This is a genomic window from Pseudomonas sp. RL_5y_Pfl2_73, from assembly GCF_963970515.1.
Lineage (GTDB): Bacteria > Pseudomonadota > Gammaproteobacteria > Pseudomonadales > Pseudomonadaceae > Aquipseudomonas.
The window spans coordinates 282,861-326,490 of record NZ_CAXAPD010000002.1; the positions used below are offsets into that span (position 1 = coordinate 282,861).

Sequence of the window (43,630 nt, forward strand, 5' to 3'; positions counted from 1 at the left end):
CTCGCAGAACGACAAATCCAAACACTGACGCCTGTAGGAGCTGACGAGCGAAGCGAGGCTGCGATCTTTCCCCTGACGCTTGAGTCTCAAGCGAAAGCAAAAGATCGCAGCCTTCGGCAGCTCCTACGCGCGCGCCCGCCAAAAAACGCACGTATCCCTACACCGGGAGTACTGCTGCGCGCCTTGAAAGTTCAGCTTCTCTACCACTGACCAATCAGTCAGTAATTCTTTTGGCGAATGGCCATCTTCGCTGAACTTTTGAAAAACGCCTCGGGTCACACCGAGTAACCATACTGGAACGGTTGTTTAAATAAACGCGCCTTGGCGCCAGCGTCAAACCGGACGTCACGGCTTCGGTCCCAGCATGGATTTGTAGTTTTTTCAGGAGTTTTCCAATGGAGTTGAAGCCTATGAATACCTGCACTGCCAAACCCTCATCCACTGGCCTGCGTGGCTTGAAGTTGGCTGCCCTGGCGATCGGTAGCAGCTTCATTCTCGCCGGTTGCGCCGGTAATCCACCCTCGGAGCAGTACGCGGTGACCCAATCGGCGGTCAACAGCGCCGTCAGCGCCGGCGGTACCGAATTCGCTGCTGTGGAAATGAAATCGGCCCAGGACAAACTCAAGCAGGCCGAAATCGCCATGCATGACAAGAACTACGGCGAAGCCAAGCGTCTGGCCGAACAGGCCGAGTGGGATGCCCGCGTCGCCGAGCGCAAGGCTCAGGCCGCCAAGGCCGAACAAGCACTCAAGGATTCTCAGAAAGGGGTTCAGGAACTGCGTCAGGAAGGCATGAACAAGGTTCAGTAAACCGTTCACGCCACGACGTACTTCTCATTGATAAAAGGACGACAGACTATGATGCACAAACACTTGATGATGCCCGCCCTGCTCGCTGCCTGCGTAGCCCTGGCCGCTTGCTCCCACGACCCGAACGCGAACCTGGAACAGGCACGGACCAACTACAACGGCCTACAGGCTGACCCGGCGGCGACCAAAGTGGCAGCATTGGAAACCAAGGACGCCGCCGACTTCCTGGCCAAGGCTGACAAGGCCTATCTGGACAAGGAAGACGAAGCTAAGGTCGACCAGTTGGCCTACCTGACCAACCAACGCGTTGAAGTAGCCAAGCAGACCATCGCCCTGCGCAAGGCCGAAGCCGAGCTGAAAAATGCCGGTGACGAACGTGCGCGTGCCTTGCTCGATGCGCGCAATGCGCAGATCAAGCAGTTGCAGGAAAGCCTCAACGCCAAGCAGACCGAACGCGGTACGCTGGTGACCTTCGGCGACGTGCTGTTCGCCACCAACAAGTCCGAACTGCGCGCCAGCGGCATGACGAATGTGAGCAAACTGGCGCAGTTCCTCCAGGAAAACCCGGACCGCAAGGTGATCATCGAGGGCTATACCGACAGCACCGGTTCGGATTCCTACAACCAATCGCTCTCCGAGCGCCGCGCCAGCTCGGTGCGCACTGCCTTGGTGAAAATGGGCGTGGACCCGGCTCGCATCGTGACCCAGGGCTACGGTAAGGAATTCCCGGTGGCCGACAACAGCAGCGTCTCGGGCCGTGCGATGAACCGTCGTGTGGAAGTGACCATCTCCAACGACAACCAGCCAGTGGCCCCGCGTTCGACCATGAGCGCCAACTGATCGGCTGAGTGCAACGCAAAAGCCCCGCCTGACTTCAATCAGGCGGGGCTTTTTCATGGCGCACACATTGTGTCGAGCCGGCCATATCCCCTGTGGGAGCGAGCCTGCTCGCGATAGCGGTGGTTCAGTCACCACCTATGTCAGCTGATCTGCCGCCATCGCGAGCAGGCTCGCTCCCACAGGGGGTTACTTATGGCTGCAATTTTTGCGGCGTTTCCTGGCCCATGCAGCGCACCGCGCGTTTCTTCTCGTTGATCAGCACGCCGGTCAGGCCTTTCTGCTCGGTGTCGAACAGCACCAGCACGCCGTCGATGCATTGGGCGACCTGAGGGGCCGGGTCCAGGGACACCTTGTAGTCCTCCCCCGGCACGGTCTTGAGCATGGTGAATTGGTTGAGCAGCAACGCGTCCTCGGGCTTGGCGAAGTGCAGGTAACCGTAGTACCACAGCGTCGCAACAGTGCCGAGGATGCTGCAGATACCGGTAATGATCAGGGGGATGGCGTTACGTTCTTCGCTCATTGCGGACTCTCTGGTAATTCAACGGGTGATTTCGGGTAATTCGGGACCTCGCCCAGGCGGCGCAGGCCGTCGAAGTGCTGGGGGTCGTCAAGGTAGCGCAGCATCACGGTGCGCCAGACCGGGTCGGCGAACGTCTGCACATGGCCGCCGCGTGTCAACTGCAAGACCCGTGGCGGCGGCGCAGCTTGATACAGGCGGATGCCGTTGGAAAGGGGCACGATGGGGTCGTCCAGGCTGTGGTAGATCAATTTCGGCACACCATTCAAGTGCGCCACGGAACTGATCGCGCTGTCACCGTCCGGCACCAGCCAGGACAATGGCACCTGGAACGGCCAAGTCAGCCAGGACGTACTCAAGGCAAAACGGCCGACCTCGCGGTAACTGGCGGGCACGCCATCGAGCACCAGGGCCTTGAGCTGCCGTTGGCGCTGCGGGTGCTCGACCAGGTAATGCACCGCCAGCGCGCCGCCCAGGCTCTGGCCGAGCAGCACCTGCGGCTTGCCCTGCACCTCGGGCGCCTGGTCGAGCCATTGGAACGCGGCGTCGACGTCCTGGTAAATTGCCGGCAGGCTCGGCTCGCCTTCGGACAGGCCATAACCCCGGTAGTCGAGCATCAACACCTGGTAGCCCTGCTCCGGCAACCACCAGCTACCGCCCAGGTGCCAGGCCAGGTTGCCGCCGTTGCCGTGCAAATGCAGGACCGTGCCCTTGACCTCCACACCCGGTTTGACGGGCAGCCACCAGCCATGGAGCTTGAGACCATCGGCGGTGGTCAGGGTGACGTTGCGGTACTCGAGCCTGGCCCGCTCCGGGGTGAACGCCAGGCCGTGCTCGGGGTAGAACAGCAGGGAACTGCAACCGCTCAGGGCCAGCAACAGGCAAATGATGCCGAGGGTTCGCATCCGGTGAAGCCTCGCAAAAAATCAGAAGTTATACACAGCCCGCTCCCACCGTTGGACGGTGTTGTGCTCAAAGGATATTGGAATAATCCGCTTCGATCCGGTCCAGGCTCAGGTGGTTCAAGAAGTTGGAGAAACACATCCAGGCCGACAGGGCGTTCATGTCGCGGAACTGCTCGGGCAGGTACTTGGGCGCTACGACTAGGCCTTCGTCCACCAATTGTCGCAACGTGCGCATGTCCTCGAGGGTGGTCTTGCCGCAGAACATCAACGGCACCTGTTCCAGCTTGCCCTTGCGCACGGCCAACTGAATGTAGTTGTAAACCATGATAAAGCCCTTGAGGTAGGACAAGTCTTTGGTGAATGGCAGACCCGTCGGCACCGACCCACGGAAAACCCGACTGGCGTTGCCGTAGCTTTCGGCCATTTCAAAACCCTGCTCGCGGAAAAATTCGAAGACCTGCAGGAAATCGGCCCCCTCCTCCACCATGTGAATGGCCCGGGTACGGTTGGTCAGTTTGCGCAGGCGACTCGGGTAGGAGGCGAAGGTGATGATTTCCATCAGGATCGCCAGGCCTTCCTGGGTCACCGTGGACGAGGGCGGGCCCTTGGACAGGAAGGTGCAGATCGGTTGGTTGAGGCCGTTGAGCGTAGTGCCGACGTGCACCAGCCCCTCGTGGACTTCCAGCGCCCGCACGTCGCGCTCGTTGAACATCGCATCGGCGCGGATCTTGATGTAGTCCGCGCCCGCCGCCGCGTCGGCCACGATGCCATCGGACTCGAACACCCGGATGGTTTCCTCGGCTTCGCCAAACACCCGATTGAGGCGGTGTTGCAGCAGCTTGACCGCGTCCTTGGCGACCAGCGTCTTCGGCTCGTCCTTGAGGTCGCCACGGCCATCGATGTTGTTCAGGTAATCGGAGAGCATCAGGCCCAGGTCGGCCAGGGTCGGGTCGCCGGCGTGGAAAGCATCGGAGGCGGCGCCATAGAGCTCCTGGGAGATCAGCCCGAAATCCTCGGTGCCACGCGCCTCGAGCATGCGCACCACCATGCGGTATTCCTTGCACATACGGCGCATGATCTGGCCAACCGGGTTGAACTGCCCAAGCTGACGGGTGATGTCGCGCTCGATGTTCTGGAACTCCAGCTTCACCTTGCTCGAATCGAAAGACAGTGGCCGGTTGAGGTAATAGTCGCGATCCACCGCAGGCATTTCCTTGCCCTTGGCCTTGAGAAACCCCTTGCGGATGCTCTCGTCCCACTTCACCGCGTCGAGGATGCGAATCGGCGTTTGCGCCAGCACAATGCGATCGGACAAGGTGCGTATCGTCTGCTGGTAATCGTCCACCCGGAACTCCTGTGAAAAAACGTCCGCTTATTGCTGTTATTGGGATTTGACCAGCCGCTGGTAGCGCACGGCCTCCGAGAACACATCGGAATTGGCCGGATCGTCGAGGTAACCGAAAACCTTGTTCATGTCGCTGTCCACCAGCACACCGTCGCCTTGCTCGCTCGGATTCGGTTGGCCGCTGAGGATTTTTTGGCTGATGGCCTGGTTGATCTGCTCCAGGTCCAGGTTGTAGACCACCAGCTCGTGCTTGTCGGTCAACTCGAAACCGGCGATCAAATAATGACCGCCAAACCGGACCGGTACCTTGGCCGACACGTACCAGCGGCTGCCATGACGGGAAACAGTCAGAGGAATGGCTTCGCGCTCATGGGGCTTGGCCCTGAAGTAGCTGATGGCCTGGTAGCGGTGCTTGCCGACCTTCCTCAGCTCCAGGTTCAACGGTTCGCCCCAGGCATTGGCGCTGGTCCAGTGACCGAGCAAGCCCTCAGGCGCGGCTTCGCTGTCAGGCAATGGCGCCTTGAACGACACCAGGCAGCCACTGAGCAGTAGCAACGACACGGTCAGTACAACGGCACGCCAAGCTTTCATTTGAACTCCCTATGGCACAGTGCCTCGTCCTTACATAGGGGAGCAGGTGTGTGTGGGAGCAACGCTTGCTCCCACATAGCCTACTCCCACAAGGGGGTTACACCGACGCCAGTACCAGGTGCATGTAGCGGGTCAGGATACCGAGCATATCTTCATCGGCTTCCAGCTCGGCGCTATTGAGCAAACCCTGATATTCCATCCGTCCGATAATCGCCGTCAACACTTTGGCATCCTGTTGCGGCTCACGAGAGCCCAATACCTGGAAAAACTGACACGTGCCGTGCAGCAAAATCTGCTGATGGGAACGCACCAACACCGCCAGACGCGGGTTGAGCAGCGCTTCCTGGCGAAAGGCCTGTTCGGCCATCAGGTAGTCGCGACGACTGTCCAATTGGTGTTGTACGTAGTCGGCGGTCATCCGGGCAATGTCGTCCGCCAGTTGCGAGCGTGATTGGGCGCTGCCGTCACCGTAGGCGACCATCTCGCGCAGCAGGCCTTCGTTGTTGGCCCACAGCTTGGCCATGAACGCCGCGCTGCGTTCCACATACTGGGCGAAGGCATCGGTGAGCAAGTCATCGATGTCCTTGAAATAATACGTGGTGGCCGACAGTGGCACGCCGGCTTCGGCGGCCACAGCGCGATGGCGTACGGCTCGCACGCCATCGCGCACCACAATGCGCATCGCCGCGTCGAGAATCTCCTGGCGACGCTGCTCACTGCCCTGTCGGCTGGCCTTGCGGCCCTGGTACTGAACACTTTCAGCGACAGCCGTGGCGACGCCCGCTGCACCTTCTGAAGCCATTGCACGATTCACGACAGGTCTTCCTCTTTTTTTCAAAAGTAACCAATTGATACGTTTGTACCAGACAGGCAATAAAAAGCCGCCCTTCCAGGCGGCTTTTTATTTGAAACATTTACGCTTGAGGCCGCATGTGCGGGAAGAGAATCACATCCCGGATCGACGGCGAGTTGGTCAACAACATCACCAGGCGATCAATGCCGATGCCTTCGCCAGCGGTCGGCGGCATGCCGTACTCCAGGGCACGCACGAAGTCGGCATCGTAATGCATGGCTTCGTCGTCGCCGGCGTCCTTGTCAGCCACCTGGGCCATGAAACGCTCGGCCTGGTCTTCTGCATCGTTGAGCTCGGAATAGGCGTTGGCGATTTCGCGGCCACCGATGAACAGCTCGAAACGGTCGGTCACGCTTGGGTTCTCGTCGTTACGACGGGCCAGCGGCGACACTTCGAACGGGTACTGGGTGATGAAGTGCGGCTGTTCCAGCTTGTGCTCGACCAGTTCTTCGAAAATCATCACTTGCAGCTTGCCCAGTCCTTCGAAGCCGAGCACCTTGGCCCCGGCTTTCTTGGCAATGGCGCGAGCCGTCTCGATGTCCTGCAGATCAGCGGCGGTGATCTCTGGGTTGTACTTGAGGATCGAGTCGAACACCGACAGGCGCACGAACGGCTCGCCGAAGTGGAACACCTTGTCGCCGTACGGCACGTCGGTAGTCCCGAGAACAAGCTGAGCCAGCTCGCGGAACAGTTCCTCGGTCAGGTCCATGTTGTCTTCGTAGTCGGCGTAGGCCTGGTAGAACTCGAGCATGGTGAACTCGGGGTTGTGCCGGGTCGAAACGCCTTCGTTACGGAAGTTGCGGTTGATCTCGAACACTTTCTCGAAGCCGCCCACCACCAGGCGCTTGAGGTACAGCTCCGGCGCAATGCGCAGGAACATTTCCATGTCCAGGGCATTGTGGTGGGTTTCGAACGGCTTGGCCGCCGCACCGCCGGGGATGGTCTGCAGCATCGGTGTCTCGACTTCCAGGAAGTCACGCTTCATCAGGAAGCTGCGAATGTGGGCGATGACTTGCGAGCGCACGCGGAACGTCTGGCGCACGTCTTCGTTGACGATCAAGTCGACGTAGCGCTGGCGATAGCGCTGCTCGGTGTCGGTCAGGCCGTGGTGCTTGTCCGGCAGTGGGCGCAGGGACTTGGTCAGCAGGCGCACGCTGGTCATCTCGACGTACAGGTCGCCCTTGCCGGAACGGGCCAGGGTGCCTTCGGTGGCAATGATGTCACCCAGGTCCCAGGTCTTGACGGCTGCCAGGGTTTCTTCCGGCAGGGTCTTGCGGTTGACGTAGACCTGAAGGCGCCCGGTCATGTCCTGGATCACCATGAACGAACCACGATTGAGCACGATACGACCGGCCACCTTGACTGGAATCGCCGCCTCGGCCAGCTCTTCCTTGGTCTTGTCCGCATACTGCTTCTGCAAGACGTCGCAATAAGCGTCGCGGCGGAAGTCGTTGGGGAAGGCCTGGCCCTTGGCGCGCTCGGCAGCAAGCTTTTCCTTGCGCAGGGCGATCAGGGAGTTTTCTTCCTGTTGCAGGGCTTGCGGGTCGAGTTCTAGGTCGCTCATGTCTTTAAGGATTCCATCACAGGTTCGTTGCCTCCGGCCCCGGGCCGGAGTTTGCGGGCGAGTCGCGCTCCTTGGTGCAAGCGTGGCCTGCCCGCCGCATGGGTGTCGCGTTACAGCCCTTGTTTGAGGCTGGCGATCAGGTATTCATCGATATCGCCATCGAGCACCTTGTCGCAATCGCTGCGTTCGATGCTGGTCCGCAGATCCTTGATCCGCGAGGCATCGAGCACGTACGAACGGATCTGGTGGCCCCAGCCGATGTCCGACTTGGTGTCTTCCAGTGCCTGGGACGCCGCGTTGCGTTTCTGCACTTCCTGCTCGTACAGGCGAGCCCGGAGCATCTTCATCGCGGTGTCTTTGTTGGCGTGCTGGGAGCGCTCGTTCTGGCAACTGACCACGGTGTTGGTCGGTACGTGGGTAATCCGTACGGCCGAGTCGGTGGTGTTTACGTGCTGACCGCCGGCCCCGGAGGAACGGTAGGTGTCGATGCGCAAGTCCGCCGGGTTGATCTCGATCTCGATGTTGTCATCGATTTCCGGCGAAACGAACACGGCCGAGAACGAGGTGTGGCGGCGGTTGCCGGAGTCGAACGGGCTCTTGCGCACCAAGCGGTGCACGCCGATCTCGGTCCGCAGCCAGCCAAAGGCGTATTCGCCCTTGATGTGCACGGTGGCGCCCTTGATCCCGGCGACTTCACCAGCCGACAGTTCCATGATGGTGGCGTCGAAACCGCGTTTGTCAGCCCAGCGCAGGTACATGCGTAGCAGGATGTTGGCCCAGTCCTGGGCTTCGGTGCCGCCGGAACCGGCCTGGATGTCCAGGTAGGCGTTGTTCATGTCCATCTCGCCGCTGAACATGCGACGGAATTCCAGCTTGGCGAGGTTCTCATCAAGGCGTGTCAGCTCGGCGACGACATCGCCGACCGCGCCTTCATCGTTCTCTTCGACGGCCATGTCCAGCAGGTCGCGGCAGTCGGCCAGGCCGCTGGACAGCTCGTCCAGGGTCTCGACAATCTGCGCCAGCGCAGAACGCTCGCGGCCCAGCTCCTGGGCGTACGAAGGGTTGTTCCAGACATTCGGATCTTCAAGCTCGCGATTGACTTCGGTCAGACGCTCATGCTTTTGATCGTAGTCAAAGATACCCCCGAATAGTTTCGGAGCGCTCGGACAGGTCCTTGATGGTGTTAAGGATCGGGTTGATTTCCATGGCGGGCAGCACTCGTTGGCGAACTTTTGAAAGCCGGCGAGTATAACGTAATCAAGCGCCAGCGGCAGCCCGCCTGGCGGCTTTAGGGGCAATGAGATTCAGCGTTCGCGCTCCGTGGTAAGGGAGCAAGCTCGTGCTGACCCTGTAGGTGCTGGCGAAGGCTCGGGCCGCGTTCGGACGATCTTTTGATCTTGACTTTGATCTTGATCTTGATCTTTCGTTTGGGACTCAATTGGCTGGGGAAAGATCGCAGCCTCGTTGCACTCGACAGCTCCTACACAGCTACACAGCCATAGCGCCTACAGGTGCAATCCGGTGGGAGCAAACGCCCTGCCTCTCAAGGGCTTATTCGACGCCCACCCGATTGCGCCCATTGTGCTTGGCCGTATACAACCCCTTGTCCGCCGCCGAGATCAGTTGCCGGCAATCGCTACCCTGCTGGGGGATGAAGGTCGAGACGCCAATGCTGACGGTCAGGTTTTCGCCACCGTCGGGCGTGGTGTGGGGGATTTTCAGGGCGACGACGCCCTGGCGCAGTTTCTCGGCCATCAGCCGGGCACCGCCCGGCGAGGTGCCGGGCAGGACCAGGGCGAACTCCTCGCCGCCGTAGCGGGCCGGCAAGTCGGATGGACGGCTACACGCCTCGCGGATCGCCGTGGCGACCTTACGCAGCGCTTCGTCACCGTCCAAGTGGCCGAAGTTGTCGTTATAGGCCTTGAAGTAGTCCACATCGATCATCAGCAGCGACAGTTGGCTCTGGTCGCGCATTGCCCTGCGCCATTCCAGCTCCAGGTATTCGTCGAAGTGCCGACGATTGGACAACCCGGTCAGGCCGTCGGAGTTCATCAAGCGTTGCAGCACCAGGTTGGTGTCGAGCAGTTGCTGCTGGCTGACCCGCAGTGCCCGATAGGCCGCGTCGCGCTGCAACAGCATCATGTAGGAACGCGAGTGATAGCGGATGCGCGCCACCAGTTCGATGTTGTCCGGCAACTTGACCAGGTAGTCGTTGGCCCCGGCGGCGAACGCCGCGCTCTTGATCAGCGGGTCCTCCTTGGTAGACAGGACAATGATCGGGATATCGCGGGTGTCGGGATGGTTACGGTACTCGCGCACCAGGCTCAGGCCATCCAGGCCGGGCATCACCAGGTCCTGGAGAATCACCGTCGGTTTGATGCGAACGGCCTGGGCGATGGCCTGGTGAGGGTCGGAGCAGAAGTGGAAGTCGATGTTTTCTTCATTTGACAGCCCGCGCCGCACCGCCTCGCCGATCATCGCCTGGTCGTCGATGAGCAAGACCATGGCGGCGTTTTCATCGCGTTTGAATTCGTCGAGCTGCAGATCATTCATGGTGGCTTACCTGAATACGGCCTGGGGCAACGCTGACGGGGTTCTTCATGGGGTAAAAATCTCCAACAACCGAGGCGCGATAGCGTCCAGGGCGAGAATATGGACGGCGGCGTCGATGGCGGCAGCCGCTTTGGGCATCCCGTACACCGCACTGCTGCGCTGGTCCTGGGCGATGGTCACATAGCCCTGCTGGCGCATGAGTTTAAGCCCTTGTGCACCGTCGCGACCCATGCCGGTGAGCAATACGCCCACCGCGTCACCGCTCCAGTACCGGGCGACACTGTCGAAAAACACGTCGATGGACGGCCGGTAGATCTCGTTCACCGGCTCGGCGGTATAGGCCAGGGTGCCGTCCTTCAACAAGCGCAAATGATGGTTGGTCCCCGCCAGTAACACCGTGCCGCTCTGCGGCGTCTCGCCGTGCCGGGCCAGGCGCACCGTGTGGCCCGACACACTGCCCAGCCACTCGGCCATGCCTGCGGCGAACACCTCGTCCACATGCTGGACCAGCACGATGGCCGGGGCAAAGTCACGCGGCAGCGCCTTGAGCAGCACCTCCAGCGCCGCCGGCCCGCCCGCCGACGACCCGATGGCGACCAGGCTCTTGCGCGACACCGCCGCACGCTGCGCCGCCGGCGCGGGTCGCTCACGCTTGTTGCGCTCACCGATCAGCCAGCCGATGTTGGTGATCTTGCGCAGTAGCGGCGCCGCCGCGTCCGCCGGGTTGCCGACGCCCAGGGCCGGGGTATCGACCACATCCAGCGCACCGTGACCCATGGCCTCGAACACCCGGTGGACGTTCTGCTGGCTGTCACCGGTGACGATAACGATAGCGCATGGGCTGGCGGCCATGATCCGCCGGGTGGCCTCCACGCCATCCATGATCGGCATGAGCAGGTCCATGAGGATCAGGTCCGGGGTGTATTCGGCACAACGCTGCACCGCCTCGCCCCCGTTGGTGGCCACCCAGACCAGTTGATGCGCCGGCTCGAACGCCAGGGCACGGCGCAAGGCCTCGACCGCCAGGGGCATGTCATTGACGATGGCGATCTTCAAGCGCGAGCCCCTCCGATCAATTCAACCACGGCGTCGAGCAAGGCGTCGTCGTGGAAGCTCGCCTTGGCCAGATAATAGTCGGCGCCGGCATCCAGGCCACGACGGCGATCCTCTTCGCGGTCCTTGTAGGACACCACCATCACCGGCAGCGATTGCAAGCGGTTGTCATGCCGCAACAGCGACACCAGCTCGATGCCGTCCATGCGCGGCATGTCGATGTCAGTGATCAGCAGGTCGAAATCCTCCGAGCGCAAGGCGTTCCAGCCGTCCATGCCATCCACCGCCACCGCCACGTCGTAGCCGCGATTGAGCAACAACTTGCGTTGCAGCTCGCGCACGGTCAGGGAATCATCCACCACCAGGATCCGCTTGCGCGGGGCCTGGGCCTGGTTCTGCCGGGCGATGCGTTCCAGGCGCCCGGTATCGAGCAGCTTGTCCACCGAACGCAGCAGGTCTTCGACATCGACAATCAACACCACCGAGCCATCGTCGAGCAAGGCCCCAGCGGAAATGTCCTGGACCTTGCCCAAGCGTTCGTCCAGGGGCAGAACCACCAGGGTCCGCTCGCCGATGAACCGCTCCACCGCCACGCCATAGATCCTCTCGCGCTCGCGTATCACCACGACCTTGAGGGTCTGGCTACTGCCTTGCGGCGCCGGCCGATTGAGCAATTGGCTGGCGGCGACCAGCCCGATATGCCGGCCTTCGTGCCAGAAATGCTGGCGGCCTTCAACCTGGACGATGTCCTCCGGCGCCAGGTCGCACATGCGTTCGATGTGGGCCAGGGGAAAGGCATACGCTTCATCGCCGACTTCCACCACCAGGCTGCGCACCACCGACAGCGTCAGCGGCACCTCGAGATGGAAACGACTGCCCTCGCCCGCCGTCTGCTCCAGCACCACCGCACCGCGCAACTGCCGGACCATGTGCTGGACGGCGTCCAGGCCGACGCCGCGCCCGGACACTTCGGTGACTGTGTCGCGCAGGCTGAAACCGGGCAGGAACAGGAAGGTCAGCAGTTCCTCTTCACTCAGGCTGGCGGCGGTTTGCTCAGGGGAAAGCCCGCGCTCGACGATGCTGCGGCGCACCCGCTCCAGGTCCACCCCGGCGCCGTCATCCGCCAGTTCCAACACCAACAAGCCAGCCTGATGGGAAGCCCGCAGGCGGATCAGGCCTTCGGCCGGCTTGCCGGCCAGTATTCGTTGCTCCGGGGATTCGATGCCATGGTCTACGGCGTTACGCAACAGGTGGGTCAGCGGCGCTTCTAGTTTTTCCAGCACATCACGGTCGACCTGGGTCTTCTCGCCTTCAATCTCCAGGCGCACCTGCTTGCCCAGGCTGCGGCCCAAGTCCCGGACCATGCGTGCCTGGCCCGAAAGCACATCGGCGAACGGTCGCATACGACAGGCCAGCGCCGTGTCGTACAGCACCTGCGCCCGCTGACTGGCCTGCCAGGCGAACTCATCCAGCTCGGCGGTTTTCTGCGCCAGCAATTGCTGGGTTTCGGCAAGCAAACGGCGAGCATCGCCAAGGGCTTCCTGGGCTTGCAGGCTCAGGGCGTGGTCCTTGAGGTGTAGGTTCAGCTCTTCAAGGGCGCGCAGGCCTGTGCTTTGCTGGCGCTTGAGCCGTTGCAACGTCGCCAGCCAGGGCTTGAGGCGCTGGGTCTCTACCAGGGACTTGCTCGACAAATCGAGCAAGCTGTTGAGGCGTTCGGCAGTGACCCGCAAAACCCGTTCGCCGCCTTCGGTGACCCGTTTGCGCTTGGCGGGCGGCTCCGTTGCTGTGGGCAGTTCCACTTCCGGTAGCTCGACGTGTAGCGGCTCGGCCGGTGTTTCGACGCTCGGTAACGCCACTGCCGGCGCCTGTGGCGCGTTGGGATCAAGCAGGCGCCCCATCAACGCTACATAGGCGTCGATGTCCGGGGCGCCGACACTATTGCCCGGGGTGGCGATGCGCGTCAGCAGGTCCGTGCCTTGCAGCAAGGCATCAATGTGTTCAGCGCCCAGGACCAGACGCCGCTCCTGGGCACTGACCAGGCAATCTTCCATCACATGGGCCACGCTAACCCCGGCGTCCACCCCGACAATGCGCGCCGCGCCCTTGAGGGAATGCGCCGCGCGCATGCACGACTCCAGGTAATCGGCCTGGGTCGGATCGCGCTCCAGGGCCAGCAGGCCGGCGCTCAGCACCTGGACCTGGGCTTCGGCTTCCAGGCTGAACAGTTCCAGCAACGAGGCGTCGCGCATCTGATCAGGGGTCATGACAGGCTCCGAGCCACGGCGCACAGCAGTTGTTCTTCATCCAGCCAGCGCAGACTGCGGCCCTTATAGGGCAGCACGCCACGGGTGTACTTGCCCGTCGATTGCGAAGCGCTCGCCAGGATGCGTTCATCGATGGCGTGGATGCCGTCCACCTCATCCACCGGCACCACCACCGGCCCGCCCTTGGCCGCGACAATCAACATGCGCGGCATGACCCGTGCGCCGGAAACCACCGCCGCGCCGGGCTCCAGGTCCAACAGCTCCACCAGCGACAGGCAGGCCACCAGCGCCCCGCGTACATTCGCCACGCCCAACAAGGCCCGCGAGCGCTGGTGGGGCAAGGAATGGATCGGCTGCAACGGCGCCACTTCCACCAGGCTGCGCGTCGTCAGGCCCAGCCATTCCTCGCCGAGGCGGAACATCAGCAGCGAGCGCGTGACCACATCGGTGTCCACGGGGGCAAGGGACAGATCCCGCTGATCCTGCGGCAAGGCATAACGATCGAGCAGCCGGGTAGCGGCCGCTGAATACACCGAACAGTTGCGGCAGTGGATATGCTCGACCAACAACGGACAGGATTTGTCGCCATGCACCCCGATGCGATTCCAGCAGTCGTCGATAGCTTGGGCATCGTCATGGGTGACGGTGTAAGAAGCCGAACCGCTCATTGTTTATGCTCACTGTCTGCCGTGCGTCCGCTGCGAGCGGCGCGTTCCTGCAATCGACGGGCTCCGGCCGCGTCTCCCTGGGAAGCCAGCAGCGCCGCCAGATGCACCAGTGCCTCGGCGTGTTGCGGTTCAAGATAAAGCGCCTTGCGATAAAAACCCTGGGCTTCAAGGGCGCTGCCGGCCATGTCGCTGAGCAGGCCCAACCAATAGAAAACCTGGGCGTTTGGTGCGTGGCTGCGCACGTAGGCTTCGCAAGCCTCGCGGGCCTCGGCGCTTTTGCCGCCGTTGGCCAGGGCGGCGATATTGGCCAGCAAGGTCGCGGTGTCGCTGCTTTTGGGTTCGGCAATCGGCGTCACGCTCGCCGTAAACGGCCGCGGTCGAATCACCGGCGGGACGACGCGGGGCGGTGGCTGACGAACCGGCAACGGGGTCGGCATCAAGGCCGGCAACGATTGTGGCTCAGGGGCCCCTTGGCGGCTGAAGGCGAACGATTGGGCGATCCCGATCGAGCGCATGCCCAGGCGTCCCAGCAAGCTGCCCTCGGCGGGGCCGATAAACAGCACACCGTCCTGATGGGTCAGGCGCTTGAGTACCTCGAACACCTGCTGCTGGGTCGGCTGGTCGAAATAGATCAGCAAGTTGCGACAGAACACAAAGTCATAAGGAGCCTCGTTCACCAGCAAAGCCGGATCCAGCAGGTTGCCCACTTGCAAACGCACCTGTTCGCGCACCCGCTCGCTGAGGCGGTAACCCTCGTCTTCGGCGTCGAAGTACCGCTCGCGAAAACCCAGCTCCGCGCCACGGAAGGAATTCCTGCCGTAACGCGCTTCCTTGGCCCGCGCCACCGACAGCGGGCTGACGTCCAGGCCGTCTACCTTGAACTGATGCGGTCCCAGGCCTGCGTCGAGCAAGGCCATGGCGATCGAATAAGGTTCTTCGCCGGTGGAACACGGCAGGCTGAGAATGCGCAGCGCGCGCAGGTGCTTGATCTCGGACAGACGCTTGACGGCCAGCCTGGCGAGGGTCGCGAAGGATTCCGGGTAGCGGAAGAACCAGGTCTCCGGGACGATCACCGCTTCGATCAGCGCCTGCTGCTCCTGGGCCGAATGCTGTAGGCCGCGCCAATATTCATCGACGGTTCGCCCGGGCACGGCAGCGATGCGCTGGCGCACAGCTCGCTCAATGATCGCGGTGCCGACGGAGGTCACATCCAGGCCGATGCGCTCCTTGAGAAAATCAAAAAAACGTTGGTCGTTGTTCATGGCGTTGCCTCGAGGTCGTCGAGGCTCAGCGGCGGCGCAGGGAACAGCAGCGCTCGAACGGATTCATCGAGCAGGTCATTGACCCTTACCCATTGCAGCAACCCCTGGGCATCTTCGCGTACTGGGCCAAGGTACGGTGCCTGGTGGTTGTCCAGGCCATAGGGTTTGAAATCGGCTGGGTCACAGCGCACCATGTCGGTCGCCTGTTCCAGAATCAAGCCCAGCACCTGTCCCGTTTGTTGCGTGTCGCCCTGATAGCGCACCAGCACCAGTCGCGTACTGGTCCGGGCCTCGGCGCTCTGGCCAAAGGTCAGGGCGCACAGGTCGATCACCGGCACCACCGTGCCACGCCAGGCAAACACCCCCGCTACCCAGGACGGCGCCCGGGCGATCGGTTTGAGGGGTAGGCGCGGCAGCACTTCCACCACATCGATGGCCTGCAGGGCGTAACGTTCGTTGTCGATGCTGAACACCAGGAACAACGTCTGGCGGGCCGTCGGAGCGACGCCACGCCGGGTCTCGAGTTCGCCCATCAGACTTTGAAACGCGAGACGCCGCTGCGCAGCCCCACGGCTACCTGGCTCAGCTCGTCGATGGCGGAACTGGCCTGGCGCAGGGACTCCACGGTCTGGCTGCTGGCATCGCCCAGTTGCACCAGGGCGTGGTTGATTTGCTCGGCGCCGGTGGCCTGGGCCTGCATGCCTTCGTTGACCATCAACACCCGCGGTGCCAGGGCCTGGACCTGATGGATGATCTGCGACAGTTGCTCACCCACCTGCTGCACTTCGGCGATGCCCCGACGCACTTCTTCGGAGAACTTGTCCATGCCCATCACCCCGGCCGACACCGCGGACTGGATCTCGCGCACCATCTGCTCGATGTCATAGGTCGCTACGGCGGTCTGGTCAGCCAGGCGTCGTACTTCAGTGGCGACCACGGCAAAACCGCGACCGTATTCGCCGGCCTTTTCGGCCTCGATGGCCGCGTTGAGGGACAACAGGTTGGTCTGGTCGGCCACTTTGACGATGGTCACCACCACTTGGTTGATGTTGCCGGCCTTCTCGTTGAGGATCGCCAACTTGGCGTTCACCAGGTCGGCGGCCCCCATCACCGAATGCATGGTTTCTTCCATGCGCGCCAGGCCTTGCTGACCGGAACCGGCGGCCACCGAGGCCTGGTCGGCGGCGGTGGACACTTCGGTCATGGTGCGCACCAGGTCTCGGGAGGTGGCGGCGATTTCCCGGGACGTCGCGCCAATCTCGGTGGTGGTGGCAGCGGTTTCGGTGGCCGTAGCCTGTTGCTGGCGCGAGGTGGCGGCGATTTCAGTGACCGAGGTGGTGACCTGCACGGAGGAGCGTTGGGCCTGGGACACCAGTGAGGTCAGCTCGGCCATCATGTCGTTGAAGCCGGTTTCCACGGCACCGAATTCGTCTTTACGCGCCAGGTTCAGGCGCCCGCTCAGGTCGCCGCTGCGCATGATCTCGAGGATCTCGACGATGCGGTTCATCGGCCCCATGATCGCCCGCATCAGCAACAGGCCACAGAGCACAGCAATGATCAGCGCGACCAGTAACGACAGGCCCATGGCGACCTTGGCCGCCGTTACTGCATCGTCGATGGTCTGGGTGGCGTTTTCCGCCAGCTCACGATTGCGCTCGATGATGTGATTCAAATGCTCGCGGCCGCCGATCCATGCTGGCGTCAGCTCTTTGTCCAGAGCCTGCCGCGCACTTTCGTAATCCTTGCGCTGGTACAAGTCCAGGACCTTTGCCATGGCCTGATTGAACGCCAGGTGATTGGCCTCGAACTCGTCGAAAGAGACTTGGTCGGCCGGGTTCTGGATCAGTTTTTGATAGTTCTGTATTTCTTCGCGCAGGTGCTGCTCGAAGCCCTGGTAAAGGGCCTTGTCCTCAGCGGTGATTTCCCGATTGCCCGAATGGCCGACGATTTGTTGGGTCAAGACGTAGCTGTCAACCCAGCCACCGCGAATCATGGAGCTGTAATACACCCCTGGCACCGCCTCGACCCGGACGTTTTCTTCACCGTCCTGGATCTTCAACAACCGTGAATAGGAGACAACCACCATCAACAGCATAATGGCGATGATCACTGCAAAACTCACCAGGATGCGTTGGCGTAATGTCCAATTCTTCACAGTAAAACCTCAGGCACTTGAAATGCCGGGGAGTATAGCCGAGGGCGGTGTCAGGCCTGTATGGCGGTGTGAGAAGATTTTTGACGAAGGCGAAGCCTCGTAGTTTTCTCAAGATGAGCAATGTCTCCTGCTCGCGACAGCGCAGTGTCAGGCAACGAAGCTGTGACTGACCGGGCCCCATCGCGAGCAGGCTCGCTCCCACAGGAAATGCGTTGGACACAGGAGTATCAGACGACACAAAACCACTGTGGGAGCTAGCTTGGGACTGTTCTATACAGTCGCCTGGCGTACCTGTTTCTCCAACTCCACCTTCAGCCCTGGCTCCAGTTTGAGTTGGCGCGCCAGTTCATCGAGATAGGATTTCTCCATGAAGTTTTCCTCATCCACCAACATCACGCTGGCGATGTACATTTGCGCCGCCATTTCCGGGGTACTGGCGGCGCGGGCGACGTCGGTGGGGTCCAGGGGCTTGTTGAGTTCGGCGTGCAGCCAGTGTTGCAGTTCCTGGTCGTTGTCGAGCTTGGTGAATTCGCCTTCGATCAACTGGCGCTCGCGCTCGTTCACATGGCCGTCGGCCTTGGCCGCCGCCACCAGCGCCTTGAGGATCGCCTGGCTGTGCTGCTCAACCTGCGCCGGGGGGACGCGGTCGAGGGTCTGCGGTTCGGTTTTCGGCGCGGTGCCTTGCTGGGCCTGCCAGTTGCCGTAGGCCTTGTAGGCGATCACGCCCAAGGCCGCGAGACCACCGTAGGCCAGGGCCTTTCCGCCGAAACTGCGGGCTTTCTTGTTGCCCAGCAACAGGCCCATGGCCCCGGCGGCCAGTGCCCCACCACTCGCACCGGAAAGCATGCCGCCCAGGCCGCCGGACGACTTGCCCTGGGCGCCGCCGGCCTTGTTCTGCAACATTTCCTGGCCGGACTTGAGAAGCTGATCGAGCAATCCACGGGTGTTCATTTGTTGCCTCCACCTATTCGGGTCAACTTGAGGCCACCAGCCTAGATCGAAAATGCTTTGGCGCCGCGGGCGAGATTGCTTCCAGATGTTGCCTGACGCCTTCAGCGAAGCGCTCACCTGCCCTTCTAAAAAAACGATATACACTCCAGTACATCGATAAAATCGCCCACCGGGGATTCGACCATGATGACCCTGCGTCAGATCCGCCATTTCATCGCCGTGGCCGAAACCGGCTCCATCTCTGCCGCTGCGCAAACGGCGTTCATTTCCCAGTCCACCTTGACCCTGGCCATCCAGCAACTGGAGCAGGAAATCGGCGTCAGCCTGTTCAACCGCCATGCCAAGGGCATGACCCTGACCCACCAGGGGCATCAATTCCTGCGCCAGGCCCACCTGATCCTGGCCACCGTCGAGAACGCCAAGCGCAGCCTGCAACAGAGCACCGACCAAGTCGCCGGCCAGGTCACCATTGGCGTCACCAGCCTGGTCGCCGGGTATTACCTGGCGGACCTGTTGACCCGCTTCCAGCGCGCCTATCCCAATGTGGAAATCCGGGTGATGGAGGACGAGCGACCCTACATCGAGCATTTGCTGGTCAGCGGCGAAATCGACGTCGGGGTGTTGATCCTGTCCAACCTGGAAGACCGCGACGCCTTGCAGACCGAAGTCCTGACGCACTCACCACACCGCTTGTGGCTGCCGGCGCAGCACCCACTGCTGGAACACGACAGCATCAACCTGGCCGACGTGGCCCGCGAGCCGTTGATCCAACTGAACGTCGACGAAATGGACCGTAACGCCCAGCGCCTGTGGCGCGGTGCCGGCCTGCAACCGAAGATCAGCCTGCGTACTGCCTCGACCGAAGCGGTGCGCAGCCTGGTGGCGGCAGGGTTGGGGGTGTCGATCCAGCCAGACATGACGTACCGCCCCTGGTCGCTGGAAGGCGACATCATCGAAGCGCGACCGATTGCCGATCTCAACCAGACCCTCGACGTCGGCCTGGCCTGGCGCCGGGGCACGGCGCGACCGGCCTCGGTCGACCCATTCCTGGCCGTCGCCCGGGAACAACCCCATGGTGGGCGCAAGCCATCTATTTAATCGAACGCAGCCTTGAGTATTTCGAATTTGTCGGCCTTAAAGCTGGGCACTAGTCTTGCTGCATCGCCGCAATCCATTGTGGGGGCGAGCCTGCTCGCGAAGCGGCGGTACAGATAGACCGCTATCGCGAGCAGGCTCGCTCCCACAGGTTTTGTGTTGTAACTGATAGCAGTAGTCATCCCCCTTAAAAGAGAAGGCGAACATGGCTGGTACGCAAACCCCGTTGTGCACCGCGCTGCTGATCGACGGAGAACTCGTTCCCGGTGAAGGCATTGTCGAGCCGATCCTCAACCCGGCCACCGGTGAAGTAGTGGCTCACATCGCCGAGGCCAGCACCGAGCAGGTCGAAGCCGCGATCCTCGCCGCCCATCAGGCCTTCGACGGCTGGTCGCGCACCACGCCGCAACAACGCTCGAACCTGCTGCTGGACATTGCCAGCGCCATCGAAAAGAACGCCGATGAGCTGGCCCGCCTCGAATCCCTGAACTGCGGCAAGCCGCTGCACCTGGCGCGCCAGGACGACCTCAGTGCGACGGTGGATGTATTCCGTTTCTTCGCCGGCGCCGTGCGCTGCCAGACCGGCCAGCTCAGTGGCGAATACCTGCCCGGTTACACCAGTATGGTGCGCCGCGACCCGATCGGCGTGGTGGCGTCCATTGCGCCATGGAACTACCCGATCATGATGGCTGCCTGGAAAATCGCCCCGGCCCTGGCCGCCGGCAATACGCTGGTGTTCAAGCCATCGGAACACACGCCACTGTCGATCCTGGCCCTGGCGCCGACACTGGCCCAGATCCTGCCACGGGGCGTGATCAACATCCTTTGCGGGGGCGGCGAAGGGGTCGGCAGCCATCTGGTCAGCCATCCCAAAGTGCGCATGGTCTCGCTGACCGGCGATATCGTCACCGGACAGAAGATCCTCCAGGCAGCGGCAAAAACCCTCAAGCGCACGCACCTGGAGCTGGGCGGCAAGGCGCCGGTGATCGTGTGCAACGACGCCGACATCCAGGCTGTGGTCGAAGGCGTGCGCACCTACGGTTATTACAACGCTGGGCAAGATTGCACCGCGGCATGCCGGATCTACGCCCAGGACGGGATTCACGACCGCCTGGTGGCCGAACTCGACGCGGCGGTCAGCAGCCTGCGCTTTGCCGGCAAGCGCGACGCCGACAATGAGATCGGCCCGCTGATCAGCACCCGCCAGCGCGACCGAGTGGCCAGTTTTGTCGAACGCGCCCTCGGCCAGCCACACATCGAACGCATCACCGGCGCGGCCGTGCATTCCGGCGCCGGTTTCTACTACCAACCCACGCTGCTGGCCGGCTGCAAGCAAAGCGATGAAATCGTCCAGCGCGAAGTCTTCGGCCCGGTCGTCACCGTGACCCGCTTCGACGAACTCAGCCAGGCGGTGGATTGGGCCAACGATTCCGAGTACGGCCTGGCGTCTTCGGTATGGACCCAGAACCTGGACAAGGCCATGCAGGTGGCGGCGCGGCTGCAATACGGCTGCACCTGGATCAACAGCCATTTCATGCTGGTCAGCGAAATGCCCCACGGCGGCCTGAAACGTTCGGGCTACGGGAAAGACCTCTCCAGCGATTCGCTCCAGGACTACAGCGTGGTGCGCCACATCATGGCCCGCCACGGCCAGCATCTGTAGATAACAGCACTACTCTAATAACAGGCCATCCATGGCGCTTCACACTGTTCGAACACTGCCCCGACCATAATTAAAGCAAGAGGGATTTCCATGTACGCGCACAAGACCGTATTGCTCAGTGCAATCACCACGGCGCTGCTGACCAGCGTCAGCCTCCAGGCCGCCGAACCGCTCAAGGCCGTTGGCACTGGTGAGGGCCAATTGGATATCGTCGCCTGGCCGGGTTACATCGAACGCGGCGAAAGCGACAAGGCCTACGATTGGGTCACGGGTTTCGAGAAGGAAACCGGCTGCAAGGTCAATGTGAAAACCGCCGCGACATCCGACGAAATGGTCAGCCTGATGAGCAAGGGTGGCTACGATTTGGTCACCGCCTCGGGCGACGCCTCGTTGCGGCTGATTGCCGGCAAGCGCGTGCAGCCGATCAACACCGCACTGATCAGCAACTGGAAAAACCTCGACCCGCGCCTCAAGGATGCGCCGTGGTACGTGGTCAACCAGCAGACCTACGGCACCCCGTACCAATGGGGCCCGAACGTGCTGATGTACAACACCGATGTGTTCAAGCAGGCACCCACCACTTGGGGCGTGCTGTTCAACGCCCAGGATTTGCCCGACGGCAAGCCGAACAAGGGGCGCGTGCAAGCCTATGATGGCCCGATCTACATCGCCGACGCGGCGCTGTACCTCAAGACCGCCAAGCCTGAGCTGGGCATCAAGGACCCGTACCAACTCGACGAAACCCAGTACAAGGCCGTGTTGCAATTGCTGCGGGCCCAGCAACCGCTGATCCACCGCTACTGGCACGACACCACCGTGCAGATGAGCGATTTCAAGAACGAAGGCGTGATCGCGTCCGGCGCCTGGCCGTATCAGGTCAACGGCCTGATGAACGAGAAGCAACCGATCGCCTCGACCATTCCGAAAGAAGGCGCCACCGGCTGGGCCGACACCACGATGCTGCATGCCGAGGCCAAGCACCCCAACTGCGCGTACAAGTGGATGGATTGGTCACTGCAACCGAAAGTCCAGGGTGACGTCGCCGCGTGGTTCGGTTCGTTGCCGGCGGTGCCGGCGGCGTGCAAAGGCAGCGAACTGCTGGGCGCCGAGGGCTGCAAGACCAACGGCTTCGACCAGTTCGACAAGATCGCCTTCTGGAAAACCCCACAGGCCGAAGGTGGCAAGTTCGTGCCGTACAGCCGCTGGACCCAGGACTACATCGCGATCATGGGCGGGCGCTAAATCGGAGCAACCCTGTGGCGAGGGAGCTTGCTCCCGCTGGTGTGTAGGAGCTGGCGAAGCCTGCGATCTTTTGATCTTGATCTTTCGCTCTCGATTCAATGGGTAGTGCAAAGATCGCAGCCTCGTTGTACTCGACAGCCCCTACCGTCGCCACTCAGCGGGAGCAAGCTCCCTCGCCACAGGATCGAATTCCAATCATTGAAGGTTCATACCCGCCCCGCCTTTTGGAGCCCCGCACCATGACGCTTGCAGTCCAGTTCACCCAGGTATCCCGTCAATTTGGCGAAGTGAAGGCCGTTGACCGGGTTTGCATCGACATCCAGGACGGCGAGTTCTTTTCCATGTTGGGCCCGTCCGGCTCCGGCAAGACCACCTGCCTGCGGCTGATCGCCGGGTTCGAACAACCCAGTGCCGGCTCGATCCGCATCCACGGCGAAGAGGCCACCGGGCTTGCGCCCTATCAGCGGGACGTCAACACGGTGTTCCAGGATTACGCCCTCTTCCCCCATATGAACGTGCGCGACAACGTGGCCTACGGCCTGAAAGTCAAAGGCGTCGCTAAGGCCGAGCGCATCCAGCGTGCCAACGAAGCGCTGGAGATGGTTGCCCTGGGCGGCTACGGCGAACGCAAGCCGGTGCAGCTCTCCGGCGGCCAACGCCAACGCGTGGCCTTGGCCCGAGCGCTGGTCAATCGCCCGCGGGTGTTGCTGCTCGATGAACCCTTGGGCGCCCTCGACCTGAAGCTGCGCGAACAGATGCAGGGCGAATTGAAGAAGCTGCAACGCCAGCTGGGCATCACCTTCATTTTCGTCACCCACGACCAGACCGAAGCGCTGTCGATGTCCGACCGCGTAGCGGTGTTCAACAAGGGCCGCATCGAACAGGTCGATACCCCACGCAACCTGTACATGAAACCGGCGACCACCTTCGTCGCCGAATTCGTTGGCACCTCCAACGTGATCCGTGGCGAGTTGGCCCGGGAACTGAGCGGTTATCCACAGCCGTTCTCGATTCGCCCGGAACACGTGCGTTTCGCCGAGGGCCCGTTGGCCAGTGGTGAGATCGAAGTCCACGGCCTGCTGCACGACATCCAGTACCAGGGCAGCGCCACGCGCTACGAGCTGAAACTTGCCAATGGCCAGACCCTGAACCTCAGCCAGGCCAACACCCAGTGGCTCGACAACACAGTCCAGCACCAGACCGGCCAGCACCTGAGCGTACGCTGGGCGCGGGAGGCGATGGTCGCGCTGCACGACACCGTCAGTGGCGAGGTCTGAGATGAACACCCAGGCCATCACCCAAACGCCCACGCCCGGCTCACCGTTGCGACGGTTTTCCAACCTGCTGTACCGGCGCCCCAACCTGTACCTGTTGATGTTGCTGGTGCCGCCGCTGATCTGGTTCGGCGCGATCTACCTGGGCTCACTGCTGACCTTGCTGTGGCAGGGTTTCTACACTTTCGACGACTTCACCATGGCGGTCACGCCGGACCTGACCCTGGCGAATTTCGCGGCGCTGTTCCAGCCGTCGAACTTCGACATCATTTTGCGCACCCTGAGCATGGCGATCGCGGTGTCCATCGCCAGCGCCATCATCGCGTTCCCGGTTGCCTACTACATGGCGCGCTACACCAGCGGCAAGACCAAGGCATTTTTCTACATCGCGGTGATGCTGCCGATGTGGGCCAGCTACATCGTCAAGGCCTATGCCTGGACGCTGCTGCTGGCCAAGGGCGGCGTGACGCAGTGGTTCGTCCAGCACCTGGGCCTGGGGCCGGTGTTGCAGTTCGTGCTGGGGATCCCGGGCGTGGGTGGCAGCACCTTGTCCACCTCACACCTGGGCCGTTTCCTGGTATTCGTCTACATCTGGCTACCGTTCATGATCCTGCCGATCCAGGCGTCCCTGGAGCGTCTGCCGCCATCGCTGCTGCAAGCCTCGGCAGACCTGGGCGCCAGGCCACACCAGACGTTCATGCAGGTGATCCTGCCGCTGTCGATCCCCGGCATTGCCGCCGGCTCGATCTTCACCTTTTCGCTGACCCTGGGGGATTTCATCGTGCCCCAACTGGTGGGCCCGCCGGGCTATTTCGTCGGCAGCATGGTCTACGCCCAGCAAGGCGCCATCGGCAACATGCCCATGGCCGCGGCCTTCACCTTGGTGCCCATTGTGCTGATCGCCCTCTATTTATCCATCGTCAAGCGACTGGGAGCTTTCGATGCGCTCTGACTCTCAAGACCGGGCCTCGTGGGGCTTGCGGATCGCGGCGTGGGGCGGGCTGGTGTTCCTGCATTTCCCGATCCTGATCATCTTCCTCTACGCCTTCAACACCGAGGACGCGGCGTTCAGCTTCCCGCCCAAGGGCCTGACCCTGAAGTGGTTCAGCGTCGCCTTCTCGCGCCCGGATGCGCTGGAGGCGATCAAGCTGTCGTTGCAGGTCGCGGCCATCGCTACGCTGATCGCCATGGTGCTTGGCACCCTGGCCTCCGCGGCGCTGTACCGGCGCGATTTCTTCGGCAAGCAGGGCATTTCGCTGATGCTGATCCTGCCGATTGCCTTGCCGGGTATCATCACCGGCATTGCGCTGCTGGCCACCTTCAAGACCCTGGGGATCGAGCCGGGCATGTTCACCATCATCGTCGGTCACACAACCTTCTGCGTGGTGATCGTCTACAACAACGTCATCGCCCGCCTGCGCCGCACCTCCCACAGCCTGATCGAGGCCTCGATGGACCTGGGGGCCGACGGCTGGCAGACCTTTCGCTACATCATCCTGCCCAACCTCGGCTCGGCGCTGCTGGCCGGGGGGATGCTGGCGTTTGCGCTGTCATTCGACGAGATCATCGTCACCACCTTCACCGCCGGCCACGAACGCACCTTGCCGCTGTGGCTGCTCAACCAGCTCAGCCGTCCGCGCGACGTGCCTGTGACCAACGTGGTGGCGATGCTGGTGATGATGGTCACGATGTTGCCGATATTGGGCGCGTATTACCTGACCCGAGGCGGTGAGAGCGTGGCCGGTAGCGGCGGGAAATAGATGTCACTGTGAAACCGGATCCCCTGTGGGAGCGAGCAAGCCCGCTCCCACAGGCGTCACAAACAAGATTCAAGAGGACATGGACATGCAAACCAAACTGCTGATCAACGGCCATCTGGTGAACGGCGAAGGCCCTGGCCAGGCGGTATTCAACCCGGCGCTGGGGCGGGTGCTGGTGGAGATCAATGAAGCCAGCGAAGCTCAGGTCGATGCCGCCGTGCGCGCCGCGGACGCCGCTTTCGAGTCTTGGTCGCAAGTACCGCCCAAGGACCGTTCCCTATTGCTGCTCAAGTTGGCCGATGCCATCGAAGCCCACGGCGAGGAACTGGCGAAGCTGGAGTCGGACAACTGCGGCAAACCCTTGGGTGCCGCGCTGAATGACGAGATCCCGGCGATTGCCGACGTGTTCCGCTTCTTTGCTGGCGCCAGTCGCTGCATGAGCGGTTCGGCGGGTGGCGAATACCTGCCGGGGCACACCTCGATGATCCGCCGCGACCCGGTGGGCGTCATCGCCTCCATCGCGCCGTGGAACTACCCGCTGATGATGGTCGCCTGGAAAATCGCCCCGGCCCTGGCCGCCGGTAATACCGTGGTGCTCAAGCCGTCGGAGCAGACCCCACTGACCGCGTTGCGCCTGGCGGAACTGGCGTCGGAGATTTTCCCAGCCGGCGTGCTCAACGTGATCTTCGGCCGTGGGCAAACCGTCGGCAACCCGCTGGTCATCCACCCGAAAGTGCGCATGGTGTCGCTGACCGGCTCCATCGCCACTGGCTCGAACATCATTTCCAGCACATCCGACAGCGTCAAACGCATGCACATGGAGCTGGGCGGCAAGGCCCCGGTGATTATTTTCGACGACGCCGATATTGACGCGGCGGTGGAAGGCATCCGCACCTTCGGTTTCTACAACGCCGGCCAGGACTGCACCGCCGCCTGCCGCATCTATGCCCAGCAGGGCATCTACGACCAGTTTGTCGAGAAGCTCGGCGCCGCGGTGGGCAGCATCAAGTACGGCCTGCAAACCGCGCCAGACACCGAGATGGGCCCTCTGATCACCGCCCAGCACCGCGACCGCGTGGCCGGTTTCGTCGAACGGGCCATCGCCCAGCCGCATATCCGCCTGATCACCGGTGGCAAGGCCGTGGAAGGCAACGGGTTTTTCTTCGAACCGACAGTATTGGCCGACGCCCAGCAGGACGACGAAATCGTTCGCCGGGAAGTCTTCGGGCCAGTAGTGTCCGTCACGCCGTTCCTCGACGAAGCACAAGTACTGACCTGGGCCAACGATTCGGACTATGGCCTGGCCTCATCGGTGTGGACCGCCGACATCGGCCGTGCCCATCGCCTATCGGCACGCCTGCAATACGGCTGCACCTGGGTGAATACCCACTTCATGCTCGTCAGCGAAATGCCCCATGGCGGCCAGAAACGTTCCGGCTATGGCAAGGACATGTCCATGTATGGACTGGAGGATTACACGGTGGTGCGGCATGTGATGTTCAAGCATTGACGACCAGACAACCTTGACAACACAGGCTCGCGCTTGCCCTGTGTTCGTCCTACTAAGGTTTTCGTCGATCGGTGCACGCTCGCCGGTTGACGGAAATCCTGGCAGCACCTAGGGTGTCTACAACGTATACACCTTGGAGATCAGCCATGGCCTCGCCCGTTTTGTCCTTTCGTGTGGAAGAAGGTCTGGCCCAACAGCTGGACTTACTGGCCGCCGCCACCGACCGCGACCGTCAATATCACCTCAAGCGTGCACTGGTCCGATATGTGGAGGCCGAATCCTGGCATCTGCAAGCCATCAGCGAAGGCATAGCCGATGCCGACGCTGGAAACCTGACCGATCTGGACGCCGTGAAGGCTAAGTGGGCAAAACGTGCCGAGCATCGTACTGACCGACAGAGCACAGAGTGACCTCGACTCGATCCACGGACATTACCTAAACGCTATCGGTGCAGAAGGCGCCGATGACGTCATCAGCGCCATCCTGGATACACTGCGCCAACTGCAACGCTTTCCCGGCTCGGGCCGTCCTTCGGTCGCTCCCGATATTCGAGAGCTGGTGCTGACGCGCTACCCATTCGTAGCCCCCTACCGGCTCAAGCAGGGGCAACTGCAAATCCTGCGAATACTGCACCAACGCGCCGAACGTCCCCAGGACTGGTCGGTGGAGTGATGTCGGCCGGCGCTCCTGCCCCGACCGCGCACCTGCGTCACGCTTCAAAACCGCGAAACACTGCGCATTGCATCCACCAGATAGCGCATGGCGATGCGGTCGTTTTCCGACAACTCCCGATAGCGCTCCACCAGTCTCAATTCTTCCAGGCTGAGCCGGCGTGTCCTGCGCGGGTTGGTCAGGCCTGGAAAGATCCCCAGCATTTCGGTAATGCCCTGTATTTTTGTCATGAGTCGTCCTTCTTTACGTCGTGATTGGCCTGATAGCGCCTGCTGAACCCGGGTTAAATCGCTTATCACGCTAAAGAATAGGGAGGATTCAAAGCGTGAAAAGAGGGTTTTAGAGTAATTAGTCAAAAAAAGTCGAAAACGACATAAAAAAAGAAATAACTGTAAGAAAATTTGACCACGCCACGCTTTCCTTTCTCTCCAAGCCCGACTTTCACCTATGATTTTTCGCCTCGGTGAACCGATCCAGCGCTCAGGCATCTGTTCTTACGTTCGTCGCGTTTGGCCAAAGGCATGTCCGAACTCCCTTATCAGTCTCTATTGCCAGGATCGGCTCGGGATTGTTTCGAGAAAGGTTGTATTTATGCACCGCAGGAATTTGCTCAAGGCCTCCATGGCCTTCGCCGCCTACACCGGGCTGTCGGCCTCCGGGCTCATGGCCGCACGCGCCTGGGCCGCCGATCAGACGGCCGACGGCGAAGCCCGTCCCTTCGATTTCAACGGTTTGAAGGATCAGGCCCGACGGCTGGCCGAGAGCCGCTATGTCGACACCAAGCAAGTACTGCCAGAAACCCTGGCCCTGATGTCGCCGCTGCAGTTCAACGCCATCCAGTACGACGCCAACCACTCCCTGTGGAATGACTTGGACGGACGGCAGTTGGACGCGCAGTTCTTCCACGTTGGCATGGGTTTCAAACAGCCGGTGCGCATGTACAGCGTCAATACGAAGACCCGTATGGCCCGTGAGGTGCACTTCCGTCCGGAACTGTTCAACTATGAGAAAACCACGGTCAACACCGCGCAACTGACGGGTGACCTGGGCTTCGCCGGTTTTCGCGTCTTCAAGGCGCCGGAGCTGGACCGGCACGACATCGTTTCGTTTCTGGGGGCCAGCTACTTCCGTGCCGTGGACGCCCGCGGCCAGTACGGGCTATCGGCCCGCGGCCTGGCCATTGACACCTATGCAAAGAAGCATGAGGAGTTCCCGGACTTCACCCAGTTCTGGTTCGAAACCCCGGAAAAGAACAGCACCCAGTTCGTGGTCTATGCCCTGCTCGACTCCCCCAGCGCCACCGGTGCCTATCGGTTTGACATCGATTGCCAGCCGACCCGGGTGGTGATGGAGATCGACGCACACATCAATGCCCGTACCGCCATCGAACAACTGGGGATCGCGCCCATGACCAGCATGTTCAGCTGTGGCACCGTCGAGCGGCGCATGTGCGACACCATTCACCCGCAAATCCACGACTCCGACCGGCTGGCCATGTGGCGCGGCAACGGCGAGTGGGTGTGCCGTCCGCTAAACAACCCCGCCACCCTGCAATTCAACGCTTTCGCCGACAAGGACCCGAAAGGCTTCGGCCTGGTGCAGACCGACCACGACTTTGCCAGCTACCAGGACACCGTGGACTGGTACAGCAAGCGCCCAAGCCTGTGGGTCGAACCGACGACGGCCTGGGGCGAAGGCTCGGTGGACTTGCTGGAGATTCCTACCACCGGCGAAACCCTGGACAACATTGTCGCGTTCTGGACGCCGAAAAAGCCGGTGGCCGCCGGTGACTCGCTGAACTATGGCTACAAGCTCTACTGGAGTGCGCTGCCGCCGGTCAGCACGGACCTGGCCCGCGTCGACGCCACCCGCTCAGGCATGGGCGGCTTCGTCGAAGGCTGGGCACCGGGCGAGCATTACCCAACCGTCTGGGCCCGTCGCTTTGCCGTGGACTTCAGCGGCGGCGGCCTCGACCAACTGCCGCCGGGCACTGGCATCGAACCGGTGGTGACCTGCTCCCACGGTGAAGTGAAGGACTTCAACGTGTTAGTGCTGGATGCGATCAAGGGCTACCGCATCACCTTCGACTGGCACCCGACCGACGACAGTGTGGAGCCAGTGCAGATGCGCCTGTTCATTCGCACCGAGGACCGCACCTTGAGCGAGACCTGGTTGTACCAGTACTTCCCGCCGGCGCCGGATAAGCGTAAGTATCCCTGAGCCCTGCTGCGTCAGGAATGACGCCTTCGCGAGCAGGCTCGCTCCCACATTGAGTCTTGTTGTGAACACTCTCTGCGCCACACAACAGATCCACTGTGGGAGCGAGCCAGCTCGCGATGAGGCCGGTACAAGCACTAAATCTTTCAATCAAATAAACAAAAAGCCCCGGCCAAATCGACCGGGGCTTTTTGTTTTAGCGTGACACTCAATCGCGCAAATCCGACTCATGAATCGGCTGGTCCCGATGCGTGGCCCGCTGGTACTGTGCCGGCCACGTGGCCTTGCGGCCGCCCAGGTCATCATCGGCATGCAGGGCCCAGTACGGATCGCGCAACAATTCGCGTGCCAGGAAAATGATGTCGGCCTGGCAGGTGCGCAGGATGTGTTCGGCCTGGGCCGGCTCGGTGATCATGCCGACGGTGCCGGTGGCGATTTCCGACTCTTTGCGCACCCGTTCGGCAAAGCGTGTCTGGTAACCCGGGCCGGTTGGAATTTCCGCATTGGCGGCCGTGCCACCCGATGACACATCGATCAAGTCCACCCCCAATGCCCTGAATCGCCGCGCCAGCTCCACGGTCTCATCCGGGTTCCAACCGTCCTCGACCCAATCGGTGGCGGAGACGCGAACGAACACCGGCAGCTGTTCAGGCCATACGGCCCGGATCGCCTCGGTGACTTGCAGCACCAAGCGGATGCGGTTCTCGAACGAGCCACCGTATTGATCGCGCCGCTGATTGCTCAAGGGCGACAGGAATTGATGCAGCAGATAACCATGGGCCGCATGGACCTCGATCACTTTGAAGCCGGCCGTGAGGGCGCGCTTGGCCGACTCCACGAAGGCCTGGATCACACCGGCGATCTGCCCTTCGTCCAACTGCACCGGCTGAGTGTGTTGCGGGTCGAAGGCAATCGGTGATGGGCCGACCGGAACCCAGCCGCCGTCCGCCGGTTTTACGCTGCCATGCTTGCCCAGCCAGGGTCGCCAGGTGCTGGCCTTGCGTCCGGCATGGGCCAGTTGTATGCCCGGCACGGCCCCTTGGGCGGTGATGAAACGGGTGATGCGTTGCAAGGGTTCGATCTGCTCATCATTCCACAGCCCCAGGTCTTGGGCGGTGATGCGCCCCTCGGCGGTGACGGCGGTGGCTTCGGTGAACACCAGGCCGGCACCACCCACGGCACGGCAGCCCAAGTGCACCAGGTGCCAATCGTTGGCTAGGCCATCGGTGCTCGAATACTGGCACATCGGCGATACCGCGATACGATTGGGCAGGGTCAATTGGCGAAGGGTATAGGGTTCCAGCAGCAGACTCATGGGGCACCTCTCGAATCAGTGGGCAGGCTCCAGGGTTCTGTTTGAAAAGTCGACGAGTGACAAAAGGTGCAACACCCGCCCCCGCGGGCAAAAAACTCGACAAGACGTCACAAGGGCTATCAAGCAGTGCTTAGAGCCTAGTCGACAACCCGCAAGGACGGAGGGTTCAGAACTTAAAAATCGACGGTGTGGCGCATTGGGTCTGTAGGCGCTGCCGAAGGCTGCGATCTTCTGATTTTGAGCTTTACTGAATACTCAATTGAATTTGGAAAGATCGCCGCCTCGCTTCGTGAGGCAGCTCCTACAGCCTCCAGTGGGAGCAAGCTCCCTCGCCACAGAGTCCGGACGCCAGATCAGGGCTGTGCCTATCGCGGCTCGATATGGGCAATCATCAACTGCACCGTTTCCTGACCGCGGAACTCGTTGAGGTCGAGTTTGTAGGCCAGTTCCACCCAACGCACCGTAGGGTTGGGCCAGATCTCGCGGTCGATGCCAAAGGCAATACCATCGAGTTTCACCGAGCCGCACTCGCTCTTGAGGATGACCTTCAGGTGCCGTTCGCCCACCACGCGCTGTTCGACCAACTGGAACACGCCATGAAACATCGGCTCCGGGAAATGCTGGCCCCAGGGACCGGCATGACGCAGCGCCCGAGCCAGCTCCAGGTGGAATTCCTCCACCGCCAAGGTGCCATCCGACAACAGTCGGCCGGTCAGGTCTTCTTCGCGCAACTGCCGGCGCACCTCCGCGTCGAACGCCTCGGCAAACAACGGAAAATTCGCTTCCGGCAGCGTCAGCCCCGCCGCCATGGCGTGACCGCCGTACTTGCTGATCAGGGTGGGATGCTGCGCCGCCACCACGCTCAGCGCATCGCGAATGTGAAAGCCCGGCACCGAGCGCCCCGAGCCCTTGAGCAAACCGTCCCCGGCATCGGCAAAGGCAATGGTCGGCCGGAAATAGCGCTCTTTCATCCGCGAAGCGAGGATGCCGATGACCCCTTGGTGCCACTGCGGATCGAACAGGCACAAACCGAATGGCATCGACTCCACCGGCAGGTCCTTGAGCTGAGCCAGGGCTTCGCGCTGCATGCCCTGCTCGATGGATTTGCGGTCCTGGTTCATGCCGTCCAGTTGCGCCGCCATCTCCCGCGCCAGGGCCGGGTCGTCGGTGAGCAGGCATTCGATGCCCAGGCTCATGTCGTCCAGGCGCCCCGCCGCATTCAGACGTGGCCCGAGGATAAATCCGAGGTCGGTGGAGGTAATCCGCGACGCGTCGCGCTTGGCGACTTCCAGGATCGCCTTGATACCGGGCCGGGCACGCCCGGCGCGAATCCGTTCCAGACCCTGGTGCACCAGGATGCGGTTATTCGCGTCCAGCGGCACCACGTCGGCCACGCTGCCCAGGGCCACCAGGTCGAGCAATTCACCAATGTTCGGCTGAGGTGTACTGGCATACCACCCCAGGCTGCGTAAACGGGCGCGCAGCGCCATCAGCACATAAAAAATGACGCCGACACCGGCCAGGGCCTTGCTCGGAAACTCGCAACCCGGCTGGTTCGGATTGACGATGGCATCGGCAGCCGGCAGTTCGAGGCCGGGCAAGTGGTGGTCGGTGACCAGTACCTGGAGCCCTGCCGCTTTCGCCGCCGCCACACCTTCCACGCTGGAGATGCCGTTATCCACGGTGATCAGCAACTGCGGTTCGCGGGCCAGGGCAACTTCGACGATTTCCGGGGTCAGCCCGTAGCCATATTCGAAGCGATTGGGCACCAGGTAATCGACATGGGCCGCACCGAGCAGGCGCAACCCCAGCATGCCCACGGTGCTGGCGGTCGCGCCATCGGCATCGAAGTCCCCCACGATCAGGATACGCTGGCGCTGCTCCAGCGCCGTCACCAGCAGATCCACCGCGGCCTCGATCCCCTTGAGACGCTGAAAGGGAATCAAGCGCGCCAGGCTCTTGTCCAGTTCAGCCTCTGACTGCACACCACGCGCCGCGTACAGGCGGGTCAACAGGGGCGGCAGGTCACCGAGAAATGGCAGGGTGTCGGGCAGTGGGCGGGGTTCTATGCGCATGGGGAACGGACGTTTCTCTATTTTTTTGTAGGAATCGCAGACTGTGACAAGAGCGCTTGCTCACGCTGGACCCCGTAGGAGCTGCCGAAGGCTGCGATCTTTTGATCTTTCGCGAGACTCAAGCCCCAGGGGAAAGATCGCAGCCTCGCTTCGCTCGGCAGCTCCTACAGGGCCCAGTGGGCTCAACCACGCTCGCCCAGCAACCATTGCAGTTGGACTTCATGCTGGCCACGGTCGTCGGTCACGAAAATCGTGCCCTCGCTGATCATCACGTCCCACTTGATCACCCGGGGCATGTCCTGGGCCAGAGTTTCGAGCACTTCCTGGGGCACGGCGGCGATGTTGACGTTTTTCAGGTTCTTGACCGCCGGGATCACCTTGCCTTCCCAGACCCGCAGGCTGCCGTAGGCCAGCAGGCTGGTGCGCTCGGTCCGGCGCGAGCACCAGGTCAGGCGATCGGCATCCGGCTGACCGACTTCGATCCAGTGCAGCACACGGTCATCCAGGCTTTTTTCCCACAGCGCAGGCTCGTCGACGTCTGACAGACCACGACCAAACGCCAGCAGTTCGTTGTACCAGAACGCGTAGGCCAGCAGGCGCACGGTCATGCGCTCTTCGGTTTCCGAAGGATGGCGGGCGATGGTCTGCTTCACATTCTCATACACATTGCGGTCGAGATCGGTGAGGTTCAGTTCAAACTTGTAAGTCGTGGACGGCTGGGCCATGAACGGGCTTCTTGATACGAGGAAAGGCGGCAAGTCTAACCGATGACACGGACAATCCACGAATTGCCGACCATCAACCTGCGGCGACCAGCCTTGGCCTATGATAAAACGCTCTATTCGTTCTGCCTTTGTCCTACAGGATCTGTCATGTCGATTACTGTCAAACCCCTTGCCGGCGTCAAAGTCATCGAACTCGGCACCTTGATCGCCGGGCCCTTCGCCTCGCGCATCTGCGGCGAATTCGGTGCCGAAGTCATCAAGGTCGAATCGCCCGACGGCGGTGACCCCCTGCGCAAGTGGCGCAAGTTGTACGAAGGCACCTCGCTGTGGTGGTTCGTCCAGGCACGCAACAAGAAGTCCCTGACCTTGAACCTCAAGCATCCCGAAGGCCTGGCGATCCTGAAAAAACTGATCGGCGAAGCCGATATCCTGATCGAGAATTTTCGCCCCGGCGTACTGGAAAAGCTCGGCCTGGACTGGGATGTCCTGCATGCACTGAACCCGAAACTGGTGATGGTGCGGCTTTCGGGCTTCGGCCAGACCGGGCCGATGAAGGATCAACCGGGGTTTGGCGCGGTGGGCGAATCCATGGGCGGCCTGCGCTACATCACCGGGTTCGAGGACCGTCCGCCGGTACGCACCGGGATTTCCATCGGCGACTCCATCGCCGCCCTCTGGGGCGTGATTGGCGCATTGATGGCCCTGCGTCACCGCGAGATCAATGGCGGAACCGGGCAAGTGGTGGACGTGGCCTTGTACGAGGCAATTTTCGCCATGATGGAAAGCATGGTGCCGGAGTTCGACGTGTTCGGTTTCATCCGTGAGCGCACCGGCAACATCATGCCCGGCATCACCCCTTCGTCCATCCACACCAGCGCCGACGGCAAGCACGTGCAGATTGGTGCCAACGGCGACGCGATCTTCAAGCGCTTCATGCAGATCATTGGCCGTGACGACCTGGCCAATGACCCGCAACTGGCCAGCAACGATGGCCGTGACAGCCGCCGCGACGAGCTGTACGGCGTCATCGATCGCTGGGTCAACTCGCTACCGCTCGACAGCGTTATCGACCAATTGAACCAGGCCGGGGTGCCGGCCAGTCGGATCTTCAGTGCCGAGGACATGTTCAGCGACCCGCAGTTTCTGGCCCGTGAGATGTTCCTGCAGGCCAAGTTGCCGGACGGCAAGGCGTTCAAGATGCCGGGGATCGTACCGAAACTTTCCGACACCCCGGGCACCTCTGAATGGGTCGGGCCGGCGCTGGGTGAACACAATGCACAAGTGCTCGGTGAGCTTGGCTACGATGCACAGCAGATCGCCAAGCTGCGCACCGACGGGGCGATTTGACGCCCTGTAGGGGCCTGTCACCGAAGATCAAACGGTGGGAGCGAGCTTGCTCACGATAGCGTCCGCTCAGTCGACTTGATGTTGACTGACACACCGCAATCGCGAGCAAGCTCGCTCCCACATTAGGATTGGTTTCACCCGGGAGAATCAGGTCGGCTGTCAGGCCGCCTTCGCGAGCAAGCTTTGCTCCCACAGGTCCTGCTCAAACAGATCTGAGGGGTGTACGACCAGGAGAGCCAGGCCGGCTACTAGGCCGCCTCGCGGTGGACGTTGATCTCGGCGCCCCGTTAACCACGCTGGCCGAACGCAGGCATTGCGCAGCGGGCATCCCGGCATGGATGCCGGGATAGCCGCGCTGGGCCATGGATGGCCCTTCGCGGCGGGCCCACGGAGCAATGCCTTCGTTCGGGCATGCCGAGCCTAAGCGAGGCACCGAGTGGTGGGGCAAAGCGTTTTTGGTTACTTTTGGCGCTCTTCCAAAAGTGACCCGCCGTCAGGGCGGAACCCTAAGCCGCCGTTACCGCAGCAATGGATATGTACCGACCGTCAGGCCGCCATCGCGAGCAAGCTTTGCTCCCACAACGGCTCCAGCGCCTGACAGAACACGCTAAAAACACAATCGTCAGGCAAAAAGAAACCCCGAGAAGTGGGGAGACAACTCGGGGTTAAACGTGACCACTCATGGTCCGTACAACAAGCGACAAGCACCGGAGCACAATGCTCGCTCTTGTTGTAAAAGATCTGACTCATCAGAGCGTAGGAAGGTTCCCACGAAAGCCCGGTCCATTCCCCCCGACCATGACCTTGTCACGCGCCAGATTGCGCAACGCCGCAATCACACTGGGCTCCAGGCGGCCCTCGGCAATCAGCACATCGCGATGCAGGCCATCGACCACATCCGTCAACTGACGCTTGTCGGTCAATTGGGCCTGATTGAACACTCGCTCGACCATGATGGCCCCGGAAGCATTCTTCAGCGTCACCAGGCATTCGCCCTTGGCGTCGGAGGGAGTCAGCGTGACCTGATACGGGCTCAAAGCCTCACCCAGCAATAGGCGGATACTTTCCATTCGCTCACCCTTCAATAGTCCGAAAACAACTGCGTGCTCAAAACAAGTGACCGTTGGCCGCAGCAGAAAGTTCGTCAACGCACCGAACCGGCACGCCTTCAACCTGTTCAACCGAGCATGCGCGCCCAATATGACAGGCAAACAACAACCTTCTCTTGATGACTTGATGTGGTGACGGTCGGCATCAGGCCGTGATGTCGCAACGGCGCCACCGACGCCCGGCATCAGTCCAGCCCCCCAGAATGCCGCGCAACTGCCCGTCGGCCCCATAGAAAGGCACCGACCAATGATAGATTTCCCGCAACCCGCTGCGGAACATCAATTGCCGGTTGGCAAACCGAGACTGGCCGGTGCGCAATTGTTCCATCACCTCCCCATGGAGCAACTCGGCGGTGGCCGCCGGAAATGCCGCCGAATCCGTTAGCCGCGTGCCACGCAGCTTTTCGAAGCGGGTCGCAAACCGGTCCTCATAGCTTTTGTTGCACATGATCAGGCGCCCTTCCAGATCTCGGATGAAAACCGGGTCGGGAATGGCATCCATCAAGGCCCGCTGGAGCATCAACTGGTCCTTTAGAACCGCCTCGGCCTTTAGGCGCTGGTCAACCTGTATCTGCAGCCGGCGGTTCCACAACAGGGACAAGAGGCCGAACATCACGACCACGGTCACACACCAATAACCCCAGCGAGACAGCCGCTCCCACACCGATGGCGTCTGTACGGGAGTGATGCCGGCCATCCACTTGGAACGCAGCGCGCGCATGTCCTCGGCCGGGAAGGCTTCCAGGGCTTTATTCAAGATACTCAGTAGCACGGTCAGGTCTTGGCGTACCGCGAGGTAATCGGGTTCCCACTTGCCCTCAAGGCCCCTTCCTACCTGCAATTGCCCCGCCGGATAGAGATGCACCCCGGTTTCATTTTCGATGGTGGCATAGGCTTCCCGGCTCTCGACCAATGCCCGCGCCTCGCCAAAGGTCTTGGTCGTGCGCAATTCGATGGCCGGGTGATCGCGCCTGATCTCCGCCTCCAATGCATGCCGTGCCGGTAATACCAGGACCTTACCCTCCAACTGCTCCAGCGAATGAAGGATCGACTCTCCGTCACGGCCGACGAATACCCAGCCAGAGCCGCCAAATGCGTGACTGAAACTCAGGAAATCCCTGCGTTCGTCATTCATCGCCAAGAGGGTCGTCATGTCGGCTTCGCCGTTCTCCAGCATCGTCAGCAACTCAGCGGGAGAGAACGACTCTCGATGCACGAACTCAAGGCCGGTCATTTGCGTAATGCGTTGGAGGACGTCGTGGTTCAGGCCACTCCACTGCCCCAGCTCATTCTTGAACAGGTACAACGGAAACTGCATCGTGGCCACGATGACCCGGGGGTTCTCCTTGATCCACTTCAATTCCTGCGCATCCAACTCCAGCCGTTCGCCAGGATTGAACGCCGGCGTTTCGAAAGCCGCCAACTGCGCTGCATTCCCCCCCTGCACCCAGTACATCAGGGTCAGCCCCATTAGCCAGCCCAGGGCGGGCTTGCCTTTGCTAAAAAACGACATCTGCATTTCCTTCGAGATGACTCGCCCGTCCCTCCAAGGGCGAAAACCCGATCAGTTTGGCATGCAGAAACAAGAAAGCCCGTCAGGAGACGGGCTTCAAAATGTGACAGGTTTGCGCGGTCAGAGCGGCTTGCCGCGGCTCCCATGCTGACTGACAAAGGCCTGCACGGCTTTCAAGTCGTTGGGCAACACGGTGCAACGCTCATCTCGCTCAAACAAATCAGAAAGATGCGCAGGCAGTTCGAGCGCTTTTCCTACACCGGCTTTCTCCACGGCTTCCGGGAACTTGACCGGATGCGCCGTGCCCAGGATCACCATCGGAATGTCCAGACTGCGACGGCATTCACGGGCGGCCCTGACACCGATGGCCGTGTGCGGATCGAGCAGTTCACCGCTCTGCTCGAACACCTCGGCGATGGTTTCACAGGTCTGCTCATCGTCTACGGCCAGGGAGTCGAACAACTTGCGAGCTTCGGTCCAGCGCTCAGGCTCGACGCTGAAACCGTCGCCCTGGCGGAAGCTGTCCATCAGGCCGGCAATCGTCGCACCATTGCGACCGTGCAGGTCGAACAGCAGGCGTTCGAAGTTCGACGACACCATGATGTCCATCGAAGGCGACAGCGTGGCGTGCAGGGTTTCCTTGACGTACTGGTTGCCGCTCATGAAGCGGTGCAGGATGTCGTTGCGGTTGGTGGCGACGATCAATTGATTGATCGGCAAGCCCATGTTGCGCGCCAGGTAGCCGGCGAAGATATCGCCGAAGTTGCCGGTCGGCACCGAGAACGACACGGAGCGGGCCGGGCCGCCCAATTGCAGGGCCGCATGGAAGTAATAAACGATCTGGGCCATGATCCGCGCCCAGTTGATCGAGTTCACCGCCACCAGCCGCGTGCCCTTGAGGAAGCTCTGGTCGGCGAAACTGGCCTTGACCATTTCCTGGCAGTCATCGAAGTTGCCTTCGATAGCGATGTTGTGGATGTTATCGCCGAAAATCGTCGTCATCTGCCGACGTTGCACTTCCGAGACCCGGTTGTGCGGGTGCAGGATGAAAATGTCGACGTTCTCGCAATGCTTGCAGCCTTCGATGGCCGCCGAACCGGTGTCGCCAGAGGTGGCACCGACGATCACTACACGCTCGCCACGCTTTTGCAGCACGTAGTCCAGCAAGCGACCGAGCAATTGCAGGGCGAAGTCCTTGAACGCCAGGGTGGGGCCGTGGAACAGCTCCATGACCCATTCGTTACCGTTTAGCTGACGCAGTGGTGCGATGGCGTTGTGGGAAAAAACGCCATAGGTCTCTTCCAGGATTTTCTTGAAGTCGGCGTCCGGAATGCTGCCGGTGACGAATGGGCGCATGACCCGGAACGCCAGTTCGTGATACGGCAGGCCGGCCCAGGAAGCGATTTCTTCCTGGGTGAAGCGCGGCAGGTTTTCCGGCACATAGAGACCGCCGTCCGTGGCCAGGCCGGCCAGGAGGACATCTTCGAAATTCAGGGCCGGTGCCTGGCCGCGGGTGCTGATATAGCGCATGGGGCAAACCTTCGGTTTGGGCTTCAAGCGTTGAAGCTGCAAGCGACGCATTCAAAGGCAAGTTTGCCTTCGTTCGCCACCTGCAACTTACCGCTTGCCGCTAAATTAATTCAAATGTTCAACGCGGATACGGACCACCGGGCCAACGACACCCGGGAGCGCTTCCAGCGCCGCAATCGCGTCGTTGATGCGCTGCTCGACCACACGGTGGGTCAGCAGGATCATCGGCACCAGGCCGTCGTGTTCCTCGACTTCCTTCTGCATGATCGACTCGATGTTGATGCCGCGTTCCGAGAGGATACTCGCCACTTGGGCCAGCACACCCGGATGGTCCTTGGCCTGGATGCGCAGGTAGTAGGAGCTTTCGCATGCCTCGATCGGAAGAATCGGGTGAGCCGACAGTGAGTCTGGCTGGAAGGCCAGGTGCGGCACACGGTTTTCCGGGTCCGAGGTCATGGCACGAACCACGTCCACCAGGTCGGCAATCACCGAAGAGGCCGTCGGTTCCATGCCCGCACCGGCGCCGTAGAACAGCGTCGAGCCGGAGGCGTCGCCGTTGACCATCACCGCGTTCATCACGCCGTTGACGTTGGCGATCAGGCGATCGGCCGGGATCAAGGTCGGGTGCACGCGCAGCTCGATGCCGTTGGCGGTGCTGCGCGCCACGCCCAGGTGCTTGATGCGATAGCCCAAGGCTTCGGCGTAGTTCACGTCAGCGGTGGTCAGCTTGGTGATGCCTTCGGTGTAGGCCTTGTCGAACTGCAACGGAATGCCGAACGCAATGGAGGCCAGGATCGTCAGCTTGTGCGCTGCGTCGATGCCTTCCACGTCGAACGTCGGATCAGCCTCTGCGTAGCCCAGGGCCTGGGCTTCGGCGAGCACGTCTTCGAAGGTGCGACCCTTCTCGCGCATCTCGGTGAGGATGAAGTTACCGGTGCCGTTGATGATCCCCGCAACCCAGTTGATGCGGTTGGCCGACAGGCCTTCGCGGATCGCCTTGATCACCGGGATACCACCGGCCACGGCAGCTTCGAAAGCCACGATCACGCCCTTCTCGCGGGCCTTGGCGAAAATTTCATTACCGTGAACAGCGATAAGCGCCTTGTTCGCGGTGACCACATGCTTGCCATTCTCGATGGCCTTGAGTACCAGCTCACGGGCAACGGTGTAGCCGCCGACCAGCTCTATGACGATGTCGATCTCAGGGTTCGTGGCCACTTCGAAGACATCGTTGGTAATCGCAATACCGGTCGTCTGGAACTGAGGCTTTGGCGTGCGCATGGCAATTTGTGCCACTTCGATCCCACGCCCGGCACGACGAGCAATTTCCTCGGCGTTGCGCTGAAGTACGTTGAAGGTGCCGCCACCGACGGTACCTAACCCACAGATGCCTACTTTGACCGGATTCACTCTTGACTCCCCATGAAACGGCCGACGCAAGGTCGGCCGTGAAATACAGCCGCGCAGCAACGCGACTTTGTGTTTAACGGCCCGACGAAGGTTTTCGCCGAGCCGTGATCTTCAGAAGCGGATCGCCGATGATCATTTTGCGCCCAGGGCCAGTTTGGCGACTTGTGGCGCCGGCTGGTAGCCCGGAATCACCTGGCCGTCGGCCAAAACGATGGCCGGCGTGCCGTTCACACCAATGGACTGGCCAAGGGCGAACTGCTTGGAAACCGGGTTCTCGCACTTGGCGGCCTTGATTTCCTTGCCATCGACCATCTTGTCCATGGCCGCTTTCTTGTCCTTGGAGCACCAGACCGCCTGCAACTGCTCATCGCCCGGCGAGCCCAGGCCTTGGCGCGGGAACGCAACATAGCGCACTTCGATGCCACGCTTGTTCAGCTCCGGCACTTCGGCATGCAGCTTGTGGCAATACGGGCAGGTGGTGTCGGTGAACACGGTGATGTGGGACTTGGTTTCACCAATCGCCGGATAGACCACGGTTTCAGCGACTGGAATGCCGTTGATCAACTTGGAAATGCCCTGGCGCTCGGTCATCTCGGTGAGATTGACCGGCTTGCCGCCCTTGAGCTCGAACAGGTTGCCCTGGACGATGTATTGACCGTCGGCGCTGGCGTAGAGCACGCGGCTACCCTTGAGCTTGACCTCATACAGGCCGGCCATGGGACTGGCCGAGATGGTTTCGATCGGCACTTCGAGCTGAAGGTTTTCCAGGCTCTTGCGGATAGCCTTGTCGGCCGCGTCGTCGGCGATGGCAAAGGTACTGGCCAACGCAATGGCGGCGGCGGTGAATATCTGGATCAAACGCATGGGGACTCCTGAGGCGAACAAATGAGACGGGAAACGCCGACCCGCAGATTCGGGTTCCAACCGCCCACTGTGCAAACTGACAGAGCCTACCACATAAGGTCTGCGTGACCGAATGCCGCTGACGCACGACAACACACAACGAACAGTTATCAAAATCCTGTGGCGAGGGAGCTTGCTCCCGCTCGGCTGCGCAGCAGCCGCAAATGGAACTCTCTTTTTTGGAAAGCAGTGGCGTCTGTAACAGGGGCGCTTCGCGCCCAGCGGGAGCAAGCTCCCTCGCCACAAAAACGGAGCACCGTTCAGCCCCGCGGATGATGCTTGGCATGCAAGTCCTGCAACCGCGCCCGGGCGACGTGGGTGTAGATCTGGGTGGTGGACAGGTCGCTGTGGCCGAGCAGCATCTGCACCACCCACCTGGTTTTGCAATGCTGGATAACAGATGACGTGAACGGCCACCCGGTCTGACGACAACCCTGGGCTCCCACACGGCCATAAGGCCGCTCCCCAAATAAGGATCGTCGTGCATCGAGTTCTCATCGAAGCGCGGGGCCTATACCCCCTCTCAGACGCCGGATAGATGAAAGCAAGCCAAACACGCATCAAGAACAGCGTTGCAGAAAAGGGGGTAACCATAGATATGGGAGCTGAGCTGCTCGCGATGGCGGTGGGTCAGCCGCCGCTGTAGGCCGATTCCGCAAGCGGCGTCAGACTCATCTAATTAAGGCGCCCATGGAAATACTTGTTCTCTATTCCCCTAACATTTACGCGAGGCCAAAAAGACAAGGAACGCCAAAATGCAGGAAAAGGATCTAGCGACCGCAATCATGCAGAGCACTTTCGAACTCAAGCGCGAAGGCATTGATTTGGGGCCTCATACGCGCATCGCATTTGACATCAACAGTTCATTGACGAGCTGCCCCGCCGTGATGTTGTTGCCAACGCCTATCGGGACAATTTCTGCACGCAACTACGAGGTTTTCGAATCTTTCAGTACTGTCCAACGGACTCCCGACACTACTATCGAAAATCTCTGGAAATGCACTCAGGATCATTATGGCCTGACGGCCGCAACAGCTTTAACGGCAGCTGCCGGGATACCTATCAGTAAGGTATCGGTGGGAGCCTGGACTCATGTCGGCGCCAGTAAAACGACGAACTTGGCGAGCTATATCGGTTGGAGATTTTTCCCACGGACCTTGATCAGGCAACCTGCCGCGGCTCGAGTGGCAAAGGCGACGTTCGGTACTGTACGTGTTTTCGGCATTATTGGACGAGGCATCCCGTTTGTCGCTGCGGGCCTGGCAGTCTTTGATCTGGTCAGTATCGGCCTATGTGCCTACGAGGCAAAAAATGGAAAATAACCAAAGTCGGGAAGTACTCACCAAGAGAGTCATCCAGTTGTTCGTCGAAACAATCGGTTTTATCGACTCGGCGCAAATGACAGAGCAGACCGATTTCATTCATGACTTCAAGATCATCGATGACGACCTGGCTTGCTTTGTCATGCAAGTGGAATGGCAGTTCGAGTTGCGATCCTCGCAGGAAGATTGGAATTCCATAACAACAATTGGACAAATCGTCGACTTGATACTCCGTCAATCCAACAACCTGGAATCCTGATTACTTGGGCAATGCTTGGCGTGATCCTGCACCACGCCCGGGCGACAAGGGGTGTACATCCCTCACATGCGTTCCAGGTGCTCGCCGATTTTGCGCCCACCACAAATTCCCCGTGGAGCTGAGCTTGCTCGCGATGGCGGTGGGTCAGCCTGCATTGATGCTGAAGATACCGCTGTCATCACGAGCAAGCACGCTCCCACATGGAGATCTTGAAGCACTCATCAATCAGAGGCTCACCCTGAGGATTTCTTCAGCCCCGCGGATGATGCTTGGCATGCAAGTCCTGCAACCGCGCCCGGGTGACGTGGGTGTAGATCTGGGTGGTGGACAGGTCGCTGTGGCCGAGCAACATCTGCACC

General features: G+C 61.3%; 40 protein-coding genes and 2 pseudogenes (1 of these 42 running past the window's edge). 16 read left to right on the top strand and 26 right to left on the bottom strand.

All coding sequences use genetic code 11. From position 1 onward, the window contains the following. The 3 genes from AACY42_RS03115 to AACY42_RS03125 form a co-directional block, all read left to right on the top strand. Nucleotides 1-28, top strand: the 3' end of a protein-coding gene (locus tag AACY42_RS03115; protein ID WP_339476364.1) for a pilin assembly protein. 317 nt of this gene lie to the left of the window's left edge; 28 of the gene's 345 nt are visible here — the last part of the coding sequence; its start codon lies off the left edge, out of view; it ends in the stop codon at nt 26-28. A gap of 367 nt (nt 29-395) precedes the next feature. After that, entirely contained in the window at nt 396-809 is a 414-nt protein-coding gene (locus AACY42_RS03120) for a DUF4398 domain-containing protein (RefSeq protein ID WP_339476367.1), read from the top strand. Between the two features lie 51 nt (nt 810-860). After that, nucleotides 861-1,649 (top strand): OmpA family protein, encoded by a 789-nt coding sequence (locus tag AACY42_RS03125; RefSeq protein WP_339476473.1) that lies wholly within the window; start codon nt 861-863, stop codon nt 1,647-1,649. Nucleotides 1,650-1,839: 190 nt separating this feature from the next. Here AACY42_RS03125 and AACY42_RS03130 read toward each other — a convergent pair whose 3' ends face one another. The 15 genes from AACY42_RS03130 to AACY42_RS03200 all read right to left on the bottom strand — a co-directional run bounded on the left by AACY42_RS03130 (nt 1,840) and on the right by AACY42_RS03200 (nt 18,330). Beyond that, nucleotides 1,840-2,169, bottom strand: coding sequence for a hypothetical protein (locus AACY42_RS03130; protein ID WP_339476370.1), 330 nt, complete (start codon nt 2,167-2,169; stop codon nt 1,840-1,842). Continuing rightward, nucleotides 2,166-3,071, bottom strand: a complete 906-nt coding sequence (locus AACY42_RS03135; protein WP_339476373.1) for an alpha/beta hydrolase — start codon at nt 3,069-3,071, stop codon at nt 2,166-2,168. Before AACY42_RS03135 ends, AACY42_RS03130 begins: the two co-directional genes overlap by 4 nt. Nucleotides 3,072-3,138: 67 nt before the next feature. Continuing rightward, nucleotides 3,139-4,416, bottom strand: a complete 1,278-nt coding sequence (locus AACY42_RS03140; RefSeq protein WP_339476376.1) for a flavohemoglobin expression-modulating QEGLA motif protein — start codon at nt 4,414-4,416, stop codon at nt 3,139-3,141. A gap of 36 nt (nt 4,417-4,452) precedes the next feature. Continuing rightward, the gene (locus AACY42_RS03145) at nt 4,453-5,007 is read right to left on the bottom strand and encodes a hypothetical protein (protein ID WP_339476378.1); all 555 of its coding nucleotides are present in this window, start codon (nt 5,005-5,007) and stop codon (nt 4,453-4,455) included. A gap of 97 nt (nt 5,008-5,104) precedes the next feature. After that, nucleotides 5,105-5,821, bottom strand: a complete 717-nt coding sequence (locus tag AACY42_RS03150; protein WP_339476380.1) for a TetR/AcrR family transcriptional regulator — start codon at nt 5,819-5,821, stop codon at nt 5,105-5,107. A 100-nt stretch (nt 5,822-5,921) separates the two neighbouring features. Then, nucleotides 5,922-7,424, bottom strand: a complete 1,503-nt coding sequence (gene lysS, locus AACY42_RS03155; RefSeq protein ID WP_339476382.1) for a lysine--tRNA ligase — start codon at nt 7,422-7,424, stop codon at nt 5,922-5,924. 110 nt (nt 7,425-7,534) lie between these two features. Continuing rightward, a protein-coding gene (prfB, locus tag AACY42_RS03160; RefSeq protein ID WP_095963568.1) for a peptide chain release factor 2 occupies nt 7,535-8,630 on the bottom strand; the annotation gives its coding sequence in 2 pieces (ribosomal slippage) (nt 7,535-8,557 and nt 8,559-8,630; 1,095 coding nt in all). A 345-nt stretch (nt 8,631-8,975) separates the two neighbouring features. After that, the gene (locus AACY42_RS03165; protein WP_339476385.1) at nt 8,976-9,977 is read right to left on the bottom strand and encodes a diguanylate cyclase domain-containing protein; all 1,002 of its coding nucleotides are present in this window, start codon (nt 9,975-9,977) and stop codon (nt 8,976-8,978) included. Between the two features lie 45 nt (nt 9,978-10,022). After that, nucleotides 10,023-11,033, bottom strand: a complete 1,011-nt coding sequence (locus AACY42_RS03170) for a chemotaxis response regulator protein-glutamate methylesterase (protein ID WP_339476388.1) — start codon at nt 11,031-11,033, stop codon at nt 10,023-10,025. Continuing rightward, a complete protein-coding gene (locus AACY42_RS03175; protein WP_339476391.1) occupies nt 11,030-13,294 on the bottom strand; it encodes a hybrid sensor histidine kinase/response regulator in 2,265 nt (754 codons plus the stop codon). The genes AACY42_RS03170 and AACY42_RS03175 overlap by 4 nt, the downstream gene beginning before the upstream one ends. Beyond that, nucleotides 13,291-13,962, bottom strand: coding sequence for a chemotaxis protein CheW (locus AACY42_RS03180; protein WP_339476394.1), 672 nt, complete (start codon nt 13,960-13,962; stop codon nt 13,291-13,293). The genes AACY42_RS03175 and AACY42_RS03180 overlap by 4 nt, the downstream gene beginning before the upstream one ends. Then, nucleotides 13,959-15,224: a protein-glutamate O-methyltransferase CheR gene (locus AACY42_RS03185; protein ID WP_339476396.1), complete on the bottom strand. Its 1,266-nt coding sequence runs from the start codon at nt 15,222-15,224 to the stop codon at nt 13,959-13,961. Before AACY42_RS03185 ends, AACY42_RS03180 begins: the two co-directional genes overlap by 4 nt. Then, on the bottom strand, nt 15,221-15,757 hold the full coding sequence (locus AACY42_RS03190; RefSeq protein ID WP_339476398.1) for a chemotaxis protein CheW: 537 nt from the start codon (nt 15,755-15,757) through the stop codon (nt 15,221-15,223). Before AACY42_RS03190 ends, AACY42_RS03185 begins: the two co-directional genes overlap by 4 nt. After that, nucleotides 15,757-17,319: a methyl-accepting chemotaxis protein gene (locus AACY42_RS03195; protein WP_445261521.1), complete on the bottom strand. Its 1,563-nt coding sequence runs from the start codon at nt 17,317-17,319 to the stop codon at nt 15,757-15,759. The genes AACY42_RS03190 and AACY42_RS03195 overlap by 1 nt, the downstream gene beginning before the upstream one ends. 330 nt (nt 17,320-17,649) lie before the next feature. Next, nucleotides 17,650-18,330: a tellurite resistance TerB family protein gene (locus AACY42_RS03200; protein ID WP_339476403.1), complete on the bottom strand. Its 681-nt coding sequence runs from the start codon at nt 18,328-18,330 to the stop codon at nt 17,650-17,652. A 183-nt stretch (nt 18,331-18,513) separates the two neighbouring features. Here AACY42_RS03200 and AACY42_RS03205 point away from each other — a divergent pair, with 183 nt between their 5' ends. From AACY42_RS03205 to AACY42_RS03245, 9 genes are all read left to right on the top strand, one after another. After that, nucleotides 18,514-19,428 (top strand): LysR family transcriptional regulator, encoded by a 915-nt coding sequence (locus AACY42_RS03205; protein WP_339476406.1) that lies wholly within the window; start codon nt 18,514-18,516, stop codon nt 19,426-19,428. Between the two features lie 202 nt (nt 19,429-19,630). Then, nucleotides 19,631-21,088 carry a gamma-aminobutyraldehyde dehydrogenase gene (locus tag AACY42_RS03210; protein WP_339476409.1) on the top strand — a complete coding sequence of 486 codons (1,458 nt, stop codon included), beginning with the start codon at nt 19,631-19,633 and terminating at the stop codon, nt 21,086-21,088. 90 nt (nt 21,089-21,178) lie between these two features. Then, nucleotides 21,179-22,330 (top strand): putative ABC transporter substrate-binding protein YdcS, encoded by a 1,152-nt coding sequence (gene ydcS, locus AACY42_RS03215; protein WP_339476412.1) that lies wholly within the window; start codon nt 21,179-21,181, stop codon nt 22,328-22,330. A 239-nt stretch (nt 22,331-22,569) separates the two neighbouring features. Then, a complete protein-coding gene (locus AACY42_RS03220; RefSeq protein WP_339476415.1) occupies nt 22,570-23,607 on the top strand; it encodes an ABC transporter ATP-binding protein in 1,038 nt (345 codons plus the stop codon). A gap of 1 nt (nt 23,608) precedes the next feature. Then, entirely contained in the window at nt 23,609-24,556 is a 948-nt protein-coding gene (locus tag AACY42_RS03225; protein WP_339476418.1) for an ABC transporter permease, read from the top strand. Beyond that, the gene (locus AACY42_RS03230) at nt 24,546-25,364 is read left to right on the top strand and encodes an ABC transporter permease (protein WP_339476420.1); all 819 of its coding nucleotides are present in this window, start codon (nt 24,546-24,548) and stop codon (nt 25,362-25,364) included. Before AACY42_RS03225 ends, AACY42_RS03230 begins: the two co-directional genes overlap by 11 nt. 85 nt (nt 25,365-25,449) lie before the next feature. Further along, nucleotides 25,450-26,874, top strand: coding sequence for a gamma-aminobutyraldehyde dehydrogenase (locus tag AACY42_RS03235; protein WP_339476422.1), 1,425 nt, complete (start codon nt 25,450-25,452; stop codon nt 26,872-26,874). A gap of 146 nt (nt 26,875-27,020) precedes the next feature. Then, a complete protein-coding gene (locus AACY42_RS03240; protein WP_003198119.1) occupies nt 27,021-27,284 on the top strand; it encodes a CopG family ribbon-helix-helix protein in 264 nt (87 codons plus the stop codon). Then, nucleotides 27,247-27,546 (top strand): type II toxin-antitoxin system RelE/ParE family toxin, encoded by a 300-nt coding sequence (locus AACY42_RS03245; RefSeq protein ID WP_339476424.1) that lies wholly within the window; start codon nt 27,247-27,249, stop codon nt 27,544-27,546. The genes AACY42_RS03240 and AACY42_RS03245 overlap by 38 nt, the downstream gene beginning before the upstream one ends. 44 nt (nt 27,547-27,590) lie before the next feature. Here the strand turns inward: AACY42_RS03245 and AACY42_RS03250 are convergent, their stop codons facing one another. Beyond that, a complete protein-coding gene (locus AACY42_RS03250) occupies nt 27,591-27,776 on the bottom strand; it encodes a hypothetical protein (RefSeq protein ID WP_003198116.1) in 186 nt (61 codons plus the stop codon). Between the two features lie 361 nt (nt 27,777-28,137). Between AACY42_RS03250 and AACY42_RS03255 the strand changes: the two genes are divergently transcribed. Beyond that, on the top strand, nt 28,138-29,766 hold the full coding sequence (locus tag AACY42_RS03255; RefSeq protein ID WP_339476427.1) for a glucan biosynthesis protein D: 1,629 nt from the start codon (nt 28,138-28,140) through the stop codon (nt 29,764-29,766). Nucleotides 29,767-29,971: 205 nt separating this feature from the next. Here AACY42_RS03255 and AACY42_RS03260 read toward each other — a convergent pair whose 3' ends face one another. The 3 genes from AACY42_RS03260 to AACY42_RS03270 all read right to left on the bottom strand — a co-directional run bounded on the left by AACY42_RS03260 (nt 29,972) and on the right by AACY42_RS03270 (nt 33,878). Beyond that, nucleotides 29,972-31,078, bottom strand: a complete 1,107-nt coding sequence (locus AACY42_RS03260) for an NADH:flavin oxidoreductase/NADH oxidase (protein ID WP_339476429.1) — start codon at nt 31,076-31,078, stop codon at nt 29,972-29,974. Nucleotides 31,079-31,443: 365 nt separating this feature from the next. Next, entirely contained in the window at nt 31,444-33,153 is a 1,710-nt protein-coding gene (gene recJ / locus AACY42_RS03265) for a single-stranded-DNA-specific exonuclease RecJ (RefSeq protein ID WP_339476432.1), read from the bottom strand. Between the two features lie 182 nt (nt 33,154-33,335). Further along, complete coding sequence (locus AACY42_RS03270) at nt 33,336-33,878, bottom strand: YaeQ family protein (RefSeq protein ID WP_003198109.1); 543 nt, start codon at nt 33,876-33,878, stop codon at nt 33,336-33,338. Between the two features lie 147 nt (nt 33,879-34,025). Here AACY42_RS03270 and AACY42_RS03275 point away from each other — a divergent pair, with 147 nt between their 5' ends. Next, a complete protein-coding gene (locus AACY42_RS03275; RefSeq protein ID WP_339476436.1) occupies nt 34,026-35,225 on the top strand; it encodes a CaiB/BaiF CoA transferase family protein in 1,200 nt (399 codons plus the stop codon). A gap of 749 nt (nt 35,226-35,974) precedes the next feature. Here AACY42_RS03275 and AACY42_RS03280 read toward each other — a convergent pair. From AACY42_RS03280 to AACY42_RS03305, 6 genes and pseudogenes are all read right to left on the bottom strand, one after another. Then, entirely contained in the window at nt 35,975-36,295 is a 321-nt protein-coding gene (locus AACY42_RS03280; protein ID WP_339476439.1) for a DUF3509 domain-containing protein, read from the bottom strand. 184 nt (nt 36,296-36,479) lie between these two features. Next, nucleotides 36,480-37,847, bottom strand: coding sequence for a transporter substrate-binding domain-containing protein (locus AACY42_RS03285; protein WP_339476442.1), 1,368 nt, complete (start codon nt 37,845-37,847; stop codon nt 36,480-36,482). Nucleotides 37,848-37,967: 120 nt separating this feature from the next. After that, a complete protein-coding gene (gene thrC / locus AACY42_RS03290) occupies nt 37,968-39,377 on the bottom strand; it encodes a threonine synthase (protein ID WP_339476445.1) in 1,410 nt (469 codons plus the stop codon). Nucleotides 39,378-39,482: 105 nt separating this feature from the next. Then, on the bottom strand, nt 39,483-40,787 hold the full coding sequence (locus AACY42_RS03295) for a homoserine dehydrogenase (RefSeq protein WP_339476448.1): 1,305 nt from the start codon (nt 40,785-40,787) through the stop codon (nt 39,483-39,485). A 132-nt stretch (nt 40,788-40,919) separates the two neighbouring features. After that, the gene (gene dsbC, locus AACY42_RS03300; protein WP_339476451.1) at nt 40,920-41,651 is read right to left on the bottom strand and encodes a bifunctional protein-disulfide isomerase/oxidoreductase DsbC; all 732 of its coding nucleotides are present in this window, start codon (nt 41,649-41,651) and stop codon (nt 40,920-40,922) included. 299 nt (nt 41,652-41,950) lie between these two features. Continuing rightward, nucleotides 41,951-42,064, bottom strand: a pseudogene (locus AACY42_RS03305) (site-specific tyrosine recombinase XerD); the annotation flags it as partial. A gap of 381 nt (nt 42,065-42,445) precedes the next feature. Between AACY42_RS03305 and AACY42_RS03310 the strand changes: the two are divergent. Together AACY42_RS03310 and AACY42_RS03315 are read left to right on the top strand one after the other, a co-directional pair. Continuing rightward, complete coding sequence (locus AACY42_RS03310; RefSeq protein ID WP_339476454.1) at nt 42,446-43,012, top strand: hypothetical protein; 567 nt, start codon at nt 42,446-42,448, stop codon at nt 43,010-43,012. Beyond that, complete coding sequence (locus AACY42_RS03315) at nt 43,002-43,271, top strand: acyl carrier protein (protein WP_339476457.1); 270 nt, start codon at nt 43,002-43,004, stop codon at nt 43,269-43,271. Before AACY42_RS03310 ends, AACY42_RS03315 begins: the two co-directional genes overlap by 11 nt. Before the next feature lie 250 nt (nt 43,272-43,521). On the opposite strand, the pseudogene AACY42_RS03320 reads toward AACY42_RS03315, so the two are convergent. Next, nucleotides 43,522-43,630: pseudogene (locus AACY42_RS03320) on the bottom strand (site-specific tyrosine recombinase XerD); the annotation flags it as partial.

Bases quoted from the DNA above. Each gene is read 5' to 3' on its own strand.
- AACY42_RS03185 (WP_339476396.1), bottom strand. From the start codon at position 15,224: ATGAACAACGACCAACGTTTTTTTGATTTTCTCAAGGAGCGCATCGGC.
- AACY42_RS03220 (WP_339476415.1), top strand. From the start codon at position 22,570: ATGACGCTTGCAGTCCAGTTCACCCAGGTATCCCGTCAATTTGGCGAA.
- AACY42_RS03240 (WP_003198119.1), top strand. From the start codon at position 27,021: ATGGCCTCGCCCGTTTTGTCCTTTCGTGTGGAAGAAGGTCTGGCCCAA.
- AACY42_RS03225 (WP_339476418.1), top strand. From the start codon at position 23,609: ATGAACACCCAGGCCATCACCCAAACGCCCACGCCCGGCTCACCGTTG.
- thrC (WP_339476445.1), bottom strand. From the start codon at position 39,377: ATGCGCTATATCAGCACCCGCGGCCAGGCACCGGCCCTGAATTTCGAA.
- AACY42_RS03210 (WP_339476409.1), top strand. From the start codon at position 19,631: ATGGCTGGTACGCAAACCCCGTTGTGCACCGCGCTGCTGATCGACGGA.
- AACY42_RS03130 (WP_339476370.1), bottom strand. From the start codon at position 2,169: ATGAGCGAAGAACGTAACGCCATCCCCCTGATCATTACCGGTATCTGC.
- lysS (WP_339476382.1), bottom strand. From the start codon at position 7,424: ATGAGCGACCTAGAACTCGACCCGCAAGCCCTGCAACAGGAAGAAAAC.
- recJ (WP_339476432.1), bottom strand. From the start codon at position 33,153: ATGCGCATAGAACCCCGCCCACTGCCCGACACCCTGCCATTTCTCGGT.
- AACY42_RS03120 (WP_339476367.1), top strand. From the start codon at position 396: ATGGAGTTGAAGCCTATGAATACCTGCACTGCCAAACCCTCATCCACT.
- AACY42_RS03195 (WP_445261521.1), bottom strand. From the start codon at position 17,319: ATGCTGTTGATGGTGGTTGTCTCCTATTCACGGTTGTTGAAGATCCAG.
- AACY42_RS03205 (WP_339476406.1), top strand. From the start codon at position 18,514: ATGATGACCCTGCGTCAGATCCGCCATTTCATCGCCGTGGCCGAAACC.
- AACY42_RS03235 (WP_339476422.1), top strand. From the start codon at position 25,450: ATGCAAACCAAACTGCTGATCAACGGCCATCTGGTGAACGGCGAAGGC.
- AACY42_RS03250 (WP_003198116.1), bottom strand. From the start codon at position 27,776: ATGACAAAAATACAGGGCATTACCGAAATGCTGGGGATCTTTCCAGGC.
- AACY42_RS03135 (WP_339476373.1), bottom strand. From the start codon at position 3,071: ATGCGAACCCTCGGCATCATTTGCCTGTTGCTGGCCCTGAGCGGTTGC.
- AACY42_RS03230 (WP_339476420.1), top strand. From the start codon at position 24,546: ATGCGCTCTGACTCTCAAGACCGGGCCTCGTGGGGCTTGCGGATCGCG.
- ydcS (WP_339476412.1), top strand. From the start codon at position 21,179: ATGTACGCGCACAAGACCGTATTGCTCAGTGCAATCACCACGGCGCTG.
- AACY42_RS03310 (WP_339476454.1), top strand. From the start codon at position 42,446: ATGCAGGAAAAGGATCTAGCGACCGCAATCATGCAGAGCACTTTCGAA.
- AACY42_RS03260 (WP_339476429.1), bottom strand. From the start codon at position 31,078: ATGAGTCTGCTGCTGGAACCCTATACCCTTCGCCAATTGACCCTGCCC.
- AACY42_RS03255 (WP_339476427.1), top strand. From the start codon at position 28,138: ATGCACCGCAGGAATTTGCTCAAGGCCTCCATGGCCTTCGCCGCCTAC.
- AACY42_RS03190 (WP_339476398.1), bottom strand. From the start codon at position 15,757: ATGGGCGAACTCGAGACCCGGCGTGGCGTCGCTCCGACGGCCCGCCAG.
- dsbC (WP_339476451.1), bottom strand. From the start codon at position 41,651: ATGCGTTTGATCCAGATATTCACCGCCGCCGCCATTGCGTTGGCCAGT.
- AACY42_RS03175 (WP_339476391.1), bottom strand. From the start codon at position 13,294: ATGACCCCTGATCAGATGCGCGACGCCTCGTTGCTGGAACTGTTCAGC.
- AACY42_RS03180 (WP_339476394.1), bottom strand. From the start codon at position 13,962: ATGAGCGGTTCGGCTTCTTACACCGTCACCCATGACGATGCCCAAGCT.
- AACY42_RS03285 (WP_339476442.1), bottom strand. From the start codon at position 37,847: ATGTCGTTTTTTAGCAAAGGCAAGCCCGCCCTGGGCTGGCTAATGGGG.
- AACY42_RS03200 (WP_339476403.1), bottom strand. From the start codon at position 18,330: ATGAACACCCGTGGATTGCTCGATCAGCTTCTCAAGTCCGGCCAGGAA.
- AACY42_RS03270 (WP_003198109.1), bottom strand. From the start codon at position 33,878: ATGGCCCAGCCGTCCACGACTTACAAGTTTGAACTGAACCTCACCGAT.
- AACY42_RS03315 (WP_339476457.1), top strand. From the start codon at position 43,002: ATGGAAAATAACCAAAGTCGGGAAGTACTCACCAAGAGAGTCATCCAG.
- AACY42_RS03275 (WP_339476436.1), top strand. From the start codon at position 34,026: ATGTCGATTACTGTCAAACCCCTTGCCGGCGTCAAAGTCATCGAACTC.
- AACY42_RS03125 (WP_339476473.1), top strand. From the start codon at position 861: ATGCACAAACACTTGATGATGCCCGCCCTGCTCGCTGCCTGCGTAGCC.
- AACY42_RS03280 (WP_339476439.1), bottom strand. From the start codon at position 36,295: ATGGAAAGTATCCGCCTATTGCTGGGTGAGGCTTTGAGCCCGTATCAG.
- AACY42_RS03165 (WP_339476385.1), bottom strand. From the start codon at position 9,977: ATGAATGATCTGCAGCTCGACGAATTCAAACGCGATGAAAACGCCGCC.
- AACY42_RS03145 (WP_339476378.1), bottom strand. From the start codon at position 5,007: ATGAAAGCTTGGCGTGCCGTTGTACTGACCGTGTCGTTGCTACTGCTC.